The organism is Arcicella rosea, assembly GCF_040543805.1.
GTDB lineage: Bacteria > Bacteroidota > Bacteroidia > Cytophagales > Spirosomataceae > Arcicella > Arcicella rosea.
Genome location: NZ_JBEUMS010000022.1, coordinates 1 through 57,671, shown reverse-complemented (window position 1 = coordinate 57,671; position 57,671 = coordinate 1). Strand labels below are relative to the sequence as shown.

Genomic DNA, 57,671 nt, shown 5'->3' with positions numbered 1-57,671 from the left:
TGAAGAAATTCATAGAAATGGTGCCATTGCTTATGCTATTTATGATTATGTAAATTATACGGGTGATGAGGCTTATCTAGCTGAATACGGTTTTGAAGTACTTCTTGGTATTGCTCGTTTCTGGTCACAAAGAGTAAACTGGTCGGAAGCGAAAAAACAATATGTAATGCTAGGCGTGACAGGACCAAACGAATACGAAAACAACGTAAATAATAACTGGTACACAAGTTATTTTGCAGTTTGGTGTATGAAGTATTTGATTGAAGTAAGTGAAAAAATCAAAGCTTCTAAGCCTGAACGTTATCAAGAATTATCAAGCCTGACAAATCTTAACGAAACGGATGAATTTGATAGATTCAACCATATTATTCGTAATATGTACTTGGGCGAGGATAAAGAATTGGGTATTTTCTTACAACAAGACGGTTTCTTGGATAAAGAATTAATCAAAGTAAGTAATCTGCCTGCTCAAGAAAGACCAATTAATCAAAAATGGTCTTGGGATAGAATTTTACGTTCTTGCTTTATCAAACAAGCCGACGTTTTACAAGGGATCTATTTCTTTGAAGATGATTTTGATACTGAAACCATTAAACGTAATTATGATTTCTATGAACCAATGACGGTGCATGAATCTTCATTAAGTCCATGTGTGCATTCAATCATTGCGGCGAAGTTAGGCGATAAAGCTCGTTCTTACGAATTCTATCAACGTTCTGCTCGTTTAGATTTGGATGATTACAATAACGATACGGAAGATGGTTGCCATATTACTTCAATGGCAGGAACTTGGATGTCGATTGTAAAAGGCTTTGGAGGAATGAGAGTAAGAAATGGACAAGTATATTTAGCACCATTTGTTCCTGAAAACTGGACTTCATTCTCATTTAAAATTCGTTTCAAAGGTAATTTATTGAACATCAAAACTTCTGCTCATGAAGTATTGATTGAAAATATATCGGGTGATGATACCACAATTTTTGTACATAACGAAGCCGTTGTATTAAAAGCAAAATCAACAGTAAGTATTGAACAAAAAGCTATTGAAACAGTAGCTTAAGCCCAAATAATAATATGAAAGCCCTCAAGAGATTTTCTTTTGAGGGCTTTTTTGTTTTATTGGCAATAACTAGAAATAGTAATACTAATTTTTCTAGCGTACCGTAAAATAAATTTTTATGCAGAAATTAAGGAGTAATTATTCTTTCAAATGGCTATTAAAGTAATTTTATGGCGCTTAGAATTCATCTTTGGTATTATTTATTTTTAAATTCTAGCAGGACAAAATGTAACCAACTGAGCATAGAAGGAATATTATTAAAAACATGATTAATCATTTTTAAAGGGGAAAACAATGATTATTTACGATACACCCAAATTTCAAATTGATTACCTTGAAAAAGAAGGAATCTCCTTCAATTCATTTGTCAATTGCAATAATGCTAATGATTTTATAGGTATTATCAAAGATTATCGGGTGCATTTCGATAATGTTGGCGGTATTAGTAAAGCATTATGGGATAATACCAATCTTACTTTTACAATACCTCCAGATTTACAAAAATGGGTTGATAATTTTCTGAATATGCCAGATTGGCAAAAGCTAAATCAACTTTATGTTCCTCCTAAACTTGGTTTTGTTATTAGTACTGATACTGCTTCTCATCTTTCAGTAGTTGATGTTTTTGAGAATTCCCAAACGGGTTTTAGACCACATTTTTTTGTGAATAAAGAAGAAGCTGTTGAATGGATGTTTAAGCCTAATAATACACCTAAATCTTTACCAGAACCACCTGAAATTAAAATTTTACATGACGTAATTCCTCATAAAACACGCATAGAGCTTACCATTGATAGTGAAGATTTAAGTGAATATCTTTTTATGCTTAATAAATTGCTTAGAAGTAGAAAACTCACACAAAAGCACACTGAAAACTATTTAAAATTAACAAAAAGAGAAAGAGAAATTTTGGGCTTGATTATTCACGGAATGACTGATAAGCTTATCGCAACCCATCTTTGTCTTTCGTATGAAACGATAAGAACACATAGAAAAAACATTATGACCAAACTTGAGTGTAAGAAAGCATCGCAATTATCTATTTACGCTTACTTTTTGTAGGTTTTTTGGTATAAAATACCACGCATGCGGTATTTTATACCAAAAACAGTGATTCTATATTTGTTGAATAAAACAACTTAATCATCCAACAAATGCCAATAACGATAGCATACGTTTAGTGCTATGAGTTCTTGGATTTCTGATGGTTGAGTGAACATTGGAATTTAACATTTTTAGTGTTTTTATATTAAATTATTTAGGCTGAAAATGAAGTAGCTTCTCGTTAAAATACCTATTTCTGGGTATTTTTTAAGTGTTATTATAAAATTACCTTTATCAAACAAACAGAACAGATAGATTTAGAGCCTTATTAGCTCTTAAAAAGCCTACCAATCTTATCGTTTTGAATTAATCAATTGAAGAGTAAACCATGAAAAATCAAAAAGACTCAGAAAGAGAAATCGTGAATGTAGGAGTTGATAAAATTGAAGTTTCAGATATTGTGATGTTACAAGCTACAATTAACTACACAATCATTTATATGAATAATGGGAAACAATACCTTTCTGCTAAAACTATAAAAAGTTACGAGACCCTTTGCAAAAAAGAGAGCTTTCTCCGAATTCATCGCTCATACATCATTAACAGTGAATATTTAACAGATTATAGTTTTGTCAATAGTTATGTCATTCTAAGCAATACAATGAAAGCCTCAATATCCAGAAGATGCAGGAATCAGTTTAAAATGTACTATGTACAACGAAAGAAAAGAATGGCTACACAAAAATAAGAATAGCTTACTTAACTTCTTTTATTGAACAAAGTAATGCTAAATACCATATTTGAAAATTATTTACCGTATAATAAGTTTTAAGCGTTTTTTTTTAAAGTATTGTAAATCATATTGTTATAATTTTTACTATTGCTTCATAATTAGTATTTAACTAAAACTTTTAAGGTCATGAAAAAACTTGTACTAATCTTCGCTTTATTATTTATCAATCTTACCATTTTCTCACAGACTATTCGTAGAGTAAATAATACTCCAGGGCTTAATGATCCTGCAGTTTACGCCACGGCTCAAGACGCTCATGATGCTGCGGTGGCAGGGGATATAATTCAACTAGAACCAAGTAATGATGATAATTATGGAGACTTAAAAGTTTCAAAAAAAATAAGTATTATTGGCATAGGTTATGATTTAGCTAATACTCCAAATACCTTTTTTGATAAAAGAACTCCAAAACTTGGTAATGTATATTTTGAAAATGAAAGTGCTAATAGTTCTATTATGGGAGTAGAGGTTTCTTCTTATATTTATGTTTACGATATGAACATTTCTATTACAAGGTGTAAGATCTATTATGTTTATTTGAATCAATCCAGTACTATATTAAATGGTACTTACCCTAAAGCGACAAAAGTTAATATCAGTCAAAATCTAATTAATTCAGTTTATTGTAGTGGAGATGATGTCGGTTATAATTGTAATGTTTCAAATAATATTTTTATTGGAGGAGGTTATATATCTGGGCTTAAAAATTCTGTAATTAATAATAATGTATTTAATGCATCGTCTTTTGTTTTGAATACAACCAAAGGATGTGTGTTTTCAAACAATATTATAGATGCTAGAAATGCAAGTTCTACTTATAAAGTGATAAATACTGATGTAACTGGAACAACAGTTTCTAATAACTTATGTACAAGTGTTGCTGGTTTGCCAACAGGTGCAGGAAATGTTAATAGTGCTACAGCGGCTTCCGTATTCAAAGTGACTAATCCTTGGGCAGTAAGCCCCTTTGTAGATTCAAATGTAGAACTTTCTGCTACTTCTCCTGCTAAAACAGTTGGTGTGGGGAGTACAGCCATTGGAGCATTTGCTGGAGGGACACCTTACATTCCATCTGGGGTTCCTAATACTCCAGTGATAACTACGTATATTAATACAGGTTCTGGAAATTCTACTACTCCACTAACTGTTACAATAAGCGTTCGTTCAAGCAATTAGGATAAGTAATTATTTTGATAGAATTGGGTGATTTACTTTCATGAGACGGTTTTTAAGGTATAAAAATCGTCTCATGAATTCACTATGTCTATATTTTAAGTAATTGTTTCTCATCGCATCTTTCATTATCACAAAAATTGCTTTATAATATTGCCCACCGATAAACATTTGCTCTTATGAAAACTCGTATTTTCTTAAGTTTAATGTTATTGATTTGCTTTTGCCTTTCAGTAACGCAAGCTCAAAATATAAATAGGGTAGAGTATTTCATTGACCAAGACCCGGGTTTTGGCAAAGGAACTGCTTTGGTAATTAACCCCAATATTGTGGTGTCGGGTACTTTTTCTATCCCGCTCTCATCCATGGAAATTCCAAATGGTTTACATCTTTTGGCAGTAAGAGCCAAAGATGTAAATAATAATTGGAGTGTTACATCAATTAGTACTTTTATGAAAGATAATATAACTTCTGCTACTCCATTGAGTTACATTAGTTATGCTGAGTACTTTATCGACAATGACCCCGGATTTGGTAAAGGAACTACTGTTAATTTAGAGAAAAGTAGTCAGATAAATAACTTTAATTTCACCATACCTCTTGCTCAAGATTTACCTAAGGGAGTACATTATTTAAATTTCAGGGTTAGAGATTTATCCGGGAAATGGAGTGTAGTTGCTATTAAACCTATTTTTAAAGAAGATAGCCCTTTAGAAATGACTTTATCTAATATTGCTAAAGTAGAATATTTTATTGATAAAGACCCCGGTTTTGGCAAAGGGTATGATGTTGCTTTTACCACTGGAACAAATATTAATAACTTGTCATTTACAGCTAATTTATCGGGTGTTCTTAGTGGGGAACATCAAATGTTTATTCGTGTAAAAGATACTAAAGGAAATTGGAGTTCCGTTGGTCTTAGAAAATTTACGCTCTGTAATGATGCTACTAGTATAAAAATTAATGTTCCATCTTCAACAACTGTTTGTCAAGGACAATCAATACAATTGAGTGTTCCAAGTGGATATAGATATCAATGGCAAAAGAATGGTAACAATATTTATGATGCTATTGCTAATACTTATCAAGTTACTGAATCTGGTCAATATCAAGTTGCTATTGTTAATAACTCATGCTTATTTACAAGTAATGCTGTTGATATTGTTGTTACTGCATTTCCAGAAAAGCCAAGTCTCCCTGTAAATTCTGTGGGTATTTGCGCTGGAAACTCAATAGTGCTAGATGCAAATGGATGTGATGGGATTTTGACTTGGTATGATGGAAATAATATTGTAGATAAATTGGTATCGCCATCAGTAACAACTAATTATAGAGCTACTTGTACTAAAAATGGATGTACAAGTGAGAAGAGTGATATTCTGAAAGTAACCGTAAATACATTATTATCAGCACCAATAATTTCAAGTTCTTTAAATGACATTTGTCAAGGAACTACTGTAACTTTAACTGCTTCAGGATGTAATGGTATTGTGAAATGGAATGATGATTCCGAGGGAAATACATTAACTGTTAAACCTAATAACACAACAACTTATTCAGCTTTTTGTAAAACAAATACTTGTACCAGTACTAATACATCTATTATTATTAAAGTAAAAAATACAACTGCTAATCAAACGGTTATCAATGCTGATAACCAAACGATTTGTAATGGAAGTACAGTTAACTTAAGCAGTAGTGGTTGTACAGGAAGCATTCTTTGGAGTACAGGTGCCATTACTAAAGATATTACGGTAAGTCCATCTGTTAACACAACTTATTCAGTTATTTGTACACAAAATAACTGTATTGGAACTTCTGTTAACGCTGTGAAAATATCAGTAATTCCTTCGATTGCAGCTTTAACTATCTCAGCTAAAGATGTATCTATTTGTAAAGGGGAAAGTACAATTTTAAGTGCTGGCTTTTGCTATGGAGTTACGCAATGGAATAATGGAGATATTGGGAGGAGTATTACGGTAAGTCCTACCATTTCTACTACTTATACTGCTGTCTGCTTGAATAATGGTTGTTCAAGTAGCGTAAGTAATGCTATAAAAATAAATGTTTCTGAATGTGAAAATACAGCTATTTCTATTACTGCAATAGAATATTTCATTGACAAAGACCCTGGTTTAGGAAAAGGGACTAATGTAAGTATAACCAATGCCTCTGCAATTACTAAAGATTTTAATGTTTCTTTGCCAAGTACACTTTCAGATGGAATACATACTTTGTCAGTAAGAGCTAAAGATTCAAAAGGAAGCTGGACTTCAGTTGCTATACGACCATTTGTGAAACAAAGTTTGAGCCAAAGCATTTTATCAACCATTACTCAATTAGAATATTTTTATGATAAAGATCCTGGTTATGGCAAGGGAACACAAATTACTGTTGCAAAACAAAATACTATTGATAACCTAAATATTACTTTACCGATTTCTAGTTCTTTAAGTGATGGATTACATTTTTTAACGATTCGGGCAAAAGATAGTAAAAATAGTTGGGGAGTGTCTGCAACCAAGGTTTTTCTGAAAAATGTAATATCAAATGTTGCACTATCAAATTTAACACAATTAGAGTATTTTGTAGATATTGACCCTGGTAATGGAAAAGGTATTGGAATTCCATTTACATCGGGACAGACATTGTCTAATCTTACATTTGATGTAAGTTTAAAGAATTTGAATTTGAGAGATGGAGAACATTTTCTACAATTAAGAGCGAAAGATAATAAAGGAAATTGGAGTAATGTTGGAACAAAAATATTCCAATCTTCAAATGAACTTGTTTCGATTGGTTCTGTAGCGAATTCGTATTGCAATCAACAAACAGTAAATATCCCATATACTGTAAAAGGGACATTTGAAAGTGATAATGAATTTATTGTACAAGTTTCAAATTCTGACGGTTTGTTTGGTGACTATTCTACAGAAATTGGTCGTTTAAATTCAAAAATTAATGCATCAATTGTTTCTAGTATTCCTAATATTGTTGGAGATAAATATAGAATTCGCATTAAAAGTACTAATCCTGTTCGTTACAGCGACTCCAAACCTATTGTGTTTAAACAGAAACCTAATAGACCAACCATTTCAAATGGTAGTGCAATCGATTTTTGTAAAGGAGGAAACGTAATTCTATCAGCATCAAGTGATGAGGGCAATATTCGTTGGTCAAATGGATTAATATCAACGCAAATCAATGCTAGTAAAGTAGGCGAATACTATGCAATTAGCACTTTGAATGGATGTTCGAGTGATATAAGTAATATTATTACAGTTACAAATAATGTTCCGTCTCCACAGGCTCCTCTTATTAGCTCCACAAATGCAGTAATTTGTTCAGGACAAACTGCGATTCTGAGAGCTACTGGTTGTTTAGGAACAGTGATATGGTCGAATGGTACAAGTGGCATAAATATAAATGTTTCTCCTACTATTACAACTAAGTATAAAGCAATATGTAGTGTTCAAAATTGTATTAGTGATTCAAGTTTAGCAACAACAATCACAGTTTTACCAAAACCAACTCAACCAAAGATTACAGTAAGCAATGCCACGGTTTGTGCTGGAAGCAGTTCTGTATTAACCTCAACAGCTTGTTTAGGAGGGACATTAACTTGGACTAGCGGATTAACAGGCAATTCAATTACTGTTTCACCGACATCTACGAAATCTTATAAAGTACTTTGTACAATTAATGGCTGTAAAAGTGATTCAAGTTTGGCTACGACGATTACTGTTGTACCTAAACCATCACAACCAAAAATTACTGCAAGTAATTCAAGTATTTGTGTTGGTGGCAGTTCAGTATTAACAGCAACAGCTTGTACAAACGGAACTTTGACTTGGACCAGTGGATTAACTGGAACTTCAATAACTGTTTCACCAACATCTACAAAATCTTATAAAGTACTTTGTACAATTAATGGTTGCAAAAGTGATTCAAGTTTGGCTACGACTATTACTGTTTTACCTAAACCATCACAACCAAAAATTACTGCAAGCAATTCAAGTATTTGTGTTGGGGGCAGTTCCGTATTAACCTCAACAGCTTGTACAAATGGAACATTAACTTGGACTGGTGGATTATCAGGCAATTCAATTACTGTTTCACCAACAGCTACGAAATCTTATAAAGCACTTTGTGCAGTGAATGGCTGTAAAAGTGATTCCAGTTTGGCTACAACGATTACAATTTTACCTAAACTGATTCAACCTATAATCACTGCGAGTAATTCAAGCATTTGTGTTGGTGGCAGTTCAGTATTAACCTCAACAGCTTGTACAAATGGAGTATTGACTTGGACAGGCGGATTAACTGGCAGTTCAATTACTGTTTCACCAACTTCAACAAGAAGCTATAAGGTACTTTGTACAATTAATGGCTGTAAAAGTGATTCGAGTTTAGCGACGACAATTACTGTTATTCCCAAACCAACACAACCCAAAATCACAGCGAGCAATGCCACGGTTTGTGCTGGAAGCAGTTCTATATTAACCTCAACAGCTTGTGTAGGAGGGACATTAACTTGGACTGGTGGATTAACTGGCAGTTCAATAACTGTTTCACCAACCGCAACCAAATCTTATAAAGTACTTTGTACCATTGGTGGTTGTAAAAGCGATTCCAGTTTGGCGACTACGATTACTGTTATTTCAAAACCTACACAACCAAAAATCACAGCGAGCAATACAAGTATTTGTGTTGGAAGCAGTTCTGTATTAACCTCAACAGCTTGTGTAGGAGGGACATTGACTTGGACTGGCGGTTTAACTGGCAGTTCAATAACTGTTTCACCAACAGCTACGAAATCTTATAAAGTACTTTGTACAATTAATGGTTGCAAAAGTGATTCAAGTTTGGCGACGACTATTACGGTTGTAGCTAAACCGATTCAACCTAAAATCATTGTGAGTAATTCAAGTATTTGTGTAGGAAGCAGTTCCGTATTAACCTCAACAGCTTGTACAAATGGAACTTTGACTTGGACTGATGGATTAACTGGAAATACAATTACGGCTTCACCAACCGCAACGAAATCTTATAAAGCTCTTTGTACTATTAATGGCTGTAAAAGTGATTCTAGTTTAGCTACGACTATTACTGTTTTACCTAAACCGATTCAACCAAAAATTACTGCAAGCAATTCAAGTATTTGTGTAGGAAGCAGTTCAGTATTAACCTCAAGTGCTTGTGTTGGAGGGACATTAACTTGGACTGGCGGTTTGACTGGAAGTTCAATTACTGTTTCGCCAACTAAAACTACTACTTATAAAGTACTTTGTACCATCGGAGGTTGTAAAAGTGATTCCAGTTTGGCAACTACAATTACTATTATTCAAAAACCTGTTCAACCAAAAATTACTGCAAATAATACAAGTATTTGTGCTGGAAGTAGTTCAGTATTGACATCAACCGCTTGTACAGGCGGAACATTGACTTGGACTGGCGGTTTGACAGGTAATTCAATTATTGTTTCGCCAACTGCGACAAAAGCCTATAAAGTACTTTGTACAATTGGTGGCTGTAAAAGTGATTCGAGTTTAGCGACGACAATTACTGTTATTCCTAAACCAACACAACCTAAAATCACTGCGAGCAATGCCACGGTTTGTACTGGAAGCAGTTCAGTATTGACATCAACCGCTTGTACAGGGGGAACATTGACTTGGACTGGCGGTTTGACAGGTAATTCAATTATTGTTTCGCCAACTGCGACAAAAGCCTATAAAGTACTTTGTACAATTGGTGGCTGTAAAAGTGATTCGAGTTTAGCGACGACAATTACTGTTATTCCTAAACCAACACAACCTAAAATCACTGCGAGCAATGCCACGGTTTGTACTGGAAGCAGTTCAGTATTAACCTCAACAGCTTGTGTTGGAGGCACATTAACTTGGACTGGTGGATTAGCAGGCAATTCAATTACTGTTTCACCAACTTCAACAAGAAGCTATAAGGTACTTTGTACCATTGGTGGTTGTAAAAGTGATTCAAGTTTGGCAACTACAATTAATGTAATTGCTAAACCAACACAACCAAAAATCACTGCAAGCAATTCAAGTATTTGTGTAGGAGGTAATTCAGTTTTAACCTCAACAGCTTGTGTTGGAGGTACATTGACTTGGACAGGCGGATTAACTGGCAGTTCAATTACTGTTTCACCAACCGCAACTAAATCTTATAAAGTACTTTGTACCATTGGTGGCTGTAAAAGTGATTCAAGTTTGGTAACGACGATTACTGTTGTTCCTAAACCTACACAACCTAAAATCATTGTGAGTAATTCAAGTATTTGTGTTGGTGGCAGTTCAGTATTAACAGCAACAGCTTGTACAAATGGAGTATTGACTTGGACAGGCGGATTAACTGGCAGTTCAATTACTGTTTCTCCAACATCTACCAAATCTTATAAAGTACTTTGTACAATTGGTAGTTGTAAAAGTGATTCAAGTTTGGTAACGACAATTACTGTTACTTCAAAACCTACACAACCCAAAATCACCGTAAACAATACTAATATTTGTGTTGGTGGCAGTTCAATATTAACAGCAACCGCATGTACAGGTGGGACATTAACTTGGACTGGTGGATTAACAGGCAATTCAATAACTGTTTCACCAACAGCTACGAAATCTTATAAAGCACTTTGTACAATTAATGGTTGCAAAAGTGATTCTAGTTTAGCGACAACGATTACAATTTTACCTAAACCGATTCAACCTATAATTACTGCAAGCAATTCAAGTATTTGTGTTGGTGGCAGTTCAGTATTAACCTCAACAGCTTGTACAAATGGAGTATTGACTTGGACTGGCGGTTTAACAGGCAATTCAATAACTGTTTCACCAACAGCTACGAAATCTTATAAAGTACTTTGTACAATTGGTGGCTGCAAAAGTGATTCAAGTTTAGCGACGACGATTACTATTACGCCAAAACCCACACAACCAAAAATTACTGCAAGCAATTCAAGTATTTGTGTAGGAGGCAATTCAGTATTAACCTCAACAGCTTGTGTTGGAGGGACATTAACTTGGACTGGTGGATTAACAGGCAATTCAATTACCGTTTCACCAACAGCAACCAAATCTTATAAAGTACTTTGTACAATTGGTAGTTGTAAAAGTGATTCAAGTTTGGTAACAACAATTACTGTTACTCCAAAACCTAATGCTCCTGTAATCTCTTCAAATGTTACTTGTACAAATTCTGTAACCAAACAATGGGATAAAACGCTTAAAGGAAATGGTTCTGAGAATATCAGAGTAATGCTAAATTTACCTGATGGTGGATATATTATAGGTGGAGAGAACTACTCTGATATTACTAGTAGTCTCGATTATTGGCTTGTAAAAACTGATGCCAAAGGTAACAAAGTTTGGGAAAAAACTTTTGGGGGAACAAAAGATGAAAATCTTGCAAGTATGTTAGCCACTGCTGATGGAGGCTATGTATTATTAGGCATTTCAAATTCAGATATTAGTGCTGATAAATCGGAAGCTTCCAGGGGCACAAATGACTACTGGGTAATTAAAGTCAATGCCAATGGCACTAAGGTTTGGGATAAAACTTTTGGCGGAAATGCTCAAGATACTCCCAAAAGTATAGTAGCTACGTCTGACGGTGGTTTTATTTTGGGGGGACAGTCATTATCTGGACTCAGTGGCGATAAAACAGAAGCATCAAAAGGTACTTATGATTTTTGGATAGTAAAAATTAATGCTAATGGCTCTAAAGTTTGGGATAAAACTTTTGGTGGAGATAATGAAGAATATCTTTCTAAAATACTAATTACCGCTGATGGAGGATATTTATTGGGTGGTCACTCAAGTTCAGGAATAAGTGGCAATAAATCTGAAACTTCTAAAGGAGCAAGCGATTATTGGATAGTAAAAATCAATGCAAATGGCTCTAAAGTTTGGGATAAAGCTTTTGGTGGAAATAGTGTTGAATATTTGGGAGATATAAGTACAACAAGCGATGGTGGATTTTTATTAGTGGGAGATTCCTATTCAGGTTTGAGCGGTGACAAAACACAATCTTTAAAAGGAGATACTGATTATTGGGCAGTAAAAATTAATGCCAATGGGCTTAAAATTTGGGATAAAGCCTTCGGTGGTAATAGTTCAGAATATTTTAAAGCCATAGCTAATACAAATGATGGTGGATTTATCTTAGCGGGTTACTCTTTTTCAGGAATAAGTGGCGATAAATCCGAAGCCTCGAATGGAAATTCTGACTACTGGGCAATACGAATTGATGCCAATGGAGTAAAAGTTTGGGATAAAGCTTTTGGGGGAAATAGCCATGATATGCTTTCAAATATTATTACTTCAAATGATGGGGGCTTTTTATTAGGAGGTACTTCTTTATCGGGGTTAAGTGGAGATAAAACAGATGTAGGTACTCAGTATCAATACTGTTGGATAGTCAAAGCTTCCGTTTGTAACCCCAATAATATCACATCTTCGCAAAAACCAACCCTCACAGCCACAGGCTGTACAGGTACAGTCACTTGGAGTAATGGTGCTACTGGGAATTCTATTACAGTCAGCCCAAGTACTGCTACTACTTATACTGCTACTTGTACGGTTAATGGTTGTGTAAGTACTGTAAGCAATTCCATTACAGTATCTGTTACAGTAACAAAACCAACTACTCCAACCATTACAGCAAGTAATGCTACAATCTGTGCAGGAACAAACGCCACATTAACTGCTTCTGCTTGTACAGGTGGAACTTTAACTTGGACAGATGGTTTAACGGGCAATAGTATCACTGTTTCACCAACAGCTACAAAGACTTACAAAGTAGTTTGTTCTCAAAATGGAATTATTAGCGATTCAAGTGCTGCGGTAACTGTTACTGTAAATCCAAAACCCACACAACCAAAAAACACAGTAAGTAACGCTACAATTTGTGCTGGCGGAAGTGCTGTGTTGAGTGCAACCGCTTGTTCTGGTGGGACTTTGACTTGGACTGGTGGCTTGACGGGTGCTTCAATAACTGTTTCACCAACGGCTACAAAATCTTATAAAGCTATTTGTGCAATCAATGGCTGTAAAAGTGATTCTTCACTTGCAACAACTGTTAATGTTTTAGCTAAACCGAATGCTCCTACCATTACATCTAAATCGACAACTGTAAGTTCCGTGGTTAAGCAGTGGGAGAAAACTTATGGAGGAAACTGGTATGATAATCTAAGCTGCGTTGTTCCTACTCAAGATGGTGGTTATTTATTGGGAGGTAATTCTTCATCAAACATCATCAGTGGTGAGAAATCTGAAGATATAGTGGGTGGTTGGATTGTAAAAATTAATGCTGACGGCAATAAGATTTGGGATAAAGCTTACAAAGACATTTTTCTGGCTGCAAATGGTGGTATTGGTCTAAGATCAATAATTCCCACTTCTGATGGAGGATTTTTGCTTGGTGCAACTTCTATCACAAATACAGGGGCAATAGATTTCTGGCTTATCAAGATAGATGCTAATGGCAACAAAATCTGGGATAAAACTTTTGGAGGAATAGCAGAGGATTATCTTGTTAAAATAATAAGTACCTCAGATGGAGGATTTTTAATTGGTGGTTCCTCTTTATCATCAGGTACTAATGGATACCTTGATTATTTAGTAATAAAAGTTGATGCAAATGGAAATAAACAATGGACTAAGTTTTATGGGGCTGCTGGTCATGAAACACTTTCGAGTATCATAAAAACCTCAGATGGTGGTTATTTATTAGCAGGGGATTCTCACTCAAATATTGGGGGAGATAAATCTGAAAATAGTAAAGGTCTTTATTCTTCCGATTATTGGATTGTAAAAATAGATGCAAATGGAACAAAAATTTGGGATAAAACCTTGGGAGGAGATAATAATGATGCATCTCCAGATATTGTTCAAACATCAGATGGAGGTTTTTTGCTGGGAGGGAGTTCTCGTTCAAGTATCAGTGGTGATAAATCTGAAAATTATAGAGGGGATGTAGGATATGATGATTTTTGGATTGTTAAACTTGATAGCAAAGGCACAAAAATTTGGGATAAAACTTTTGGAGGAAGTATGAATGATAAACTTATAAAAATTATGACTACTGCAGACGGAGGATTTTTATTAGGAGGTTCTTCTTACTCAGGTATTGGTTTGAATAAATCTGAAGATACTCAGGGTCATTGGCTTATCAAAATGGATGCTAATGGGCAAAAAATTTGGGATAAAACTTTTGGAGGAATTGGGACTGACCCTGGTATATATGACATATCTCCAACCTCAGATGGTGGATATATATTCGGAGGTTCATCAAAGTCTTCCAATCGCCAAATGGATTATTGGATTGTAAAAATCAAAGAAAACAAAACTACTACAACCACCCTCAACGCCACAGGCTGTACTGGTACAGTTACTTGGAGTAATGGTTCAACTGGAAATTCTATCACAGTAAGCCCAAGTACTGCTACGACTTATACGGCTACTTGTACAGTGAATGGTTGTGTGAGTTCGGCAAGTAATGCGATTAAAGTAAATCCTGATTTGACTACGACTAGCACAGGTTCTATGTACGAGGCTGCTAGGTTGGATGCAAATCCTTCAAAGCCTGATACAAGGATTGAGTTTAAGGTTTTCCCAAATCCTGCTAAAGAAGAACTCAATGTTGAAACAGATTTAGAAGGTGAAGCTACAATCCAGTTGTATAATATGATTGGTCAGCAAGTTTTGGAAAGTACTTTTGTCAAGAAAACGAAGATTCCATTAATCAACCTTAGTAAAGGTTCTTATTTTTACTTGATTCAATATCAAGAATATCGAAAAACTGGAAAGGTTTTGTTAGAATAAATTGTTGTTGGTTTAATTTAGGGTAATCCAAATCTGGGTTACCCTAAATTTTAATAGACTTCTGTTAATAATCCTGACTCATTGGGTGAATCATCAATTCATCAATCACCACATGTTTTGGGGCTTCGAGAATATAAGTAATTGTATCAGCCATGTTTTGTGAAGTTAAATATTTGGCTTGATAAGGGTCGCCTTCTTCACGAGTATGGAAATAAGTATCCACTAAACCTGAATATACTACCGATACTTTGATGCCGTCTTTGCGAACTTCTTTGCGTAATGCCATCGAGAAAGCATCTTGAGCATATTTTGATGAACAGTATAGTGAACCACCATCAAAAACTCGTTTGGCAACATCTGATGCAATGTTGATGATGTGTCCTTCGCCAGCAGATTTCATGAATGGAATGGCTTCACGACAAAACAAGAAAGTGCCTTTTACATTGGTTTCATAAATTGAATCCCATTCTTCAGTACTGATGTCGCTAGCTTGTTTGAAAATTCCGAATCCAGCATTGTTAATCAAAGCATCAATTTTACCAAATATTTCTATCGTTGCAGAAATACATGCTTTTACGAAAACGTCATCGCCCACAGAACCTACAAATATTTCAGCTTTAGCTCCTTTGGCTTCGATTTCACTTTTTAAACTAACAAGTTCGGCTTCGCTTCTGGCTACAAGACTAAGATTTACGCCTTTATCTGCTAATAATAAAGCCAATGCTCTACCAATACCTTTGCTCGCTCCTGTGACTAAAATGGTTTTATTTTGAAGTGACATATTTTATTTTTGTTTATAAAAATTAGTTAAAAGGAATTTCCTCTACAGCATAAAATTAATAGAAGCGAAAAATCTTCTTGTCCTTATCAAATAGAATATTTCAGAATAAGCAAAATTATTTTTGAAAGAGCGTTATTAATTATCTTCGATTAAGAACTTTTTTAATGATTCTTTCAGCTGCGATTCTACCTGTTTCAGCACCGCCATTCATAAAACCACCAAACTCTTTACTACAGTGTTCTCCTGCAAAGAGTAAATTTCCTAATGGTGTGTCAATATGCTTCAGCATCGTAATTCTTTGTCCAGTTTTTAAACATTGATAGCTACCTTTTGAAAAGGGATATTTCGACCAATTAAACTGATTGGTATAACCAGAATAGTTAGCTGTTGCACCTGAAAATGCTTCTTCAATTTTAGGTAAATACGATTCTCCACTTTTACTGGTTACTTCTGCACCATTTTCTCCGCCCAAGAAAATCGTAAAAATAGATTTTCCTTGGTTTTGATTTTGTAGCAAGAAACTATCCCAACCATTTTGTAAATCATCTGCATAAAAAGCACCATTATAGCCATGCTTACGCCAAACTCTTTCTTTGAATTCCAAAAAACATTTGGCATTGGTACCATAACCTAATCCTTGAATACTGTTTAGTTTTTCTTTACTCATTCCAGATAAAGTATTAATTCCTTCTATATTTTTCAGAATAGTGAATGGAATGGTCATAATCACAAAATCAGCAAATACTTCTTCTGATTGATTACTAAACTTCAATAAAAATCCTTTGTTTTTGTTGCGAATATGTTGAAGAGCGTGATTGTAATGTATTTTGTTAGGGAATTTTTTCGCAATTTTTTCACAGATTTGATGATTTCCTCCTTTTAGTTTGAAACGCTCGTCGCTTTTCCCAAAAATATCAAAAGTACCTTGTTCTTGCTCGCCAATTAATTCAATGAAGTTGAGCGAAGATTGTACTTCTGTTTCCAACCCATATTCTCCTGTATAAGCCAAAGAAAGTCCCTTTAAAAACCAAGCATCAGTTTCTAAAGATGAAAGGTATTCTTTGAGTGAAGTATAGTCCAAATCAAAATAGTTTTTACCTTGAGCTTTGGCATCGGTCGCTATTTTTTGTCTGATGTTCTGAAAAGATTTAATTGCATCTTTGATATGATACTTCTTGCCATCAATAACAAATAAATCAGAAACTAAAGTATCTTTCTGAGTATCAATTTTTTCAATGCCCAACTCATTTGCCAAGCAAAGCATATCTTCATGATTGCAATCAATAAATTCAGCACCAAGTTCAGTGGTGGCGTTATTTCCGTTGAGTTTATCAGTATAAATTCTTCCACCAATTCTTCCAGAAGCTTCATAAATAGAAAAATTGTGTGTGAAGTTATTTTTATGAAGTGTATAACCAGCATTTAGCCCTGCAATACCTGCACCAATAATAGCAATTTTTAGGTGAGCGGGGGAATTAGTTACAGGAAGGGAAAAAGCATTACTTGCTAGTAAGATTGAACTAGCGCCAATACTTTGTTTGATAAAATCTCGGCGATTACCCTTTTCTGACTGATGTTCAAACCATTCAGCAATTTCATCTATAGGAGGCATTCCCGCTTTATTTGATAAATCGGCTAATGCACTAAGCTTTTGGATGAGATTCAGTAAATGTGTCTTAGCCATAAAGTTTATGTTTTATGAATGAAACAATGAACGAGAATGGGCTAAAATTAAAACTATTTTATTGTAAAGCCATATTTGTTGGATTTTTTGTGAAATTCAACAGAAAACAAAAAGCGTAGAGAAAACCTTTCGGCTTTTCTACGCTTTTAAATGGGTATTTTACAGATACTTACTTAAACTTCACTAACATCGTTACAATATTTGAAGTCATGCCTGTAGTTCGAGTATAATGTCCATATCGTAATTCTAAACTATTCCATTCTTTGATTCCCAAAACTCCTTTGGCTGGCATAAATCTTACTCCTGAACCAATAAAAGTACTGTTGAAACCAGAGATGTCGTAGTCGCTGGTATAATAAGCGCTGTTAATATCATTTTGTCCATAAGGATTAAAATACTTCACTGCTGTTTGAGTGTTGTATCGATAAAATGGGCTAAATGAAACATAAGGGCTTAATTTTACAGTTGCTTCTAAATTCATTGTATTGGCTTTCATACCCCAATCATCCAAATAATATCTGTAAAATGCTCTCAGAATGGTTCTATCACCCAAGAAATAACTTAGTCGCATTCCGATTGGTAATTTCATCCTTGTTCCCGGTAATCTTTCTACACTTTCTGAACCATCTTTAAAGTAAATTCGATGAAAAGGAGTACTGAGTAAACCTTCTTGATAGGCTGGTTCGGCGGTTACCAATACTTGTAAGCGTTTATTAATAATTTGTGACAAAGAGAAAGCAAGATTATAAGAATTTCTCGGTCTTGATTCAATTGGGTCACGGTCGCCGTGTGCGCCTGAACCATAATTGGTTGGTCGAAGTTCTGGCGGTAAAATTACCGACCAAGTATCAAAGAAAGCACCACCTTTAATACTGAATTCACGATTGTTGTCTTTTGATGCTTTCGCAAAATTCAAATTGAATCCATAAGATTTATAATCATATTCAGTTGAGTAAGAGAAACTCAGCCCTTTGGTTGTTCTGTTTGCATCGTTTTTCATACTCCAACTAATAGTAGGATAAAAGTGAGTATCTTTTCTGGATGCTGAAGAAACAGTTAAAGGGTCGATGTTATCAGAAGAAGCAGAAGTATAAAAGTCCACATTCAAATCAATATTGAAAGTATGTAAACGATTTTTCCAATCGTACTTTGTCAATTTTAAATCAATTGAATTGGCGAAATCGGTTAATTTTTCTGTACCAATTCCACCTGTTACTGCCGAATTGTTGCCATCTTGACCATAATAACTTGATACAAAATTTACTTCTTCAATTTTTAACTTTCTTTTTTCATACGAGGAGGCTTCCTCTGTGGTTTTGTTTTGCGCAAAAGTATTGTTGATCATTGCCGACATTAATACAGCAACTGATAAGATGATTTTCTTCATTTGATTAAGGATTAAGTGGTTAGTTTTAATGTAAAGAAGCAAGATACAAGAAGTAAGATTTAAGTAGAGATATTTGAATAAAGGTTGACTCACTAAGATTTTGAATCAATATCTTTTACAGTATTTATCTTGCTTCTTATATCTTTTATCTAAAATCTAACAATCAATTACATCCACAACCACCACCACTTTTTCCACCGTTTGCACCAGATGCACCTTCACGATACATATAAAAACTCTGTTCAAATTTCTCAGACTTTCTTGATGCTAACTCCATCTCAGAATCATTGATTCTACTTTTTTGGTATTCCTTTACAGAAACACAAGATTGGCTTGAAAGTCCTACTAGAACCATAAAAGCCACTATATATGGATATTTTCTTTTATTCATGATTGTGAAGTTTAAATAGCTTCTTTATTTGATGTTAATATTTTTGGAAGTAAAGATTTTATTATGGTCGTCAACAATGATACAAGCAATTCCTTGAATTTGATTAATAAGATTTAAACCTACTTTTACGCCCATCACCATTACTGGCGTTGCCATTGCATCGGCTATTTCTGCATTCGGACTTAAAATCGTAACGCTTTTAATGCCTGAAACAGGCAAGCCAGTTTTTGGGTCGATTGTATGCGAATATTTCTTTCCATCAATCACAACAAACTTTTCATAATTGCCAGAAGTCGCTACTGCAACATTACTGATATTCAATGCCGAAAAAGTACTTTGTTGGGCATCTGGGTCGGCAATGCCAATTGTCCACGATTTTCCATTGGGTTGGGTTCCCCATGTTGTTAAATCACCAGCAGCATTCACAATTCCACTTTTTACACCTTTGGCAATCATCAATGCTTTTGCTTTTTCTGCGGCATAACCTTTGCCAATTCCTCCAAAACCGATTCGCATTCCTTTTTCTTTCAAAAAAATACTTGAATCCTGTTGATTTAAGATGACATTTTTATAATTGATTAATCGAACAGATTGGCGAGCGGTTTCTGCATCTGGAAGTGCTTTCATTGTTAAATCAAAGTTCCAGAGACTTTTGTCGATAGAACCATAAGTAATATCAAATGCTCCTTGAGTCAGCTCAGAAATTCTAATTGAACGCTGAATTAACTCAAAAACTTCTCTATCAACTTTTACAGCTTGAATACCAGCATTTTGATTAATCAGATTAGTTTGGCTATTGTCTGAAAAAGTAGTCAATAGCTTTTCAATCCTACTGATTTCATCAATGGCTTCTGCTATTCGCTCATTTGCCCAATCTTCATTTTCATCAACAACACTAATTTCAAAGGCATTGCCCATGAGTTTCAGTTTTTTCTTATGAATCAGATGGCTTGAATCACTAACGAGCATGAGTTGACGTTTGGATTTCGTTGATAAAGCTTTCTGGGGTTAAAGTATTTGGATAACCATCCCATTCTTTAACTTTTTTGCCGTTGGCATCAATTAGAACCGTCAAAGGAAATTTCCCTTGGTTATTATATTTTTCAGCTAGTTGTTCATTTTGAGCAGTCTGTTTAGCATCTAATTGATTTTTTTTCAATCTTGGAAAATCCGCTCTTACCAAAACCAAATTTTCATTAGCGTATTTTTGAAAAATTTCAGACTCGAAAATGTCTTTTTTCAATTTAATACAAGGAATGCACCAATCAGAACCAGAAAAATTCAAAAGAATATATTTTTTGGATTGATTAGCTTCAGTTTTAGCTTTTTCAAAATCTAATGTCCAATCAGGATTTGAGAAAAACAATAAAAAACAAAGTGATACGATGATAGATTTCATAAGAATTTGATTGAGTTTAACTGTAAACCACAAGGGTTTTGCCATCTGTGGCGGTTTTATAAACGGTGAGTCCTTTGCTTCCGAAGCTATTTTTACCTACGCCAGTAAGAGTAAATCTAGCGCCGTGGTCGGTGCAATAATATTCGTTTACATTAAAAATGACTCTCTTTTTGGGTTCATGCGAGCAGGTTTGCGTTGCTGCAACAAATACTCCTGTTGATGCTTGAGCGACCACAATACCACTCTGGGTAATGTAACCTCCTACTTTGTTAAGATTAGTTGCTGTGCTAGAAGATAAATCGATGGTGAGTAAGCGGTTGGTGATAGTACTTAAATCAGTTCCTGTGCTAGGGGTTGTTGTTCCAGTTCCTGTGTCAGTACTTGAACCAGTACCAGCACTAGTGGGCGAAATTGTTAAGGCAGGTAAAACAGAATCTTCAGCTTTAGTGCAGGCAGTGAGTACAGCCATAAGAGCGGCACCTCTGAAACCAATTGATTTTAGAAATTCATGACGTTTCATAAAGAGATTTAATAATTTATAATGGTTATTGGATCGCATAAGATTGGTTTTCCCAATCTTATATAGAATACAAACTTTTTAACAAGAATATTGCTTGAACTTAGAAAATCTATATAAAAAATGTCAATAAATGATTTATATCATTCTTTACCGCTTCTAAATCATGATTAGTGAATTAAATTAACGAATAGACTAAGCTTGTTTTAAGTAAAACTTGAGGGATTCAACTATATTTGCCATACACTCCATAAAAATCAAGCAGCTTAGCATTATATTTTTAATTGAACCATGAAAAATAACCCTAAAACCTTAACCGCCTGGACAATGTACGACTGGGCAAATTCGGTTCATTCTCTTACCATTACTTCAGCCATTTTTCCGATTTATTATCCAATTGCGGCAATTATGTTGCCTTCAAAAAGTAGAACTTTAGACTTTTTCGGTTTTCAACTTGAAAATACCGTTTTGTATTCTTATGCTGTTTCGATTGGCTTTTTGTTATTAGCTTTTTCTGTGCCACTTGTTTCTGCTATTTCAGATTACACGGGTAAGAAAAAGGTATTCATGAAAATGTATTGTTATTTGGGTGCCATTAGCTGTATGTTAATGTATTTTTTTGAAGAAGGAAGATATTATTTAGGCACTTTTGCTTTTCTATTTTCAATAGTAGGCTGGGGTGGAAGTATCGTTTTTTATAATTCATATTTACCTGAAATTGCTACGGAAGACCAATATGATAGACTATCAGCCAGAGGTTTTACAATGGGATATTTAGGAAGTGTGATTTTGTTGATCCAGAATTTAACAATGGTTTTAAAACCTGAATGGTATGGTGGAATTAGTGGAGGAGAAGCTTCAAGAATTTCGTTTTTAACGGTTGGAATTTGGTGGATTGTTTTTGCCCAATATTCATTTTTCTATTTACCGAAAGATTCTAAAGTACAAAAACAGGAGGGAAGCTGGATTTTCAACGGTTTTAAAGAATTAAAGAAAGTATTCAACGAATTAGAAAACCTAAATATCACGAAACGTTTTTTAACTTCTTTCTTTTTCTACAATATGGGGGCGCAAACTGTTATGTATTTAGGTGCATTGTTTGGAAGTGAAGAATTGAAATTGCCTTCTGATGCGTTGATTGTAACTGTTTTATTGATTCAGCTAGTTGCCATTGTTGGTGCATATTTGTTTGCGAAAATCTCGGAAAAAGTCGGCAATACTAAATCGCTTTCCATCATTGTAATCAGTTGGGTGTTTATTTGTATTGCGGCTTATTTTGTGACGACTCGTAATGAATTTTACTTTTTAGCGACTGGTATCGGTTTTGTAATGGGTGGGATTCAGTCGCTTTCTCGTTCTACTTATGCGAAATTGATTCCTGAAGAAACACATGATACTGCTTCATACTTTAGTTTTTACGATGTTTGCGACCGACTTTCTACCGTTATCGGTACGTTTATGTTTGGTTTGGTGAATCAATTAACAGGAAGTATGCGTATGAGCGTACTTTTCTTGACGGTTTTCTTTATTATCGGCTTAATAATTTTATCAAGAGTACCTTCTCAGAAGATTTATAGATAGGTTTTTTAGATATGAATTATTAATTAGTACTGTACGAAGGATTAAATTAGTATTTAAAATGTCTGTTTAACCAATGATTTGGTGTAGTTGCAACCCTTGCGGTTGCTCGTCTGAAACGACAACAGCAAGAGTTGTCGCTACAAATTGCCCTTTAAAAACTGATTTAATCCTTTTTATTTGTTCTTATTCAAAGAAAATTGGAAAATTTTAAACCATTGTACAGTACTGATTATTAATGAAAAATTTGACAGAGAAGTATTAATTTCACTAAATCTGGCTTTGAACAAAGGCTTATAAAAATTGTTTGAATAGATAATAACTCATAATTATTAATTCATAATTAGATAAAAGGTCTTTTTTCTGACTTTTCAACAAACTATTTCATCGCATTTTTACGTAGTTAAATTGAATTACATTTAAACACAAAAAAGGAAATGAAAATCGTCTTAATAACATTAATTACTTGTATGGCTGTGCTGACAAACTGTACTGCTCAAGATGAAAAAGCGGGTGTCACTCATCATAAATTTACAGTTGTGAAAACAGATGCTGAATGGCTGAAGATTTTGACACCTGAGCAATTTAAAGTAACCAGAAGAAAAAGTACAGAGTTGGCTTGTTCAGGAGCGTATTGGAAAAACCATGAAAAAGGAATTTATAAATGTGTTTGTTGCAAGCTTCCACTTTTTGATTCTCAAACAAAATTTGAATCGGGAACGGGTTGGCCTTCTTTTTACAAAGCCATTCATAAAGATGCTATTTTGGAAGTAGCCGATAATAGCTTTGGGATGGAAAGAGTAGAAATAATGTGTAGCCGTTGTGGAGCACATTTAGGACATGTTTTTGAAGACGGTCCAGCACCAACGGGATTACGCTATTGCTTAAATTCTTTGGCTTTGGATTTTGAGAAAGATGAGAAAATGAGTAAAAAATAGGGTTCAGCTTGCAGCGACGAGATTTGAGATTTTTATAAATAGAGGGCAATTTGATTTATCAGATTGTCCTTTTTTGTGTTAATACATTTGATTCAATCGAGTATTAAAACGATACTAACGATGAGATAGAGTGAAGAATTTAAGCAATGAATACACTTCAATATTAGATTAATTTGTAGAGATTTATGTAGGTAATTTATTGAAAAAAGGGACGTCTGAATTGTCAAACGTCCCTTTTAAATAATCTTAATTTTCCCTAGCACTTCTTTTTAAAACATATTTAAAAGCGGTGCCTGTTAAAATATAACCTGAAGTAGTAGCGGTTGAAAATACTTTATAATTTACTTTCATCAGTCCGCTTGCACCTAAATCTTGTGCTTGCGCTACCATTCTAGCTAAAATTGCTTCTTTTTCCTGTTGGTCATTTCCACGTTTTAACATTGTGCCTTTATATTCTTGCTTGGCTGTTAATGGAAATTCTTCCGAAATGGTTAATTTTTCCATTTCTTCAAAACTTTCTTTAGGCTGTTCATCTCCCTGCAATACATCAATTGCATATTTATCAGGAACTTTAAAACCTAAACCTGTATGTTGATCATAACCACCACTTTGGTAGTTTGGACTATAGTAAGAAGTAGGTTGAAAGGTTTTGGTTGGTTGACAATTTGTTAAGAAAAATGACAAACAAACAAAACCTACCGTTGACTTAGTCCACTTAGATACTTTCCGAATCATAAATTAAAACCTTTTCCCAAAGATGTTTACAATCATCTATAAACTTTAGATGAAGGGGATGTACTTGATATTCGTCGTGTCCAGCCGCATCATCAAACACGGTAAGCTCGCAGAAATCATAACTACGGTCGATTACTGGGCGATCTGTAGCAGCAGGAGGACCTACACTAAACGTTTTAATACTTTCGATATTGCCAAGAGTTTTTACACCTTCAACAAATTTCTGACGGTCAGCTTCTGACAAGTCTTTCTTTAACCAAAAATTTACTACGTGAACAAACATAAGTAAGAGTTGTGAATTGTGAGTGATGAGTTTTGAGCTGTCATTGCCTAAAAGATTAATTATTTTAATTTAAACAGAACAGCAACGTAGTTTATTTTATATGGACTACTTAATCTAATTTTGAGTAAAAATAAGATTAAGTAAACCTAAAATGAATAATTATAAGTTGTCTTTTTCAATAATAACAGTCATTCTTTCGCCTAATTCATCAGAAGCTTTCATTAATGGTAAACGTACATCAGAACCACTAATTCCTTTTAATTCGAGAATTTTTTTCACACCTACTGGATTCCCTTCTTCATATAAAAGAGGGTCAATTGCCAAGAAATGTCCTAATAAATTACGAGCAGTCGAGAAATCGCCATCCAAAGCAGCATGAATCATTTTAGTGAATTTTGCAGGAATAGCATTAGCAATTACAGACATTACTCCAACTCCACCGCAAGCAATGATTGGCACAGCCTGAACATCGTCGCCAGAGATTAATAAGAAATCTTCAGGCTTATCTTTATAAATTTCCATACATTGTTCGATGATGCAAGAAGCTTCTTTTACACCGATAATATTTGGATGTTCTGCTAATTTTAAAGTAGTTGCTGCCGACATATTGATGCCCGAACGTCCCGGAATATTATACATAATTACTGGTACTGGTGAAGCATCAGCAATGGCAGAATAATGAGCAATTACGCCACGAGCACCCGGTTTGTTATAATAAGGACATACCGAAAGGATTGCATCAATACCCGTAAAATCAGTTGCTTGAATAGATTTGATTACTTCTGGCGTATTGTTTCCGCCAAGTCCGTAAACGATTGGTAAATTCTTTGAGTTATTTTCCTTAATGAATTCTAAAATCGCAATTTTTTCTTTGGTACTTGTCGTGGCAGATTCACCAGTTGTTCCTTGAACTACCAAGTAATCAACGCCACCGTCGCTTACGTGCTGTACTAATCTTTTTAACCCTTCATAATCAATACTTCCATCTTCAAACATTGGGGTTACTAAAGCTGGAGCTACGCCGTGGAATTTTGGTCTCATTTTTGGAAATTTTACGATTATACAATCGTCTATATTTAAAAAACTATTGGTCTGTGTGGTAATTTGAAAATTTGAAAGTATAGTAATTTGAAAATGGATGATGTTTATTAACAAATAGTCAATGAATGAATAAAAAACTCATAGCTCACATCTCAAAGTTTATCCTTCCAACATACTTAAAAAATCATCTTCTGAAATAATTTGAACACCCAATTTTTGGGCTTTTTGCAATTTTGAAGGACCAGCTTCTGAACCAGCAACTAGAAAGTTTAACTTTCCAGAAACACCACTCAATACTTTCCCGCCATTTGCTTCAATTTTTATCTTCAAATCATCACGTTCGAAATTTTGAAAAGTTCCCGAAATTACGAAAGTTTTTCCTTCTAAACTGTTCCCTTCTACAACAATTTCGGTAGTTTCATGGATAAATTGCAACTTAGCGTCTTTCAAACGAGCAATATAAGCTTGATTATCCTCATCTTGAAAGAAAGCAACAACACTTTGCGCAATTCTATCGCCAATTTCGGGTACTTGTAACAAGTCTTCATAACTTGCTTTCGCAATGGCATCGATATTGTTAAAATACGAAGCCAATTTTTCAGCAACTGTAGCACCCACAAAACGGATACCGATACCGAATAATACTTGTTTGAATGGAATCTCTTTCGATTTCTCAACGCCAGCAAGAATATTATTAATAGATTTTTCTTTGAAACCTTCCAGATTAGCTAGTTTTTCTTTCGTCAAATCATACAAATCAGCTGGACTTTTTATAATGCCTTTTTGATAAAATAAATCAATAGATTCAGTTCCCAAATTTTCAATGTTCAACGCTTTTCTTTGAATAAAATGCTCGATTTTTCCTTTAATCTGCGGAGGACAACCTTTTTCATTCGGACAATAATGGTTGGCTTCTCCATCTTTTCTAATCAAAGGCGTATCACATTCTGGACAAGTAATGGGAAATTGTACTTTTTCAAAAGTCAAACTTCTTTTACTGGTATCAACACCTGTGATTTTTGGAATAATTTCTCCGCCTTTTTCTACAAAAACAGTATCACCAATGTGTAAATCCAGTCGATCAATTTCATTGGCATTATGAATGCTTGCACGTTTTACAACTGTTCCAGCTAATAAAACAGGTTTTAAATTAGCAACAGGCGTAACGTTCCCTGTTCTGCCAACTTGATAACTTACTGTTTCTAAGGAAGTTGAAGCTGATTCTGATTTGTATTTATAAGCAATTGCCCAGCGTGGAGATTTAGCTGTATAGCCTAATACTTCTCTTTGAGCAAAAGAATTTATTTTGATAACAATACCGTCAGTATTCAGCGGTAAATCATGACGAGCTTTGTCCCAACGTTCGATAAATGCAAATACTTCTTGAATATTATTGCATTTTTCCCATGTAGGCGAAACGTTGAAACCTGCTTTTTTCATCCAATGAAGACTTTCTTCATGACTTTCAAAAACTTCGTCGTACGATAAAAATTGATAGAGGTAGCAATCCATTTTTCTTTTGGCTACAACCGATGAATCTTGCATTTTAAAAGTACCAGAAGCTGCATTTCTAGGATTTGCCAATAAAGCTTCACCAATATCTTCCCGTTCTTTATTCAACGATTCGAAAGAAGTTAAAGGCATAAAACCTTCGCCACGTACTTCAAAAACAGCAGGTAAGTTTTCAGCATTGATACTCAAAGGCAAAGTACGAATGGTTTTAATGTTCGCCGTAATATCATCGCCACGCACACCATCTCCACGAGTTACACCTCGCACCAATTTGCCATTTTCATACCAAACAGAAAGTGCCACACCGTCAAATTTTAATTCGCAAATATATTCGTAAGGTTCGTTGTTGAGTCCTTTTCTTACTCTTTCATCAAAATCAGCTAATTCACCTTCGTTATAAGTATTTCCTAAGGAAAGCATTGGAAAACGGTGATTTACTGCTTCAAATTCCTTTGAAACTGCACCACCAACACGATGAGTTGGAGAATCAGCTCTGACAAAATCAGGGAATTCTTTCTCTAATTGCTGTAATTGTTCAAGAAGTTTATCGAATTCAAAATCAGATACTTCTGAATCAGCAGTGATATAATATCGATGGTTCAGTTCATTCAACCGATCGGTCAATTGGTTGATTTGTTCCTGTGGGTTCATTCCAATAAGCTTTAAAAATTTACCGAATTTACCGCCAAAATATAAGTAATCTTAAAATTTTCGGCTAAAATTCTCTTTTTGTTTATCAAAGTTTTCCACGCTTTTTACTTTTGCCTTTGTGCCTAAGTAGAATATGTGGTAATTTTGCAAGGATACTTTAAATGAGTGTCGAGCCAAAAACAAAAATTAATTTAAAGAAAAAGACGGGCGTTTGATTGAAATCTTTGAAAATACATCAACGTTTCGCTATTAATGCATGAATAATATCCTTATTGCTCCTTCTTTGCTTGCAGCAGACTTCGCAAATCTTCAGAGAGATATTGAAATGGTAAATGCCTCTGATGCTGATTGGTTTCATATTGATGTAATGGACGGTCACTTTGTGCCTAACATTTCTTTTGGAATGCCCGTAATCGAAGCCATCAATCGCCATGCTAAAAAACCGCTTGATGTTCATTTGATGATTGAAAAGCCAGAACGTTATTTAGCTGAATTTAAAAAATTAGGAGCTACTAATATTACAGTTCATTATGAAGCTTGTACGCATTTACATCGTACACTTCAGCAAATCAAAGATTTAGGCTGTTTGGCAGGAGTAGTGTTGAATCCAGCTACGCCAGTTTCTGTGTTGGAAGAAATCTTGCCAGATTGCGAAATGGTATTGTTGATGTCGGTGAACCCAGGTTATGGTGGACAAAAATTCATTGAATCTACGTATGATAAAGTTCGTAAACTTCGTAGCATGATTCAGGAAAAAGGATTGAATACTTTAATTGAAATTGATGGTGGTGTTAACCAAGAAACTGGACAGAAATTAGTAGATGCTGGAGCAGATATATTGATTGCAGGAAGCTATGTTTTTGGTGCGAAAGACCCAATCGAGACAATTGCTAATCTTAAAAAAATCAAATAATACTTTACTTTGAGTCGCAAATTTTAGGAAGAATAATAAAAAAAGACAATTTTCGTTTAATTTTATCAGTAAAAACTAATCGCTTCATTAAACTATTGATAATGAGAATATTCGCTTTTTTATTATTCTTTCTCATTTCCTACATTGCTACTGCACAAAAAACATTTTGGGCAAGTAAGGTAGTTGCTTTTTCTTCTGAGTATTCAGATGCAAAAACAACTAAAGAAAACAGAGCCACACAAGCTTTAGGAAAACCGAGTAAATTACCAATGGTGGGTACTTCTCCTTGTGCTTGGCAACCACTTACACAAGATAATCCTCAAGAAGAGTTTTTAATCGTAAGTTTTGATACACTCATGCCCATTCAGCAAGTTGCTATTGCCGAAAATTATGGGCAAGGTTGTATTGTGCGTGTCGAAGCTTTTGATGAACAGGATAATTTAAAATTGCTATGGACGAATAAAACAGCTCCTAGTTTTGAAATGGGTAAAATGTTAAATTTAGTTCTTACGAAGCCTACAACTTATAAAGTTAGAAGTATAAAATTAGTGCTGAACACTGCAAGAGTAAAAGGTTGGAATCAAATTGATGCCATCGGTATTTCTCAATCTACTACACCAATTAAAGCTTCGGTAAATCTGGCTAAAAATCTTCCTCAGCAAATCATTAAAGAAAATCTTGGACAAAATGTGAATTCTCTTTACCGAGAAATTGCACCCGTGATTTCTCCAGATGGAAAAACATTGTATTTCACTCGTTGGGAACATCCAGAAAATCTTGGTAAAGATAAAAATCAAGATGTTTGGTATTCAGAATTACAAAAGGATAATAAATGGGGAGTGGCACGTTCGATGCCAGCGCCCATAAATAATACTGAACATAATGCGCTTTGTGCAATTTCTCCAGATGGAAAAACAATTTTGTTAAATAATGTTTATCTGAAAGATGGAGGAATGGCAAATGGTGTTTCAATTGCGAAAAAGAGCGAAAAAGGATGGAATTTTCCTGAGGCATTATCAATCAAAAACTTTAAAAATAAGTCTGAATTTTCTGAATACAGTTTTTCAGCTAATGGCAGAGTACTTATTTTGACGGGGCAATTTAAAGAAACACAAGGAGGGAAAGATATTTATTTGTCTTTTTTACAAGCTGATGGGAAATGGTCTGAACCTGTAAATGCCGGAAAAACAATTAATACCGCCGATGATGAAAGTTCTCCATTTTTGGCGGCTGACGGCACTACTTTATACTTTTCGTCTTACGGTTTTAGTGGTTATGGTAGTAGCGATATTTTTGTGACTCGCCGTTTAGACGATACTTGGTTGAAATGGTCAGAACCCGAAAATGTAGGTTCCAGCATTAATACTTCTGAATGGGATGGTTATTTTTCAATTTCAGCATTAAGTGATTTTGCTTATTATAGTTCTAGGGAAAATGCGATTGGACAAGAAGATATTTTCAAATTCAAAGTGCCAGAATCTATCAAGCCCAATGCGGTAGTTCAATTGACGGGAAGTGTATTTAATATCGTTACAAATAAACCTGTTAAAGCAAAAATCACGCTTCAAGCAATGAATACTGCTGATACTGTATGTGTTACTTTTGATCCAGAAACGGGTGATTATAAATTGATGCTTCCAGCGCAAAAAACTTACAATATTTTAGTTTCACAAAAAGGCTTTTTGTCATTTTCTGAAACTTTAGATTTTTCTAAAGAAAATACTTTTAAAGAACTCAAGAAAAATATTTATTTAGTTCCGATAGAACCTGGGCAGAGAATGACACTAAATAGCGTGTTTTTTGAACAAAGTAAATATGATATTTTGCCGAATTCATATCCTGAACTTGATAGAATTGTAGCAGTAATGAAAGAAAATGCTACGATGGAAATTATGTTGGAAGGACATACCGACAATCAAGGCGATTGGAATGCCAATTTAACTTTATCAAAACAAAGAGTAGAAGAAGTAAAGAAATATTTAGCAAGTAAGGGCGTTGATATGAAGCGAATTCAAACACAAGGTTATGGTTCTACCAGACCCGTTTCAAGTAATAATTCGGAAGAAAAAAGGAAATTTAATAGAAGAGTAGAGTTTATGATTATTAAAAACTAAGCTACTTTACTTATTATCAATAAAGAAATCTCTTTTCATTAGCATCACTAATGGAAAGAGATTTTGTATTTTATTGGGTAATTAAAAGATTTTTTACAGATTAGTCTTTCGTTAATCTATTTAATTTCTGCAAATTGGTATTGTTTTTGTTTTAGAAAAGGAATAAATAGCTTTTAAATGAAAAGTAAATCATTAGCCATACTTTTATTACTATATTCTTTTTCATTCAGTATTACTGCTCAACAAGTATTCTGGGCAAGTAAAGTATTGGAATTTTCTTCCGAAAACATCGTTCCTTTCCAACCATCTGCCAATAGAGCTAATCAAATACTTGGCAAACCTAATGTGTTACCTCAATTTGTAGCGAGTGGTTTAGCTTGGCAGCCAGCTTTTAAAACATTAGATAGTGAAGAATTTATCAAGGTAAGTTTTGATACCACCATTGCGATTCAGCAAATAAGTATAGCGAAAAATTTTGGGGAAGCGGCAATCGAAAAAATAATTGCTTTTGATTCTTTAATGCAAGCTCATGTACTTTTTCAACAAATAGATACTTTGCAAGCTCCTGAAAAAGGAGAAATGTTCAATATTATTTTACCAAAGAAAACCTCTTTTAGCGTTTTTGGCATAGGTATATATATCAATAAACGAAAATATAGCGAGTTAATTCAGTTGGATGCCATCGGTATTTCAACACTTGAAAATCCAGTGCAAGCCAATATTCATGTTGCTCAAGATGCGCCAATAGAAGTAATGCGAGAAAACCTTGGTAAAGGAGTAAATTCAAGACATCAAGAATTTGCTCCAGTGATTTCTAGCGATGGTAATACTTTGTATTTTACTAGAAACTATATAAGTCTTTTTGGCAAACAAAAAGATCAGGATGTTTGGTTTAGTAAACTTAATGAAAGTAAAGAATGGACTAAAGCCAAAAATATTGGAGTGCCCATCAATACCAAAGATAAAAATGCTGTTTTTGCGATTTCTACAGATGGAACAGAAATGTTATTGATGAATAAATACCACAAAAATGGGAGATTGTCGTCTGGAATTTCTCGTTCTTTCAAAAATGGAGGAGCTTGGACTTTTCCTGAAGAAGTAAAAATAGATAATTATTATAATCAAAGTCCGAACGCTGAGTTTACTTTATCGGCTGATGGAAACATTATGATTATGTCTATTCAACGAAAAAATGCTGTTGGGAAAAGAGATTTGTATGTTTCTTTCAAAAAAAGTAATAGTACTTGGACAGAGCCCAAAAGTCTAGGAAAAACTGTTAATAGCATTGAACACGAAATGACTCCTTTCATAGCGGCAGATACCAAAACATTATATTTTTCTACCCGTGGTTTTCCGGGTTTTGGTGATAACGACATTTTTAAAAGCCAGCGTTTAGATGATACTTGGACAAATTGGTCAGAGCCTGAAAACCTTGGGGAAGCCATTAATACTCCTTATTGGGATGGATATTTTACTTTACCCGCTTCAGGAGAATTTGCTTACGTATGTTCTTTTAATGAGAATAATAAGGAAGATATTTTTAAATTGACTTTACCAAAAAAAGTACAGCCAGATCCTGTAGTAATTATTTCAGGAAATGTTTTGAGTACTACTGATAAACAAAGCATCGCTTCTACAATTATGATGATTCCAAGAAATGCTACTTTAAAATCAGAACAAAGAACGTATGAACCAGCAAATGGGAACTTTAAATTTATTCTGCCTTTACATGAAGTAGTAGATTTTGTGCCTGTGGCAAAAGGTTACTTAGGTATCAGTGAAACAATTGATTTGACGAATGTAAAAAGCTACAGAGAAATAAATAAGGACTTGTACTTATTGCCATTAGAAATAGGAAATAAAGGTATATTAAATAGTTTAACTTTTCAGCAAGGTGATGCAAAATTACAGGCTTCAGCGATGAGAGATTTAGACAGAATTATTCAAGTGATGAATGAATTCCCAGATTTAGAAATTCTATTTGAAGGACATACCGACAATCAGGGAGATTTTCAGTTGAATCTTCAATTATCTGAGGACAGAGTAAATGCTGTAAAAAAATACATTACTAGTCAAGGGATTGCACCGAATAGAATTACGACAAAAGGCTGGGGGCAAACTCGCCCAGTAGCCAGCAATGCTACCGAAGAACGACGTCGTCTGAATAGGAGAGTAGAGTTTACAATCACTAAGAAATAGCCTATTTCTTTGGGTAAGGTTTAAAAAGGAGCTACTTTTGTATTTAACTAACTTTAGTTTTATTAATATCCTTATTCATTAGCCTTCTGTATTTATTGAGCTTCAACAAACTTAATATGTCTCAAGAAAAAAAAGAAACCTATTTTTCGCAATTAGATGGAGTACGCTTTTTAGCAGTAGCTTTGGTGCTGGTAGATCATTGGCTGACTGAGCGAAACCCTTTTCCTTTAGGTCATCTTGGTGTAACAATGTTTTTTGTTTTGAGTGGATTTTTGATAACAAGAATTTTGATTCAAAGTAAGTTGAAAGATGACCAGTATGGAAGAAGTCATTGGTTTTCTGTAAAGCAGTTTATCATTCGACGAAGCATCAGGATTTTCCCCATTTACTTTTTGTCTATTTTTGCATTATATTATTTTGATGTTCCACCCGTTCGTGAAACCCTCGTTTGGTGTCTTACATACAGTACTAATTTATACATTGCTATCAATCAGCATTGGATGGGTACAATCGATCACCTTTGGTCTTTAGCTGTTGAGGAACAATATTATTTAGTTTTTCCTTATCTAATTCTTTTTCTTCCGACTCGCAATTATCTGAAATTGTTATGGATAATGATAGCCATTTCAATTGGGTTTAGACTTTACTTTTATTTTCAAGGAAGTCCTTGGTTAATTCAATATGTACTCATGCCCACAGCACTTGATTGTTTTGGTTTAGGAGGTTTAATGGCATATTATTTTACTTTTAAGAAGGAAGAAGTTTTCGAGAAAATTGCAAATGGAAGGTTTGTCATATTGAGTTTTATCGTTTACGCTATTTGTGTGGCTCTAACTCAAATCCAGCAAAAAGAAACACATCAGATTTATAATTTTGGTAACCTTGTTGCAGAAAGATTTCTTGCGGCTGTTTTCTGTTTTTTCCTGATTGCTAAAGCTGTTGCAGGCTATTCTGGTTATGTAAAATGGTTTTTTGAAAACCCTGTTTGTCAATATTTAGGACGTATAAGCTATGGAATTTATTTATACCATAATTTTGTCTATAATTATTATCATACACCACAGACGAGTATTGTGTTGAGAGGCTTGCATAAAATTCAAAGGATTGCTCCTTACTTTACCCTTAATTTAAGCTTTGAATTACTATATTTTCTGATGCTTACTGTAACTCTTGCAAGTTTGTCTTGGTATTGTGTAGAGAAACCAATCAATTATTTGAAAAAGTATTTTACTTATTAATTCATCAAAAAAAGCTTATTAACAATAAAGTATTAAACTAAAATCGGTTTTGTGCCTAGCTTTAGATATTTTTGTGGTTTGAAAGCTAAGCCTTATTGATATACTAAGTAAGAGCTGTGAATTGTAAGTGATGAGTTGGAATTTTAAAGTGCTGATTTATACTATATAATTCACAATACGACATCAACATCCTACTTAATGCTTTTTAGCTTTTTTTTATTTTTAAATTCTTAATCTAGCTTTACCCCCAACAACTGAATGAGTATCAAATTAGCGATTGTCATGCCTGCTTACAATGAACAAGATTGTATGGCTGAAGTAGTAAAAATCTGGTCGGATCTTTTAGACAGTGAATTTGCAACAGAAAATACTCGTCTTATTGTAGTGAATGACGGTTCCAAAGATAATACTGGTAAAATTTTAGATGAATTAAAACCTCTCTATCCTAAACTTGTTGTTGTTCATCAACCCAATGGAGGACATGGTAATGCCGTAGTTCATGCCTATCGTAAAGCTGTTGAATTAGGTGCTGAATATATTTTTCAAACAGATTCTGATGATCAATTTATTCCTGAAGATGTAAAATTACTTTGGGAGAAGCGCCAACAATCTAAATTCATATTAGGTCATAGACAAGTACGACATGATGACCCATTCAGATTATTGATTACTAGAATTTTAAGATATAGTATGTTTTTTGTTTATGGTACTTTTATCATGGACTCAAATATCCCTTTTAGATTAATTGAAGGTAATTTCCTGAAGAAATTGTTAGCTCAATTACCAAATCCTGTGCCATTTGCTCCAAATATTTTTCTAGCAATTATGGCTAAAAAGGCTGGACAAGAATTATTCAATATTCCAATTGTTCACAAAGAAAGAGCTACTGGCGAAGTTTCAATCCGTAAAATGAAATTACTTAAAGTTTGTTGGCAATCGTTCAATGAATTATTAGATTTCCGTCTTACTCTTAATACTAAAATTAAAAACTTGAAATAGAACACCAGAGAAATTATGAAACAATACGATTTTGTGATAGTTGGTGCTGGATTGTTTGGTGCTGTTTTTGCGCATGAGGCTAATAAAAGAGGCAAAAAATGCCTTGTAATTGATAAAAGAACTCATCTCGGTGGTAATATATATTGCGAAGAAATAGAAGGCATTAACGTTCATAAATACGGTGCGCATATTTTTCATACGAATGATAAAGCCATTTGGGATTATGTAAATTCATTCGTTGAATTTAATCGTTATACCAACTCTCCATTGGCTAATTTTGAAGGTGAATTGTACAATCTACCTTTCAATATGAATACCTTTTATCAATTATGGAAAGTAAAAACACCTCAAGAGGCTCAAGATAAAATCAATGAGCAAGTAGCTGCTTCGGGAATTACAGACCCGCAAAATCTTGAAGAGCAAGCAATTTCTTTAGTTGGTACAGATATTTACCATAAATTAATTAAAGGTTATACTGAAAAACAGTGGGGAAGAAAAGCAACTGAACTTCCTGCATTTATCATCAAAAGACTTCCACTGAGGTTTACTTTTGATAATAATTACTTTAACGATAAATACCAAGGTATTCCGATTGGAGGTTATAATAAATTGACCGAAGGATTATTGAATGGAATAGAAGTAAAAACTTCAACAGATTTTTTTGAAAATCGTGAAGCATTTCAAGCAATTGCTGATAAAATTGTATTTACAGGTCATATCGACGAGTATTATGATTATTGTTTTGGAAAATTAGAGTACAGAAGTTTACGTTTTGAAAATGAAGTACTTGACCAAGAGAATTATCAAGGAAATGCCGTTGTCAACTACACCGAAGCACATATTCCTTTTACCAGAATGATTGAACACAAACATTTTGAATTTGGAAAACAGCCTAAAACAGTTGTGACAAAAGAATATCCATGCGAATGGAATTCTGGAATGGAAGCGTATTATCCAATCAACGATGATAAAAATACGGAAATGTTTAAGTTGTATCGCACACTGGCTTCGGAAGAAAAAGACGTGATTTTTGGTGGCCGCTTGGCAGAATATAAGTATTATGATATGCACCAAGTGGTGGCTTCTGCTTTAGTGAGAGTGAAATCAATTTTTGGATAATTCTTTGTCCATAAAAATGTTAAAACTATGAAAAATAAGGCAATACTTTTCCTTGCAATAGCCATTTTAGGAATAGCTACTTACTTTTTTTTTCAAAAGAAAAACCCTTATCTAAGTACATTAAAGCGTTTTGTTCCTGATAATACTTTGTTATTATTGGAAACGAATGAGATGAGGGATAACACAGAATCTCATGTTTTTGCTCAGATTCCTTTACTTTCTAGAGTTGAAAATCAATTTTATTTATTGCAAAAAATAGGACTTTCTAAAGAAGAGATTCAATATTTAATTAAAGATAAAACCTTATATTTCGCCTTATTACCCGAGGCAAAAGAAGATTTAAATTACATTACTTATCTACCACTCAATCAAAGTGATTCTGCTTTGGTGAGTAAAATCAAAAGACTTCAAGAAAATATTTCGGGTAGCCGAATTATCTATCATACCACTCGTGGACAAAGAATTGCCGAAGTAATAGATAGTTCTACCAAATCGGTCTTGTCTTTTTTTATTCAGAACGATATTATCATTTTTAGCTCCTCAAGTATTTTAATAGAAGAGGCAATTTTACCGAGTGAAAATTCATGGATTAATGAAATTTCAGATGCACTTACTCCGCAAACTGATTCAACAATCACTGCAACTCATTTCAACAAACAAGCGATTGCTAGATTTATCAATAAAATTTCAGTTGATAAAAGTAAAATTGCAAAGCAATTTGTCAATTTACTCTCCGATAGTTTTACGGGCTTTCAATCTGATGAATCCGTTATTAAGTCGTTTGGTGTACTGAAAGATGCCAATCTTTTTGAAGGACAAAGTCCAAGAAAACTGGAAGATTTAAGCATGATTCCTAATACTTCATCTTTTTTATTACACATTCCTTTTGATAATACTGCCAAACTTGAAGAAAGTCTCCAACAATATTTCTCTAAAAATAAGGAGTTAAACATTTTAAGAAATACAGTAAAAGCTGCTTTTAAACTAAATTTTAGCGATATTTATCAAAACCTTGAAGGTGAAATTCTTTTAACAGGTTTTGACGAAGGCGATGAAACTTTCAATGGCAAAGCTTTAATTTTAAGAAATAAATTACTCTTCGATATTTTAAAAAAGACTTCTGTGGAAGTTTCTAAAGAAAAAAATGCCAATGTTGTAAGTGTTGAATATGGCGGTTATGCTATTAAATCTTTAGGCATCAGAGAGTTTCCGACGATGCTTTTTGGCGAATATTTTGCTGGATTTGAAGAATGCTATTTTACGGAATACAAAAACTATTTAATCATCACAAATAGTTTGTCGGCAATGCAAAGCTATTTATTGGCAATAAGTAAAGGTGATGTTTGGAGTAATTCTGCCAAAAATCAAGCATTGGCTAAAAAGGCTAAAGCTTCAAATTTAACCTTAATTTCAGAAACGAATCGTGCTTTATTAGGCTTTAAAAAATCTTTAGTGAATGCTTGGGCAAATAAATTTGCGGAGAATGAAAGCCAGTTGAACCGTATTACATTAAGTATTTTTGAAATACTTCAAGGTAAAACTGAACTTAGGTTGTTTAAGAATATCTCTTTGGTAGAATCTTCAAAGAAGTATTCAAATAAATGGATAAAACTGGCAAGTATTCAGGTTGATTCCTCTTCAAAACCTTTTTACTTTACCAATCCTTCAACCAAAAAACAAGAAACTTTTGTCCAAGGAACTGATAATCAAATTCACTATGTGAAAGCTAGTAAAAAAGTTTGGTCGTATCAATTGGCAGGAAGAATTGTGGGTGAGATTAAAAATGTTAAAATTTTACCAAATAATCAGCAACAATTGTTGATGGCGAGTGCCAATAAAGTTTATATTCTTAGCAAAAATACTCAAGGATTTGAGGTGAAAACGATTCCAAATAACACGGGATTAGCCATTCATGATTTTATTATTTTTGATGCTGAGAATGATAAAAAGCAAAATCTGACACTTTTTTCTTCTAATTCAGCTTCCTTCAAAATTGATAAAACGTCGCTAACTTTAAGTGTACATTTTAAGCCAAAGAATGGTGCTCCACACATTTTACCGATTACAACTGTCATCATCAAAGGAGTTGAGTATGCAATTTTGCTAGATAAAAAAGGAAAACTGACTTTACAAGATGCGAGTGGAAATGTGGCGAATGGTTTCCCGATTACACTAAATCGTACTTTTAATGATCCTGCTTTATTGGAAGGTTCAAATGAAAGAATTCATATCAAATTACTTAGTGAAAATGGTGAATTATTTTCTGTGAATTTATCAGGTAAAATCGTTGAAAAGAAACAATTATTACGTCCGAATTTTGAAAGTAAATTTTTCCTTTGTGCCGACCAACGCAATACTGATTGGGTAATTATGCGAAGTGATGGCAAGGATGTGACGGTAATTGATAAATCAGAAAGAGAAATGTTTACGATTAAAGAGGAAACCTTTGGCGTAAAACGTTTGAAATATTATAATTTGGGTGTTGGGGGTAAGTATTTTGCTTTGACGAACAGTTATACTACTTATCGCTTTTTCGATGAAAATGGAAGTTATGTTGGCGGAATGCCAATAATTTCAACCTATCATCCAGTACTTACTTATTCAGAATCGTATCAAAAATTAATCATTGACATCACAACGCCTGCTGCTTTAGAAAATTGGTCGGTGAAACTTCGTTAATATGCTTTTTAATTCTATTCATTTTTTAATTTTCTTTATCATTGTTACGCTTGGCTATTGGTCTTTGGGTTGGAATGGTCGCTGGCGATTATTACTTTTTGCGAGTTGCTATTTCTACATGGTTTTTATGCCAATCTATATTTTAATACTGTTTTTTACGATTGTCATTGATTATTTTGCTGGAATTTATATAGAACAATCAAAAGGTTCGAACAGAAAATTATTGTTAATAGTTAGTTTGATTTCTAACATTGGAATTCTAGCGATTTTCAAATACTATAATTTCTTCAATACCAATATTTCTCATCTTTTACATCTGATTGAGGTTAGAAATCCAGCACCTTATCTTAAGATTTTACTGCCAATTGGGCTTTCTTTCCATACTTTTCAGGCGATGAGTTATACAATAGAAGTATATCGAGGAAATCAAAAAGCAGAACGCCATTTTGGGATTTATGCACTCTATGTGATGTTTTACCCGCAATTGGTTGCTGGACCTATCGAAAGACCACAAAATGTGATTCATCAATTTTATGAAAAACATCAATTCAATTGGGAAAAAGCTAAAAGTGGATTGATGATGATGGCTTGGGGTTTGTTTAAGAAAGTAGTGATTGCTGATAGATTGGCGATGGTTGTCGATTCGGCTTATAATAATCCATCCGAAAAAAACGGATTGTCGCTTTTAGTCGCTACTTTTTTCTATACTTTTCAGATTTACTGTGATTTTTCTGGATATTCAGAAATAGCTTTGGGTTCGGCTAGAGTGATGGGTTTTGAATTGATGGAAAATTTTAAAAGTCCTTATTTTTCAAAATCAATTTCTGAATTTTGGCGTAGATGGCACATTTCTCTTTCTACGTGGTTTCGTGACTATTTGTACATTCCTTTGGGTGGAAATAGAGTATCAGAATGGCGAAGATATTTTAACCAATTTATCGTTTTCATGGTCAGTGGTTTGTGGCATGGCGCACAGTGGACTTTTGTGATTTGGGGTTCATTGCATGGTTTTTACTTGATTGTTGCTGCCGCTAGAAATAAGTATTTTCCAAAATTGACTTTCCCCGACAATACTTTAGGAAAAGCGATTAATCTTATTTCAACTTTTGTATTGGTGATGTTAGCTTGGGTGTTTTTCAGAGCGAAAGATACTAGAGATGCGTTGTTGATTTTGAAAAAAATATCATTCTTTTCAATCAACGATTCGCTAGAATCACCACTGAATAATATTGAAATACTATTTTCATTGGGATTGATAGGATTATTACTTTGGAAAGAATTAAAATATTTTTACATCAATACCGAAAGTAATGTTAGATTTTACAGTTTAATCTCTTTGGTAATGATTTTAGTGTATTTCTTTGGAGTATTCAACACAAATAATTTTATCTATTTTCAATTTTAAATAGGCTTTCAGAAATCGGATTTCAGCTTTCGGGTGTCTGATTTTGGATTTCAGACTTCTGATGATATAATAAATAAAACTAAAATCTGACATCCAAAAACCAATAATTTGGACTGAATATCTCCAAATCTTTAAGACCAAAATCAGAAATCCTAAATCCGACATCACATAGTTTTATGTTAAAAAGTGCATTAAAATATACAGTTTTACTTCTTGCCATTTTCTTATGGTTACAAGCTTACTTTCCTGTTATTTACTTCAATTCCAAATTATTTCCTGACGATTATCGTTTTGGAGATTTGTACCGGCTTTCATATTTACCTCAGTTTAAAGAGAGTACTACGGCTTGTCATGAAGAAGGAAAATCGTTAAAGAATGATACTTCTAATGTCAATTTGTACATCATAGGTGATAGTTTTGCCGAAGAAGCAAGAGTCAATAAAACCGATTTTAATGCCAGTAAATATCTTTACACACATTGGGCAAACGATGCCCATATTCAATTAGACAGTACAAAAAGGAACATTCTGATTTTAGAATCGGTAGAAAGAGCAGCCAAAGAACACCTTTCTGAAGATGTGGATAATTTTAGCATTGAAAAACCAGTCATTAATGAAGAGAATCCAAACCTTAGTTTTCGTAAAAAGATTGTTCAAGGATGGGAAAAAATCAGTCCAGTATTATTTCCTCCCGGAACAGAAGAACGACTAGAACATACGCTTTTCAATTACGATTTTTTTCTATGGTTTAGAGAATTAAAAGCTAAAATGAATTTAATTTTATTCGATAGAATTGAGCCAAAAGTGATTCTTTCAAAAGATAAAAAGCATTTATATTACATGGAAGAAGCCGACAGCACGCATGGACGTTCAGCTTTTTTCCCAGTTACAAATGCGCAGATTGATACTTTTGTTACTCATGCAAATAGGAGTAGAGAAAAGTATTTAAAAGCAGGTTTTGATGAAGTTTATTTATCAATTATTCCGAATAAAGTAAGTGTACAATCGCCAGATTTAGGAAAATATAATCATTTAATTGAGCGAATTCAAACTCATCCAGCCTTAGAAGTGCCGATAATTGATACTTATGATATTTTCAAGAAGACACCAGAAAAGTATTACTTAAAAAGCGATACACATTGGAATTGTACTGGAAGAAATGTTTGGTTAAATATTATTAATCAGCAGATTATCGCTAAAAATAGCCTGAAAAAATAAAGAGCCAAACTTTCGTCTGACTCCCATTTAGCGGTTATAGCGATTACAATAAAGTAATAAAGCTCTTGATAACGGCTCCTAATCGAACGGCATCAAATATACGCTGTTCGCTAGCACCATGTGATTTTACTGAGGCTTCGTGAGAAGTAACACACATTTCGCAACCATTAATCGCTGAAATTACTAAGCTCAATAATTCAAAGAATTCTTTGCCAAGTACAGGATTCATCATGATTGACATCCTAACGCCCGCAGGAATATTGTTATAAGATTCCTTATCCATAAAATGGCGGAAACGATACAATACATTGTTTGCATTCATCAAAGACACACAAGAAGCAACTTCTAACAGTTCTTTTTCTTCAGCACCTTTGCTTTTTGCAAGCTCTTCCAAAGCGCTAACCAAAGTACTTGATTTCTCGTTGATAGCTACAGATAAAGCTAACAAGATTGCTTCTTTTTCTTTCAAAGTTTGCGCTTTCAAAGCATTAGAAACGTTAATTTTAAGATCTTTGATATAACGATGGTCGGCTGCGTTTAAGCGATCAAGGAATAGACTTTCAAATGTTGAAGGAAGATTTACTTCTGCCAACAAATTATTTTTAGTTTCACTAACTGTTCCGAACATGATTTTTATTTGAAGGGATGAAAATTAAGAGGCTTTATTTAATCAATAAAGCCTCTTAATCAGGAAATTAAACTGATAAAGTTTCTTCGCCTTGTTTCCAGTTACAAGGACAAAGTTCGTCTGTTTGAAGTGCATCCAAAACTCTTAATACTTCGTCAACGTTACGACCAACTGATAAATCGTTAGCACATACCCAACGGATAATTCCTTGTGGGTCAACAATATAAGTAACACGGTAAGCGATTTTTTCGTTTGCTTCTAAAATACCCAATTCTTCAGCTAAAGATTTAGAAGTATCAGCTAACATTGGGAATTTTAATCCACGAAGATCATCGTGATTGTTTCTCCAAGCTAAGTGAACAAATTCAGAGTCAGTAGAAGCACCGATTAAGATAGCATCACGGTCAGAGAAATCATCATATTTTGCATTGAAAGCAGCAATTTCTGTAGGACAAACAAAAGTAAAATCTTTTGGCCACCAGAACATTACTAACCATTTGTCAGCATTTTTGTGGTCTTCAGAAGTAATATCATAAAATTCTTTGCCTTTTTCAAGAGATACTACTGCTGTTTTTTGGAATTTTGGAAATGTTGAACCTAATGATAACATGATTTTGTTGTTTTCTGTTTAAATTAAATATTGAAATTGTACAATTTTTATTTCTTTTTGAATGAAATTAAGTATTACTGTATTTGAAAAGTAATATTTATTTTTCTTTTACAAAGTTGCTCACTAATCTCTTTGTAAACAAATTGATAATATTGATATTTACATAGAGATTCCTTATAACTTCTTTTAATAACATGACTATTACCCAATTAGAATATGTAATTGCCGTTGAAAATCATCGAAATTTTGTGCAAGCTGCCGACAGTTGTTTTGTGACTCAGCCTACTTTGAGTATGCAAATTCAAAAATTAGAAGATGAACTTGGCGTCAAAATCTTTGATAGAAGCCGTCAACCCGTCGTAACTACCCAAATTGGTTTAGAAATTATTCAACAGGCACGCATTACTATTGCTGAATTTTATAAAATTAAAGATGCCGTAAATTCTGGAAAACATGATGTAACTGGTGAAGTTCGTTTGGGCGTTATTCCTACGATTGCTCCGTATTTATTACCACTTTTTCTGGCTAGCTTTCTCGAAAAATATCCAAATGTTGAGCTGAAAATCAAAGAGTTAACAACTGATAGGATTGTTCACGGTTTAAAAAATGATGATTTTGATTTGGGCTTAATTGCTACGCCTCTTCAACAACCCAATATTGTGGAATATCCCATTTTTTATGAAGAATTAGTGTTGTATGTCTCTAAAGAAAATGCGATTTATCAGAAAAAATATGCACTTTCTGAAGATATTAATCCTAAAGAACTATGGCTTTTAGAAGAAGGGCATTGTTTGCGTTCGCAGATTGAGAATCTTTGTGAATTAAAACGAAAGTCTATTGGGAGAAATCAATTTGAATATCAGGCTGGAAGTTTAGAAACACTTCGAAAAATGGTAGAAAGAAATCAGGGAATTACGATTTTACCAGAATTAGCCACGATGGATTTTGATGAAGATAGATTAAACTTAATTCGTCATTTTAAATCGCCAGCACCTGTGAGGGAAGTAAGTTTGGTTGCTCACAAAAATTTTGCAAAATTAGGGATTCTAAAAGCATTAAAAGAAAGTATTCTTGAAGCACTTCCTAAAGAATTAACAATTGAAAAGAAAAGGAATATAATTGAGGTTGCTTAGCTTAGAAGAAACAAGATAAAAGAAGCAAGATGCAAGAAATAAGAAAAAAGATAAAAGAGGTAAGTACAAACACATTATTTTTCTTGTTTCTTAAATCTTGTATCTTAAATCTTGTTTCTTGCTACTATTATAAAAATCAACAAACTAAAAACAATGAAATTCATCATCACATTATGTTTGTGTATCCAAAGTTTTTTTGGATTTTCACAGCTATTTCAACCTAAAAAAACTTACACTCGTCAAGATACACTTCGTGGAAGTATTACACCAGAAAGAGCTTGGTGGAATCTACAGTATTATCATCTCAGCGTTAAAGTTCAACCAAATGATAGCACTATTTCTGGTAATAATTTAATTACTTATAAAGTATTAAAACCAGCGCAAATAATACAAATTGACTTGCAAAATCCTATGCAAATCACCAAAGTTGAGCAAGATGGACAGGCTTTAAATTATAAAAGAGATGGTAATGCTTTTTTTGTTGAGTTACAAAAGAAACAAGTAGTTGGCAAAACAGAATCTATCAAAGTATTTTATGAAGGAAAGCCAAGAATCGCTCGTCGCCCGCCTTGGGATGGAGGTTTTTCTTGGAAAAAGGATTCAGAAGGCAATTGGTTTATCACTACTTCGTGCCAAGGTTTGGGAGCGAGTGTTTGGTGGCCTTGTAAAGACCACATGTATGATGAAGCCGACAGTATGCTCATTTCGATTACTGTTCCTAAAAAATTGCAAGATATTTCAAACGGCAGATTATTAAGAGTAATTGATAATCCAGACGATACTCGTACTTTCGATTGGTTTGTTTCAAATCCAATCAATAATTATGGAGTAAATATCAACATTGGTAATTATGTACATTTCTCAGAAAAATATAAAGGTTTAAAAGGCGATTTAGATTGCAATTATTATGTATTGCCAGAGGATTTAGAAAAGGCTAAAGTGCAGTTCAAGCAAGTACCAATGATGCTCAAAGCTTTTGAACATTGGTTTGGTCCTTATCCATTTTATGAAGATGGTTATAAGTTAGTTCAAGTATCGTATTTGGGCATGGAACATCAAAGTTCTGTTACTTATGGCAACAAATTTGCCAATGGCTATTTAGGAAGAGATTTATCGGGAACAGGTTGGGGTTTGAAATGGGATTTTATTATTGTTCATGAGTCAGGTCATGAATGGTTTGCTAATAATATTACAGACAAAGACATCGCCGATATGTGGATTCATGAAAGTTTTACCAATTATTCTGAAAGTCTTTTTACGGAGTATCATTTTGGAAAAGAAGCAGGAGCGGCCTATGTAAGAGGTTGTAGAAAGCTAATTGGCAATCAAGAACCAATTATTGGTGATTATGAAGTGAATGAAAGTGGTTCAGGCGATATGTATTATAAAGGTGGAAATATGTTGCATACGATTCGTCAGATAATTGATAATGATGAAAAATGGAGACAAATTTTAGTCGGACTCAATAAGGATTTTTATCATCAAACCGTTGATACAAAACAAATAGAGAATTACATCAGCAAAAAAACAGGGATTAATTTAAGTAAAGTATTCGACCAATATCTCAGAAATACTAAAATTCCAACATTAGAATATAAATTAGAAAAGGGAGAAATTACTTATCGTTGGACGACCTGTATTGATGGTTTCAATATGCCAATTAAAGTTGAAAATGCCAAAGGAAAATATCAATTCATACAACCAAGTACAGAATGGAAAAGCCTTAAAGGTATCACAGAATTAAAGATTGATGAAAACTTTTACGTAAATGTAAAGAAAGGTTAAAATAAAAATCCCGCCCAAGAAATTGGACGGGATTTTTATTTACTCAAAACTTTTCTGCTTCCTAACCTTTTTGATAAACATTCTTTTTAAAGAATTGGTAAACTTTTCATCAGTAGGATACTTTCTGTTGGGTGTCATATTATTAAAAATGACAGCAACCGCAAAGAGTATTAATGAGCCACTAAGAACAGGAGTTAGGGCATAAAAATAGCCCAAGCTTTTAATTTGTTCTGAACCAATTACCGCAATTAATGCAGTTGCCCCCCCGGGAGGATGTAAGGTTTTAGTTACTTGCATCAAAACAATTGATAATGAAACTGCTAAAGGAGCCGTTAACCAAAGGATGTTAGGCAGTAATTGATTAATTGTAACACCAATAATTGCAGAAATAAAAGGGCCACCGATAAGGTTTCTTGGTTGTGCTAGTGGACTTTGAATTGCTCCAAAAATTAATACACTTGATGCGCCAAAAGAACCAATTAGAAAGATATTGTCGTGAGCTGTTAGTTGAAAAGTTTGTAAGAATGAAATGAGACCAATCCCGAGAAAAGCACCAAGAAATGACCAAAAATGTTCTTTGTAATCTACTAACGTTTCTCTGTAAATGATGTACCTCGAAATTCTTAAATTTCGTTTTAATTTTTGTTTAACCATTCGCTTGTTCTTAATTTTCAGCCTAAGAAAGCTTGATTTAGTAAATTGTCTTATGAGTTTTGTTTCTTTAATTGATTCAAAATTAGTACAAATTGAGATATTTTTGAGCATTTATACTTAATTTAGATAAGACACTTTTATTCTTAAAATCAAATACATCAATTGAATTGGAAAAAGCATTGTTTAGAAAAATATAATTCACTTTTTGAAAGAACAGATATGATAGTATTTTAATAAATTTACTTTACAATTTATTCTTTAGTTAAAGTGTTTAGATTTGCAAATGATATGAGACAAGCGACTATATATATAACCGATAATGGATACAGCCATTTTATTGAATTGGCTAAAAACCTTCATTATGTTAAAAGAATTGAGACAGACGAAGAGCCTAGCGACGATAAGGTTTTAGAGAATATCAAAGCAGGATTGAAAGAAGTAAAACTTTTTAAAAGAGGTAAATTAAAAACTATACCAGCAAAAGATTTTTTGGATGAGTTATAGCCAACAAATACGAGTCATCCCGAATTTTCTCATCAAATAATGAGTTTTGGGTGTTTTCTAGTCTTTCTCGTCTAGTCCTTACTTTTCTTTTCTTGATAAAAGAAAAGTAACAAAAGAAAATCAAGAATTCCTAAACTCGCTCCGCTCAAACAGTAGGAATTCGGTGTTCATCAATCATAAAAAAGCGGTCGAAAAACTAATTTCGACCGCTTTTTTATGATTTTAAAATTCGAGATGACTCATGTTTGTAAATAATCTAACAGATTTTAATTTCCTACTACAAACACAGCATTTCCAAATAACAATTTACCATTTTGCCAGAAACCTCTGAAAATTGGGTCATTTGCTAAGTAAACGATTTGCCCACGACCTAAATCTTGTGTACCAAAAATCAATGAATTTTTAAGTTTATCCTGTGCTTTTGCACCAGCATAACCCGCTACTAAATCTTTGGTTTTGGTTACGCCAACATTCCAACCCTCTGCAAGATATTGGAAGTCTGTCGTTTCAAGCACCAAGCTGTAATATGTTTTATCGTATCCAAAAGCTAAAGGATGCGTATTATCCATCGAAAGTTTGTAAATACTTCCAGGTGTTTCTTCCGAAACTGACTCTCTTTCAGCATTGGCATAAACTTTTAATTTAGGCGCTTCATTTTCCTTTTCTTTATCTTTTTTCTTGTCTTCTTCTTTATGCTTTAATTCAAATCCATCTTTGCCAGCCAAAGCATTTAAAGCTCCTTGAACTGCTATTAATTTACCGCCAGCACGAACCCAGTCTTTTACTTTAGCAAGGGTTTTATCATCTAAAATTTTATTGTATCTGCCATCTACTAAAATCAATACATCAAATTTTGATAAATCAACTGTTCCTAAAGTATTCTCGCCAATGATGGTAGTAGGATATTCAATTTGCTTATCAAAGAAATGCCAAGTACCGCCAAAAGAAGTTGGAGAAACGCCATCGCCTGAAACAATTGCTACTTTCGGAGCATCTAAATAAGCTACATTGTCTGAACCAAAATCAGAACCTTTGGTTGACATACCTGTAGAAACGGAATAAAGATTTACTTGTAATCTTTCCGCTTCTGAACGCACAATTTTATCGAATGAATCTCCTAAACGCTCATTGCCTGAACGAGTAATTACAAGTGTACCTTCATTGTAAGTTTGATTTTCAATTTCGAAAGCTTTAGCTGCTGAACGTACTTTAATGCCTTTTTTCAGTAATGAAGCCAATAATTTCAATTCACTGAAAGCTTGCCATTTAACCAAATAAGCATAAGGTTTTTCAACTTTAGCAGCGGCTGGAGTAAACTGTGGTTTTGGTGCTGGCGTGATTTTATCTTTTACCGCAAAAGCACTTAAACCATAAGCATAAGGCAATGACCATGAAGTAATATCATACGTCACAGAATCTTCTACCATCGTTTTAGGTTCTAGCAAAATCTTCAAGAAAGTAGAACGTGGTTGGAAAAGGTTAATCACAATATCGTCTGGGTCGATGCTAAAACCTACATTTTTATCATCTTGATAACTATAACCTGCGGCTACTAATCCTTTACCAGCAATACCATATTGGAAATTTTCACGGTCAAGGAAATTCAAAAATTCACGAGTTCTGCTTTCATTGCCTTTTGTTTTGAAGACGAACGATTTGTATTGCCCAACTGGACTTTTCTGTGCGTTGTCAAAGAACTTAATAAATTCTGTTACTGCTTTATCTGCATTGGCAGAAACGGCTTCCAAACAAGCAAATGAAGTACTGAAATGGTGGTCAATTCTTTGTTTTAGCGTAAGTGTATCGCCATCTCTTTTAGTGATTCCTAAACCACCTCTTCCGCCACCACCTTGCTCGTATGTCATACCGAAAGCACCGTTGTAAGTCGGATAAGTATCGCCATAAGATGGATAAAGTAAATCAAAACGTTCTTTAGAGAAATACAACCAACCATTTTTATCGAAATCACGTTTGTTGTAATCGCCAAGAATTTTCTGGAATTCTCTCTGCCAGCCAGTAATATCTTCATGATATGGTTTAGCAGAAGGAGCGAAGTAATATGGATTTTCTACACCTTGCTCATGAAAATCTGCATGAAGATGCGGCATCCATTGACGATACAACGCTAACCTTTCTTGTGATTCTTTTTGTGTTTGCCAAGCCCAGTCACGGTTCAAATCAAATAAATAGTGGTTGAAACGTCCACCTGGCCAAGGTTCGCTGTGTTCAATTGCTGCAGGATTTGGATTATAAACCGCACCCACTTTTTGATTATAAAAATTCACATAACGGTCATATCCATCTGGATTAATACTTGGGTCAAGAATCACTACTGTATTTGCCAAAATAGCTTTTGAACGCTCGTTAGAAGCATTCATCAATTCATACAAAGTAAAAGGAGCAGTACTTGTTCCACAAGATTCATTTCCGTGAACATTGTAACTCAACCAAGCAATAGCAGGTTGTTTTTTAGTAGGTTTTCCTTCTAATAAACCAATTGATTTTAAATTATTCGTTCTGATTTCCTCTAATTGAGCAAAATTTTCTGGCGAAGCCAAGATGGCAATCATCAACGGGCGTCCTTCATTGGTTGAACCGTATTGAATTAATTTTACTTGGTTTGGATTCTGACGAGCCACATATTCGTAATAACTCACTACTTGGTGATGTCTGAGGAAACGTTCGCCTTTTTTGAAGTTAAGGAACTCTTCGGGAGATTGTAGCTTACTTTGTGCTGATGCACAGATACTTAACAGCAAAAATGCGTGAAGTAATAGATTTTTGAGCATGATTTTAAGGTTTGATGAATGGATTCAAACCAAAAATAGAAAGAAAAAGCTTCCTAAAAAATCAAATATCCTTTTTTTCACAACAAGATTTATGAGGTACAGGGTCATGACCACTACCGCCCCAAGGATGGCAAGAAGCAAAACGTTTCATTCCTAAACGAAAGCCTTTCCAAAATCCCCAAACCTGAATTGCTTCTATCATATACTGCGAACAAGTAGGAGTATAGCGACAAGAATTCGGAAAATATGGCGAAATAATTCCTTGATATACTCGTACTAAAATGATAAGAATTTTACTGTGAAGATTGGTCATTGTTGTATTCTTTTCTCAAAGGTAACAAGCTCATTTAAAATAATAATCAGCGATTTGAAAATCATTAAAATGTTCGTTCGATTACTTCTAAATATTTATGAGGAGGAATTATAAATTAGTTTTATATTGCTTTAATATCCAAAACAAATCAAAATTTATAACTATGAAAAAAAGAACATTTTTAAAAACAACATCAATGTTGGTGGGCGGCGTCGTGCTTTCACGATTTGTTGCTTGTCAAACAAAAGCCAAAACGAATTTGAAAAACTGGGCAGAAAATTTAGAATACAGTGCTGAAAACGTTTATTATCCTAAAACAGTTGAAGAAGTACAAGAAATTGTAAAGAAATGCGATAGCCTAAAAGCATTAGGTTCTCGCCATTCATTCAATACAATTGCTGATAGCGAAGAAAATCAAATTTCACTGAGAGATTTTAATAAAGTAGTTTCGTTAGATAAAAAAGCCAATACTGTAACGGTAGAAGGAGGGATTAAATACGGAGAATTAGCCCCTTATTTGGAAGAAAATGGCTATGCCCTTCATAATTTAGCATCCTTGCCCCATATTTCTGTAGTAGGTGCTTGTGCGACGGCTACACATGGTTCTGGCGTGAAAAATGGAAATTTATCAACCGCTGTTGTTGGACTTGAGTTCGTGAATGCTGCTGGCGAACTTGTGAATTTATCCAAAGAAAAAGACGGAGAAAAATTCAATGGAGCGGTTGTTGGTTTGGGTGCTTTTGGAGTAATCACTAAAATTACGTTGGCACTTCAACCTAGTTTCAAAATGAAACAAGTGGTTTATCGAAATTTGCCGATGAGTGCTTTGGAAAAGAATTTTGAAACCATCATGTCGAGCGGTTATAGCGTTAGTTTATTTACTGATTGGAAAAATAAAAATATCAACGAAGTTTGGGTGAAAAGTAAAGTGGAAGAAGGTGATACTGCTGAAATTCCAACTGAATTATTTGGGGCAAAATTAGCTACTCAAAATCTTCACCCAATAGAAGAAATCTCTGCTGAAAACTGTACAGAGCAATTAGGCGTTCCGGGCGTTTGGTACGAAAGGATGCCACATTTTAAAATGGGCTTTACACCAAGTGCTGGTAAAGAATTACAATCAGAATACTTTGTTCCTATCGAACACGCTTATGAGGCAATGATGGCGATTGAAAAACTGCATGAAAAAGTTAGTCCGCATATTTTTATTTCAGAAATCCGTGCAATTCAAGCGGATGATTTATGGATGAGTCCTTGCTACAAAAAAACTTGTGTTGCTTTGCACACTACTTGGAAACAGGAAGTAGAAACGGTAATGAGTATTCTCCCGCTTTTTGAAGCAGCATTAGCACCATTTAATGCTCGTCCGCATTGGGCAAAACTCTTTACGATGGAAGCATCGGTTTTACACAGCAGAATCGAAAAACTGAATGATTTCAAAGCTTTGGTGAAAGAATATGACCCAAATGGTAAATTCCAAAATGAATTTTTGAAGAAAAATATTTTCAATAGCTAAAGTACAAACTCATAAAACCACAATGTTTTCTTCTAAAATTTGTGGTTTTATGAGTTTAAGTTAATTATGAATTCAAAGTATGTTAAATATTTGTCAACCTTATGATTAATTGCTGTAGTTGAATATTACACTTCAATTCTGTTAATAATTCCTTGACATTAATTTTATATTATAGAAAAGTGTAGATAATATTAGCGTTGTATTTTTGTATCAGTGAAAAGAGCAAAATACATATCGCTATTGCTAATTATCTGTCTATCGTTCATCAAGGTATTTTTATATACTGATGGCGGTTCTACTGTTTGCAAAAGGGATATTAATATTATTGCACATAAAACCTCCACCTATAAGTATAACGCCCTTCAAAGTCCTGTATCAAAAGCTGAACTTGAAATAGATGAAGATTCAGATGATGAACAAAATTTTAAATTCAAGCAAAATGTTGTCTTTAAAAACTTCTTTTTGAAGACTCAAAAAGTTTTAAATTGCTCAAATTTATCACTCTTTTATTCGTTCGAATATAATTATCCTACCGTTTACTTATTTATATTATTTCTCAAGATTCTAATTTAGGAGTATTCCCAACTTCCCGCAATTCCTTACTCATATACTGCCGTATATGCCATAATTTCTTATTTTAAAACGTCAAAATGATGAAAAGTTTCCTTACTTTTCAACAATCACTAAGATTGTTGGCAATTATCTCTATGCTCTTTTCGGGCGTACAGGTTTTTTCACAAATCACAACTTCTACTATTTCTGGTAGAGTTAAAGACCAAAAAGGTGCTGAAATACCCGGAGCAACCGTTATTGCTGTCCATTTACCAACAGGTACAAAATACGGAGTCGCTTCTAGTGTTGATGGTCACTTTACAATTGCTAATATGAATCCGGGTGGACCGTATAGCTTGACCGTTACTTCTGTTGGTTATAAACCACAAGTACGTGAAGATATTATGTTGAATTTAGGTTCAACCTCTAATTTGGATTTCATTGTGAGCGAAGAAACTACCAGTTTAGCAGAAGTTGTCGTAAAAGCTGATAAAGGTGGAACAAGACTTGGCGCTGGTACTAATATCGGTGAAAATACGATTAAAGTACTTCCAACTTTGAGTCGTAGTTTAACAGATATGACTCGTATGACGCCTCAAGGTAGTTCTACTAATTCATTTGCAGGAACAAACTTTCGTTATAACAACGTAACAATTGATGGAAGTATCAATAATGATGCAATTGGTTTTAGTCCATCTTTAGGTGGTGTAAGCGGAACATCGGGCATGCCTGGAAGTAGTACTCGTACAAACCCAGTAAGTTTAGATGCAATTCAAGACGTTCAAGTGTATGTTGCTCCTTACGATGTTAAAATTGGTAATTTTACTGGAGGTTCAATCAACGCCGTTACTCGTACAGGAACTAACCAAGTAACAGGTTCAGCTTATGCTTTTGGTCGTAATGCTACAATTACTGGTCCTAATAATGCTGGTGATGGGGCAAAAATTCCTAGTGGATATTCTGATTATCAAGTTGGTTTTAGAGTAGGTTTACCAATTATCAAGAATAAATTATTCTTCTTTACTAACGAAGAAATTACTCGTCGTAACGAACCAATTTTTTATGGAGCAGGTGATGCTAATTCATTAATTGATGCTGCAACGGCTAGTAAGATTACCAATTATTTGGTGACGAATTATGGTTTTAACCCAGGTGAAACAAACAGCTACAGTATTTATTCAAGAAGTAACAAATTCTTTAATCGTTTAGATTGGAATATTTCTGATAAACACCAATTGTCGATTCGTAATAATTATGTTACCTCAGAAGCAACAAACTTAGAGCGTGACGCTGCCAATTTCCGTTTCGGAAGTATGGATTTCAGACAAGTAAATAAGCAAAACTCAACAGTTGCTGAATTAAAAAGCCGTTTTGGCAGTGGTAATATTTCTAACAGTTTAGTATTAGGCTATTCAGATATTCAAGATTATCGTGACCCACTTAGTAGCAGTGTTGCAGGAAATGATGCGAATAGTGTTTCATTCCCACAAACTGAAATTGCTTATAATGGTGGTACAATTATCTTAGGTAATGACCGTGAAGCAACAGTTTTTAATATGAAACAAAAAACTTTTGAAATCACTGATAACGTTACTTTCTTCAAGGGAAAACATACATTTTTAGTGGGTACTCACAACGAAATTTATAATATTAACTATGGTTTTGTGAATTCATGGAATGGTCGTATTGCTTACAAGAGTTTAGATGATTTCTTAGCTGGAAAAGTAAATCGTGTACGTGGTTCATACAGTTTTGGAGACAATACTCGTGATAATCTTTACAATAATCCTTATGCGAAATTTACAGTAGGATTGTATAGCGTTTATGCACAAGATGAAATCCAAATAACAGATAGATTCAAACTTTCTCCGGGTATTCGTTTTGACTTAGCAAGTGCTGATTCCCCAACTTTGAGTCCAAAAACTACTTCGACACCGTTGGATATTAATGCTGGAACTACTTACACATCAGGTACGCCATTGAACCAAATTGATAATAAACTTTTCGGACAAGTATTGGTATCACCAAGATTAGGTTTCAACTTTGATGTTAACGGAGATAAATCTGTAGTGATTCGTGGAGGAACAGGAATTTTCACAGGTAGAATTCCATTTGCTTGGTTAGGTTATGCTTTCTACAATGATGGTATTGGATATGGTGCATTTGATATTAACAACCGTGCTACTGTTGCCAATAAAGGTGATGTATTGAAAGATGGTGCTAAAAATTTTGCTTTCAATAATGGTCAAGGAAATCAAACTCAAGTAGATGCTGTTGCGAATAATTTCAAAATGCCACAAGTATTTAGAAATAGTTTGGCTGTAGATTATACTACTAAGAATGGCTATAAATTTACGGTTGAAGGGATTTATACGAAAACAATTAACGATTTGAAATTCCAACAAGTAAACTTGAAGGACTCTGTGAAGTATTTTAGTTATGATACACAAAAGCAAATGCCAATTTATTTATCAGGTGGAGCTACTGGTCAGAAATTAAATACAGGTTTCTCTAATGCTTACGAATTGTCGAATACTTCTCAAGGATATCGTTATAGCTTAACTTTTCAAGTGGCTAAAACATATAAATTTGGTTTGAATTATAACCTTGCCTATACTTATGGACAGTCTTACGATTTAACAAACGGTATTCGTAACTCTATGGAATCTAACTGGCAGTTGAATCAATCTTTAACACCAAACGACCCTAAATTATCGCATTCTAATTTCGATATTCGTAATCGTATCATTGGTTCAGTTGGATATAGCCACAGATGGTCAAATACGCATGCAACTACCATTACAAGTGTAATTTCTGCACAATCAGGTGCGCCATTTACATGGGGATTTGTAAATTCAACCATTGCTAACACACCTCAAGCTGCTGGTTTAGCTTATGTTTTCAAAGACGAAGCTGAAGCAACTAAATATTTTATAGATAAGAAAAATGCTGCGGGAGTTGTTACAGAAACTGCTGCTCAACAGGCTGCTAATTTCATGAATTTTGTAAATGGAGATGATTATTTAAGTACTCGTAAAGGTGATTTTACTGAACGTAACGGTGGTCGTACTCCTTGGAACACAACTATGGATGTAAGAATCTTACATGATATTAAAGTGGGTACAAAAAATACAGTACAAGTAACCTTAGATATTTTCAATTTCACTAATTTATTGAATGCTGATTGGGGTAGAATTTACTTTGCACCAAATACTTTCAACTCAACGGTTGGTTTAGGTTTATCACGTGTGAATTCTGGAACTTCAGCGGATCCAACTTATACATTTACAAAACCAACGTCAACTTATTCAATTGATCAATTATCATCAAGATGGCAAATGCAGTTAGGCTTAAGATACAGTTTTTAAGCAGGTAAGATGAAATTTCTTCTCTGATAATTTAAAGTAAAAGAGGTTGACTTTTGAGACAATCTCTTTTACTTTTTTATGCTTATTCAATCCTCAATACACTTTATTCTCATTTTCTTAAATCTTCACAAAACCAAAAGAGAACTACTCTCGTATATCTGCTAAAATTTCCACATAAAACTATTAGCGATATGCACACAAATAAACTTAAACTGTTTTTAACAGCCTCCGCCTTTGTTGTAGGGTTTGGACTGTCTTCTTGCAAAGACGATGAAGTTACCATGCCAACAGTTATCAAACCAGACCAAACTTTCTATGTACTAGCAGATGGCAAACAGTTGATGAAAATCAATGCCATGAACTCAGAAATGGCGAGTAGTACGACAACCATCACAGGTTTAATGACAAACGATGCTTTATTATCCATCGATTTCAGACCAGCCACTGGCGAATTGTATGGAGTAAGTGCGATGAACAGAATTTATGTTATTAATCAAGAAACTGGAACGGCTAGAGTAATAGGCACAAGCTCTTTAAACCCAATTGTGAATGGTTCTGCTGTTGCTTTGGACTTTAATCCAACGGTTGATAGAATCAGATTAGTAACTAACATGGGTCAAAACTTACGTTTACATCCAGAAACGGGTGCAGTAGCAGCGACTGATGGAAGTATTAATGGCGGAGCGAGTCCAGTTATTGAATCGGTGGCTTATACCAATAATTTTGCGGGAGCAAGCTCAACTGTTTTGTATGATATTGATGCCAAATCGGATAAATTATACAAACAAGACCCACCTAACAACGGAACTTTAGTAGAGGTTGGAAATCTAGGTATTGATATTACTGCTTCGGCGGGTTTTGATATTAATCCTGCTGGTGATGTTGCCCTGACAGCGGTGATGGTTTCAGGAAAATGGGAATTGCATCAAGTAGATATTACGACTGGTAAATTAACAAAATTAGGAAATTTACCTGCTGGCAACATCAATGGTTTGGCGATTCCAACGGCACCAGTTGCTTATGCGGTTGACGAAAGTAATAATTTGTTAATCTTTAATTACTTGAATATCGGTACACCAGTTTCCAAAGCAATTAGCGGTTTACAAATGGGTGAAACCATTTTAGGCATAGATTTTCGTCCTGCTACAGGTCAACTATTTGCTTTGGGTAGTTCTAGTAGATTATATGTATTGAATACTTCGTCGGGTGTGGCAGCAGTGGTCGGTTCAGCACCATTTGCTACTACTTTAACAGGTACTTCTTTTGGTTTTGACTTTAATCCAACCGTTGATAGAATTCGTTGTATCAGTAATACAGGTCAGAATCTACGTTTGCATCCTGAAACAGGTGTTATTGCTGCGGTAGATGGTGCTTTGAATCCAGGAATGCCTTCGGTTACGGCATCTGCTTATACCAATAATTTTGCAGGAGCTACCTCAACAATTCTGTTCAATATTGATATCATGACCGATAAATTGTACAAGCAAGACCCACCAAACAATGGTACTTTAGTAGAAGTTGGAGCTTTGGGTATTAATGTTGAAACGGTTGGAGGTTTTGACATTAGTAGCAGAGGAGGTATGGCTTATGCAGCCTTGAAAGTAGGAGAGAAGTCTGCGATTTATACTATCAATATCACAACAGGTGCTGCTACGAAATTAGCTGATTTACCCAATACCGTTCGTGCTTTTACAGTGGGCACGGGATTTTAATAGTTGATTTAATTCCTTATTTGCTAAAACCCAAGAAGAAATTTCTTCTCGGGTTTTTGTTTTGTTCACAACTGCCTAAATCTATTTGCGTTTTTCTTCATATTTATACGGGAAAATGCGTGAAAAAGATGCGCTAACCTATCTCCGAGGTAGGATGATCCATCTTTTTCATGCAAAAAACCGCAAAAAAGACAAATTGACCTATCTCAGAGATAGCTCGTCCTATCAAAAAGATAGGCTTTTTCTATCTCAAAGATAGATTGCTGGGTGTTTTAGATGGATTTGCCTGTCTTGGGGATGGATTGGCGGGGGAGTTTAATGGAGTCTGTTCACCGAACTGTGTCAGTTTAAATTTAAGTTTATTTTTTTACTTTTACTCAGACACACTTTATTATGGAGACTCCTGACAATTT

Annotated in this window: 38 protein-coding genes (1 of these 38 running past the window's edge); 22 read left to right on the top strand and 16 right to left on the bottom strand. The window is 34.1% G+C overall.

Annotated features, from left to right (window positions below):
- The 5 genes from ABID42_RS22440 to ABID42_RS22420 all read left to right on the top strand — a co-directional run.
- A protein-coding gene (locus ABID42_RS22440) for a glycoside hydrolase family 65 protein (protein ID WP_367285571.1) crosses the window boundary here: on the top strand, positions 1 to 1,060 show its final stretch. Its footprint begins 1,271 nt before the window's first position; the window shows 1,060 of its 2,331 coding nt (coding positions 1,272–2,331); its start codon lies off the left edge, out of view; its stop codon occupies positions 1,058 to 1,060.
- Between the two features lie 294 nt (positions 1,061 to 1,354).
- Positions 1,355 to 2,122, top strand: a complete 768-nt coding sequence (locus ABID42_RS22435) for a response regulator transcription factor (protein ID WP_367285570.1) — start codon at positions 1,355 to 1,357, stop codon at positions 2,120 to 2,122.
- Positions 2,123 to 2,492: 370 nt separating this feature from the next.
- Positions 2,493 to 2,852 carry a LytR/AlgR family response regulator transcription factor gene (locus ABID42_RS22430; RefSeq protein ID WP_367285569.1) on the top strand — a complete coding sequence of 120 codons (360 nt, stop codon included), beginning with the start codon at positions 2,493 to 2,495 and terminating at the stop codon, positions 2,850 to 2,852.
- A gap of 171 nt (positions 2,853 to 3,023) precedes the next feature.
- Positions 3,024 to 4,073 (top strand): hypothetical protein, encoded by a 1,050-nt coding sequence (locus tag ABID42_RS22425; RefSeq protein WP_367285568.1) that lies wholly within the window; start codon positions 3,024 to 3,026, stop codon positions 4,071 to 4,073.
- 176 nt (positions 4,074 to 4,249) lie between these two features.
- On the top strand, positions 4,250 to 14,914 hold the full coding sequence (locus ABID42_RS22420) for a T9SS type A sorting domain-containing protein (RefSeq protein WP_367285567.1): 10,665 nt from the start codon (positions 4,250 to 4,252) through the stop codon (positions 14,912 to 14,914).
- A gap of 64 nt (positions 14,915 to 14,978) precedes the next feature.
- On the opposite strand, the gene ABID42_RS22415 is transcribed toward ABID42_RS22420, so the two are convergent.
- The 7 genes from ABID42_RS22415 to ABID42_RS22385 all read right to left on the bottom strand — a co-directional run bounded on the left by ABID42_RS22415 (position 14,979) and on the right by ABID42_RS22385 (position 21,076).
- Positions 14,979 to 15,695, bottom strand: coding sequence for an SDR family oxidoreductase (locus ABID42_RS22415; RefSeq protein ID WP_367285566.1), 717 nt, complete (start codon positions 15,693 to 15,695; stop codon positions 14,979 to 14,981).
- A 139-nt stretch (positions 15,696 to 15,834) separates the two neighbouring features.
- Complete coding sequence (locus ABID42_RS22410; RefSeq protein WP_367285565.1) at positions 15,835 to 17,379, bottom strand: flavin monoamine oxidase family protein; 1,545 nt, start codon at positions 17,377 to 17,379, stop codon at positions 15,835 to 15,837.
- Between the two features lie 169 nt (positions 17,380 to 17,548).
- On the bottom strand, positions 17,549 to 18,766 hold the full coding sequence (locus ABID42_RS22405; RefSeq protein WP_367285564.1) for a DUF3570 domain-containing protein: 1,218 nt from the start codon (positions 18,764 to 18,766) through the stop codon (positions 17,549 to 17,551).
- Positions 18,767 to 18,929: 163 nt separating this feature from the next.
- Entirely contained in the window at positions 18,930 to 19,121 is a 192-nt protein-coding gene (locus ABID42_RS22400; protein WP_323259153.1) for a DUF4266 domain-containing protein, read from the bottom strand.
- 60 nt (positions 19,122 to 19,181) lie between these two features.
- Positions 19,182 to 20,126, bottom strand: coding sequence for an FAD:protein FMN transferase (locus ABID42_RS22395; protein ID WP_367285563.1), 945 nt, complete (start codon positions 20,124 to 20,126; stop codon positions 19,182 to 19,184).
- A complete protein-coding gene (locus ABID42_RS22390; RefSeq protein WP_367285562.1) occupies positions 20,116 to 20,556 on the bottom strand; it encodes a thioredoxin family protein in 441 nt (146 codons plus the stop codon). Before ABID42_RS22390 ends, ABID42_RS22395 begins: the two co-directional genes overlap by 11 nt.
- Positions 20,557 to 20,572: 16 nt before the next feature.
- Positions 20,573 to 21,076: a (2Fe-2S)-binding protein gene (locus tag ABID42_RS22385; protein WP_367285561.1), complete on the bottom strand. Its 504-nt coding sequence runs from the start codon at positions 21,074 to 21,076 to the stop codon at positions 20,573 to 20,575.
- 288 nt (positions 21,077 to 21,364) lie between these two features.
- Between ABID42_RS22385 and ABID42_RS22380 the strand changes: the two genes are divergently transcribed.
- Both ABID42_RS22380 and msrB read left to right on the top strand, forming a co-directional pair.
- Positions 21,365 to 22,654 carry an MFS transporter gene (locus tag ABID42_RS22380; RefSeq protein ID WP_367285560.1) on the top strand — a complete coding sequence of 430 codons (1,290 nt, stop codon included), beginning with the start codon at positions 21,365 to 21,367 and terminating at the stop codon, positions 22,652 to 22,654.
- Positions 22,655 to 23,088: 434 nt separating this feature from the next.
- Positions 23,089 to 23,589 (top strand): peptide-methionine (R)-S-oxide reductase MsrB, encoded by a 501-nt coding sequence (gene msrB / locus ABID42_RS22375; protein WP_367285559.1) that lies wholly within the window; start codon positions 23,089 to 23,091, stop codon positions 23,587 to 23,589.
- A 246-nt stretch (positions 23,590 to 23,835) separates the two neighbouring features.
- Here msrB and ABID42_RS22370 read toward each other — a convergent pair whose 3' ends face one another.
- The 4 genes from ABID42_RS22370 to ligA all read right to left on the bottom strand — a co-directional run bounded on the left by ABID42_RS22370 (position 23,836) and on the right by ligA (position 27,811).
- Positions 23,836 to 24,324: a hypothetical protein gene (locus ABID42_RS22370; protein WP_367285558.1), complete on the bottom strand. Its 489-nt coding sequence runs from the start codon at positions 24,322 to 24,324 to the stop codon at positions 23,836 to 23,838.
- Entirely contained in the window at positions 24,305 to 24,607 is a 303-nt protein-coding gene (locus ABID42_RS22365; protein ID WP_184135611.1) for a Dabb family protein, read from the bottom strand. The genes ABID42_RS22370 and ABID42_RS22365 overlap by 20 nt, the downstream gene beginning before the upstream one ends.
- Positions 24,608 to 24,766: 159 nt before the next feature.
- Complete coding sequence (dapA, locus tag ABID42_RS22360) at positions 24,767 to 25,648, bottom strand: 4-hydroxy-tetrahydrodipicolinate synthase (protein ID WP_367285557.1); 882 nt, start codon at positions 25,646 to 25,648, stop codon at positions 24,767 to 24,769.
- A 159-nt stretch (positions 25,649 to 25,807) separates the two neighbouring features.
- Positions 25,808 to 27,811, bottom strand: coding sequence for an NAD-dependent DNA ligase LigA (gene ligA / locus ABID42_RS22355; protein ID WP_367285556.1), 2,004 nt, complete (start codon positions 27,809 to 27,811; stop codon positions 25,808 to 25,810).
- Positions 27,812 to 28,067: 256 nt separating this feature from the next.
- On the opposite strand from ligA, the gene rpe reads away from it, so the two are divergent.
- The 9 genes from rpe to ABID42_RS22310 all read left to right on the top strand — a co-directional run bounded on the left by rpe (position 28,068) and on the right by ABID42_RS22310 (position 41,694).
- Complete coding sequence (gene rpe / locus ABID42_RS22350) at positions 28,068 to 28,724, top strand: ribulose-phosphate 3-epimerase (protein ID WP_367285555.1); 657 nt, start codon at positions 28,068 to 28,070, stop codon at positions 28,722 to 28,724.
- Between the two features lie 101 nt (positions 28,725 to 28,825).
- On the top strand, positions 28,826 to 30,838 hold the full coding sequence (locus tag ABID42_RS22345; RefSeq protein ID WP_367285554.1) for an OmpA family protein: 2,013 nt from the start codon (positions 28,826 to 28,828) through the stop codon (positions 30,836 to 30,838).
- A gap of 177 nt (positions 30,839 to 31,015) precedes the next feature.
- Positions 31,016 to 33,037 carry an OmpA family protein gene (locus ABID42_RS22340; RefSeq protein ID WP_367285553.1) on the top strand — a complete coding sequence of 674 codons (2,022 nt, stop codon included), beginning with the start codon at positions 31,016 to 31,018 and terminating at the stop codon, positions 33,035 to 33,037.
- A gap of 116 nt (positions 33,038 to 33,153) precedes the next feature.
- Entirely contained in the window at positions 33,154 to 34,275 is a 1,122-nt protein-coding gene (locus ABID42_RS22335) for an acyltransferase family protein (protein ID WP_367285552.1), read from the top strand.
- 258 nt (positions 34,276 to 34,533) lie between these two features.
- Positions 34,534 to 35,274 carry a glycosyltransferase family 2 protein gene (locus ABID42_RS22330; protein WP_367285551.1) on the top strand — a complete coding sequence of 247 codons (741 nt, stop codon included), beginning with the start codon at positions 34,534 to 34,536 and terminating at the stop codon, positions 35,272 to 35,274.
- Between the two features lie 15 nt (positions 35,275 to 35,289).
- Complete coding sequence (glf, locus tag ABID42_RS22325) at positions 35,290 to 36,393, top strand: UDP-galactopyranose mutase (RefSeq protein ID WP_367285550.1); 1,104 nt, start codon at positions 35,290 to 35,292, stop codon at positions 36,391 to 36,393.
- A gap of 27 nt (positions 36,394 to 36,420) precedes the next feature.
- A complete protein-coding gene (locus ABID42_RS22320) occupies positions 36,421 to 39,072 on the top strand; it encodes a hypothetical protein (RefSeq protein WP_367285549.1) in 2,652 nt (883 codons plus the stop codon).
- Position 39,073: 1 nt separating this feature from the next.
- Positions 39,074 to 40,477, top strand: a complete 1,404-nt coding sequence (locus ABID42_RS22315) for an MBOAT family O-acyltransferase (protein ID WP_367285548.1) — start codon at positions 39,074 to 39,076, stop codon at positions 40,475 to 40,477.
- Between the two features lie 176 nt (positions 40,478 to 40,653).
- Positions 40,654 to 41,694 (top strand): alginate O-acetyltransferase AlgX-related protein, encoded by a 1,041-nt coding sequence (locus ABID42_RS22310; RefSeq protein WP_367285547.1) that lies wholly within the window; start codon positions 40,654 to 40,656, stop codon positions 41,692 to 41,694.
- 43 nt (positions 41,695 to 41,737) lie between these two features.
- On the opposite strand, the gene ABID42_RS22305 is transcribed toward ABID42_RS22310, so the two are convergent.
- On the bottom strand, positions 41,738 to 42,322 hold the full coding sequence (locus ABID42_RS22305) for a carboxymuconolactone decarboxylase family protein (protein WP_323258790.1): 585 nt from the start codon (positions 42,320 to 42,322) through the stop codon (positions 41,738 to 41,740).
- A 67-nt stretch (positions 42,323 to 42,389) separates the two neighbouring features.
- Complete coding sequence (locus ABID42_RS22300) at positions 42,390 to 42,932, bottom strand: peroxiredoxin (RefSeq protein WP_309922808.1); 543 nt, start codon at positions 42,930 to 42,932, stop codon at positions 42,390 to 42,392.
- 194 nt (positions 42,933 to 43,126) lie between these two features.
- Here ABID42_RS22300 and ABID42_RS22295 point away from each other — a divergent pair, with 194 nt between their 5' ends.
- Complete coding sequence (locus tag ABID42_RS22295) at positions 43,127 to 44,065, top strand: hydrogen peroxide-inducible genes activator (RefSeq protein WP_367285546.1); 939 nt, start codon at positions 43,127 to 43,129, stop codon at positions 44,063 to 44,065.
- A 153-nt stretch (positions 44,066 to 44,218) separates the two neighbouring features.
- Complete coding sequence (locus ABID42_RS22290) at positions 44,219 to 45,850, top strand: M1 family metallopeptidase (RefSeq protein WP_367285545.1); 1,632 nt, start codon at positions 44,219 to 44,221, stop codon at positions 45,848 to 45,850.
- Between the two features lie 39 nt (positions 45,851 to 45,889).
- Here ABID42_RS22290 and ABID42_RS22285 read toward each other — a convergent pair whose 3' ends face one another.
- Positions 45,890 to 46,504: an HPP family protein gene (locus ABID42_RS22285; RefSeq protein WP_367285544.1), complete on the bottom strand. Its 615-nt coding sequence runs from the start codon at positions 46,502 to 46,504 to the stop codon at positions 45,890 to 45,892.
- Between the two features lie 288 nt (positions 46,505 to 46,792).
- On the opposite strand from ABID42_RS22285, the gene ABID42_RS22280 reads away from it, so the two are divergent.
- Positions 46,793 to 47,008 carry a hypothetical protein gene (locus ABID42_RS22280; RefSeq protein WP_367285543.1) on the top strand — a complete coding sequence of 72 codons (216 nt, stop codon included), beginning with the start codon at positions 46,793 to 46,795 and terminating at the stop codon, positions 47,006 to 47,008.
- A 266-nt stretch (positions 47,009 to 47,274) separates the two neighbouring features.
- Here the strand turns inward: ABID42_RS22280 and ABID42_RS22275 are convergent, their stop codons facing one another.
- Positions 47,275 to 49,797, bottom strand: a complete 2,523-nt coding sequence (locus ABID42_RS22275) for a M14 family metallopeptidase (protein WP_367285542.1) — start codon at positions 49,795 to 49,797, stop codon at positions 47,275 to 47,277.
- A gap of 61 nt (positions 49,798 to 49,858) precedes the next feature.
- Complete coding sequence (yidD, locus tag ABID42_RS22270) at positions 49,859 to 50,110, bottom strand: membrane protein insertion efficiency factor YidD (protein ID WP_367285541.1); 252 nt, start codon at positions 50,108 to 50,110, stop codon at positions 49,859 to 49,861.
- Between the two features lie 163 nt (positions 50,111 to 50,273).
- Between yidD and ABID42_RS22265 the strand changes: the two genes are divergently transcribed.
- From ABID42_RS22265 to ABID42_RS22255, 3 genes are all read left to right on the top strand, one after another.
- Entirely contained in the window at positions 50,274 to 51,626 is a 1,353-nt protein-coding gene (locus ABID42_RS22265) for an FAD-binding protein (RefSeq protein WP_367285540.1), read from the top strand.
- A gap of 650 nt (positions 51,627 to 52,276) precedes the next feature.
- Entirely contained in the window at positions 52,277 to 55,546 is a 3,270-nt protein-coding gene (locus tag ABID42_RS22260) for a TonB-dependent receptor (RefSeq protein WP_367285539.1), read from the top strand.
- Between the two features lie 191 nt (positions 55,547 to 55,737).
- Positions 55,738 to 57,258 carry a DUF4394 domain-containing protein gene (locus ABID42_RS22255; protein WP_367285538.1) on the top strand — a complete coding sequence of 507 codons (1,521 nt, stop codon included), beginning with the start codon at positions 55,738 to 55,740 and terminating at the stop codon, positions 57,256 to 57,258.
- The last annotated feature ends 413 nt before the right edge of the window (positions 57,259 to 57,671 follow it).

Bases quoted from the DNA above. Each gene is read 5' to 3' on its own strand.
- ABID42_RS22435 (WP_367285570.1), top strand. From the start codon at position 1,355: ATGATTATTTACGATACACCCAAATTTCAAATTGATTACCTTGAAAAA.
- ABID42_RS22430 (WP_367285569.1), top strand. From the start codon at position 2,493: ATGAAAAATCAAAAAGACTCAGAAAGAGAAATCGTGAATGTAGGAGTT.
- ABID42_RS22425 (WP_367285568.1), top strand. From the start codon at position 3,024: ATGAAAAAACTTGTACTAATCTTCGCTTTATTATTTATCAATCTTACC.
- ABID42_RS22420 (WP_367285567.1), top strand. From the start codon at position 4,250: ATGAAAACTCGTATTTTCTTAAGTTTAATGTTATTGATTTGCTTTTGC.
- ABID42_RS22415 (WP_367285566.1), bottom strand. From the start codon at position 15,695: ATGTCACTTCAAAATAAAACCATTTTAGTCACAGGAGCGAGCAAAGGT.
- ABID42_RS22410 (WP_367285565.1), bottom strand. From the start codon at position 17,379: ATGGCTAAGACACATTTACTGAATCTCATCCAAAAGCTTAGTGCATTA.
- ABID42_RS22405 (WP_367285564.1), bottom strand. From the start codon at position 18,766: ATGAAGAAAATCATCTTATCAGTTGCTGTATTAATGTCGGCAATGATC.
- ABID42_RS22400 (WP_323259153.1), bottom strand. From the start codon at position 19,121: ATGGTTCTAGTAGGACTTTCAAGCCAATCTTGTGTTTCTGTAAAGGAA.
- ABID42_RS22395 (WP_367285563.1), bottom strand. From the start codon at position 20,126: ATGCTCGTTAGTGATTCAAGCCATCTGATTCATAAGAAAAAACTGAAA.
- ABID42_RS22390 (WP_367285562.1), bottom strand. From the start codon at position 20,556: ATGAAATCTATCATCGTATCACTTTGTTTTTTATTGTTTTTCTCAAAT.
- ABID42_RS22385 (WP_367285561.1), bottom strand. From the start codon at position 21,076: ATGAAACGTCATGAATTTCTAAAATCAATTGGTTTCAGAGGTGCCGCT.
- ABID42_RS22380 (WP_367285560.1), top strand. From the start codon at position 21,365: ATGAAAAATAACCCTAAAACCTTAACCGCCTGGACAATGTACGACTGG.
- msrB (WP_367285559.1), top strand. From the start codon at position 23,089: ATGAAAATCGTCTTAATAACATTAATTACTTGTATGGCTGTGCTGACA.
- ABID42_RS22370 (WP_367285558.1), bottom strand. From the start codon at position 24,324: ATGATTCGGAAAGTATCTAAGTGGACTAAGTCAACGGTAGGTTTTGTT.
- ABID42_RS22365 (WP_184135611.1), bottom strand. From the start codon at position 24,607: ATGTTTGTTCACGTAGTAAATTTTTGGTTAAAGAAAGACTTGTCAGAA.
- dapA (WP_367285557.1), bottom strand. From the start codon at position 25,648: ATGAGACCAAAATTCCACGGCGTAGCTCCAGCTTTAGTAACCCCAATG.
- ligA (WP_367285556.1), bottom strand. From the start codon at position 27,811: ATGAACCCACAGGAACAAATCAACCAATTGACCGATCGGTTGAATGAA.
- rpe (WP_367285555.1), top strand. From the start codon at position 28,068: ATGAATAATATCCTTATTGCTCCTTCTTTGCTTGCAGCAGACTTCGCA.
- ABID42_RS22345 (WP_367285554.1), top strand. From the start codon at position 28,826: ATGAGAATATTCGCTTTTTTATTATTCTTTCTCATTTCCTACATTGCT.
- ABID42_RS22340 (WP_367285553.1), top strand. From the start codon at position 31,016: ATGAAAAGTAAATCATTAGCCATACTTTTATTACTATATTCTTTTTCA.
- ABID42_RS22335 (WP_367285552.1), top strand. From the start codon at position 33,154: ATGTCTCAAGAAAAAAAAGAAACCTATTTTTCGCAATTAGATGGAGTA.
- ABID42_RS22330 (WP_367285551.1), top strand. From the start codon at position 34,534: ATGAGTATCAAATTAGCGATTGTCATGCCTGCTTACAATGAACAAGAT.
- glf (WP_367285550.1), top strand. From the start codon at position 35,290: ATGAAACAATACGATTTTGTGATAGTTGGTGCTGGATTGTTTGGTGCT.
- ABID42_RS22320 (WP_367285549.1), top strand. From the start codon at position 36,421: ATGAAAAATAAGGCAATACTTTTCCTTGCAATAGCCATTTTAGGAATA.
- ABID42_RS22315 (WP_367285548.1), top strand. From the start codon at position 39,074: ATGCTTTTTAATTCTATTCATTTTTTAATTTTCTTTATCATTGTTACG.
- ABID42_RS22310 (WP_367285547.1), top strand. From the start codon at position 40,654: ATGTTAAAAAGTGCATTAAAATATACAGTTTTACTTCTTGCCATTTTC.
- ABID42_RS22305 (WP_323258790.1), bottom strand. From the start codon at position 42,322: ATGTTCGGAACAGTTAGTGAAACTAAAAATAATTTGTTGGCAGAAGTA.
- ABID42_RS22300 (WP_309922808.1), bottom strand. From the start codon at position 42,932: ATGTTATCATTAGGTTCAACATTTCCAAAATTCCAAAAAACAGCAGTA.
- ABID42_RS22295 (WP_367285546.1), top strand. From the start codon at position 43,127: ATGACTATTACCCAATTAGAATATGTAATTGCCGTTGAAAATCATCGA.
- ABID42_RS22290 (WP_367285545.1), top strand. From the start codon at position 44,219: ATGAAATTCATCATCACATTATGTTTGTGTATCCAAAGTTTTTTTGGA.
- ABID42_RS22285 (WP_367285544.1), bottom strand. From the start codon at position 46,504: ATGGTTAAACAAAAATTAAAACGAAATTTAAGAATTTCGAGGTACATC.
- ABID42_RS22280 (WP_367285543.1), top strand. From the start codon at position 46,793: ATGAGACAAGCGACTATATATATAACCGATAATGGATACAGCCATTTT.
- ABID42_RS22275 (WP_367285542.1), bottom strand. From the start codon at position 49,797: ATGCTCAAAAATCTATTACTTCACGCATTTTTGCTGTTAAGTATCTGT.
- yidD (WP_367285541.1), bottom strand. From the start codon at position 50,110: ATGACCAATCTTCACAGTAAAATTCTTATCATTTTAGTACGAGTATAT.
- ABID42_RS22265 (WP_367285540.1), top strand. From the start codon at position 50,274: ATGAAAAAAAGAACATTTTTAAAAACAACATCAATGTTGGTGGGCGGC.
- ABID42_RS22260 (WP_367285539.1), top strand. From the start codon at position 52,277: ATGATGAAAAGTTTCCTTACTTTTCAACAATCACTAAGATTGTTGGCA.
- ABID42_RS22255 (WP_367285538.1), top strand. From the start codon at position 55,738: ATGCACACAAATAAACTTAAACTGTTTTTAACAGCCTCCGCCTTTGTT.